Origin of the sequence: Acinetobacter bouvetii (genome assembly GCF_902753875.1) — a bacterium.
Classification (GTDB): Bacteria; Pseudomonadota; Gammaproteobacteria; order Pseudomonadales; family Moraxellaceae; genus Acinetobacter; species Acinetobacter bouvetii_A.
The window spans coordinates 1-41,232 of record NZ_CADDTS010000030.1; the positions used below are offsets into that span (position 1 = coordinate 1).

Sequence of the window (41,232 nt, forward strand, 5' to 3'; positions counted from 1 at the left end):
TCGGATGCTTATATTTCAGAAATCACTCAACGTTTGAATCATCGCCCAAGAAAAAGACTCGGATTTAGAAGCCCGAGTCAGGTATTATTCCAAGAACATGGTGTTGCACTTCAAATGCTAATCTAAGATAATTTAAAACTATTCACTTCCCAGAAATCCATAATTTAATAATTGAAAAATAAAGAAAAAAATATGATACTGATTAAATTACAACCAGCAATAATTAATAAAAGGGGTATATATGGAAATTTTTATAAATAAATTACAGAACCACATTGAACATGTTAAGCGAGTTGGTGAACACTGCACGACAGAAGAAACAACTAAACAGGCCCTGATCTTACCATTATTAGATATTCTTGGGTTTAGCCCTTATGACCCAACCAAAGTCTTAGCCGAATTTGCCGCTGATTTTCCCGGAGTCAAAGCCACAGAAAGAGTCGATTATGCTTTATATTGTAATGGTCAGCCTGTAATGTTTATTGAGGCAAAACCCTATGTAGCAAATCTGACAAACCATGCTCCCCAATTATCCCGTTATTTTAATAGCAGCTTGGGCGTTACAATTGGAGCAATCACCAATGGTAAAGAATGGCGCTTTTTTACCGATTTAATTAATCCCAATGTAATGGATGAGAAACCATTTCTAACTGTTGATTTTATGAAACATAAAGCTGAAGAGCTGGTGCAGTTAGCAGAATTTAAACATGATAACTTCCATGTAGAAAAATTACGTTTTTTTGCGGAAGAAAATCAGTATATCCAACAATTTAAAGCAGTAATTAAAAAATGTATTAATGAGGTCGATATAGATTTTGTTCGCTATGTTGCACAACAAGCAAATGTTCAGCGCCAATTAAATACTAAATTTCTAGAAACGATACAACCATTTGTAAAACAAGCTGTAGAGCAAGCAATTAGCGATACTGTTGTTAAAGGACTCTCTTCACCTACTATTATCACTGCACAACCTATTGAACCCAAACCGACGAAAATTGAGGAAACAACAGCAATAAACAATGTGCCAGTTGACATTATTCATCCTGAAAATGAAAAGATAATAACAACCAAAGAGGAACAGGATCTTTACCGGATTGTGAATGAATTATTTCCTGAAACTGAATTAATAGGAAAAGATACTGAAAGCTATTATTCGATTCTTTTTCAAAATAAAAATAACCGCTGGATATTCAGATACGATATAAATCGTAAGCGCCCAACTATTCAATTTATTGTTCCTATTGATGAGCAACGGAGAATTGAACTATCTCGTGCAGGGTTAGAAGTACAAACAAATGGACATGTATTTTTAGATAAACCAGAACACATCTATCGCGCAGTTGGAATTCTTAGAGATTGTTTAGAATATTGTAGTAATGATGAAAACTTTAAACGAGTATTGAATACCTAATTAACTAAAAAAATTCTATAAAAAAGGACGCCTAAGCGCCCTTTTTTTTAAATCAAAATTTATTATTCGTCAGAATCTCTTAAATCTGATTCGTTATCAGCTTCATCAGCAATGGTTTGATCATCTACCAAAGTTTCAGAATCAATCAAAGCCTCAGTGGCAACGACTTCTTCACCTTCAACTGCTTCAATAAACTCATCTTCTTCTACAGCTTCAACCGAAACCACACCTACAAGCAACTCGTCATTACCTAAACGGATCAGACGAACGCCTTGTGCGTTACGACCAGTTTGAGCAACTTCAGAAGCACGTGTACGAACTAGTGTACCGCCATCAGAAATCAACATCAGTTCTTTAGAGGCATCAATCGCAACTGCACCCACCAACTGACCGTTACGCTCAGAGGTCTTGATTGCAATTACACCCTTACCGCCACGTTTCTTGGTCGGGAAGTCATCTACCGGGGTACGTTTACCGTAACCATTTTCAGAAGCACACAGCACTTCACCCGTTTCAGGGACAACCACCAATGAAACGATACGGCTGATTAAGGCTGAATCTGAACTATCTTCATCATCTGACTCGATATCGGCATCTTCGGCATCTTCAACTTGCGCTGCACCAATAGTCACACGCATACCGCGTACACCTTTGGCTGAACGTCCCATTGAACGTACATCGGTTTCAGCGAAACGGATCGCTTTACCTTCATTCGAGAACAACATGATTTGCTGTTCGCCATCGGTAATCGCAACACCAATCAAGGTATCATCGCCATTAAGTTCAATGGCACGTAAACCGTTTGAACGAACATTACTGAACTGTTCAAGTTCTACACGTTTGATCGTACCGTACTCGGTCGCCATAAACACATAGAAGTTTTTACGTACTGCTTCGGCTTGCTGCGCAAAGTCGGCAATGATTTCATCATCCAGATCGGTTGCTGAAAGCTCAACACCCAATTGCTTCAATTGAATGCGTAATGCATCAGACAAGTCATCTGCACCATCTTCAAGTTCAGCAAGCGCTGCTTCTAGTTCAGCATAATGTGAATTGATAATTTCATTTTCTTGCAGTTTTGCAGCATTGGCTTTTACAAATGCCTTGAAGTCTGCCAGACGTTCTTTGAATTTCTTCGGTGCATCAATTACCGGAAGAATCGCAGTAATCGTTTCATTGGCATCTAGCGGTAACAGGTTCACCATTGGGCGACCTTTGGCACCACGTGATGCTTGTGGCACTTCAAATACTTTCAGACGATAGACCTTACCGACATCGGTGAAGCAAAGCACCGTGGCATGGTTCGAGGTTACAATCAGGTGCTGAATGTAGTCGTCTTCTTTCATTGAAGTTGCAGACTTACCACGGCCACCACGACGCTGTGCAGCATAATCAGAAAGTGGCTGGGTTTTCGCATAACCGGTTTTAGAAACGGTTAATACAACTTGCTCTTCAGGAATCAAATCTTCACGTGAGAAATCAATACGTGATTCAACAATCGCAGTACGACGTGCATCGCCATATTGTTGCAGAATTAACGCCAACTCTTCTTTAATCACGCCCATCAACAGGTTGAAGTCGTTCAGAATTGCAGTCAGTTCAGCAATTTGACCCAAGATTTCAGAATATTCCGCATGTAACTTGTCTTGTTCCAGACCGGTCAAACGGTGTAAACGCAATTCAAGAATCGCGCCCACTTGCGCTGGAGATAAGCGGTAAACATTGCCATCCAGACCAAATGGTTTGTTTGGATCTTCGCCTTCAATCTCTTCAGGACGCACAGAAACCGAACCTGCTTTTTCCAGCAAGGCCACCACACCACCAGCAGCCCACTCGCCCGCTTGTAAACGCTCACGCGCTTCACCCGGGTTGGCAGACGTTTTAATGGTTTCAATAATGGCATCAATATTGGCTAATGCAACAGTCAAGCCTTCCAAAATATGACCACGTTCACGTGCTTTACGCAGTTCGAACATGGTACGACGAGTCACCACTTCTTGGCGGTGACGAATAAACGCTGCAATGATGTCTTTCAGGTTCATCAACTTCGGCTGGCCATTGTCCAGACACACCATGTTGATGCTGAATGAGTTTTCTAGCTGAGTGTTCAGGAACAGATTATTCACAATCACTTCAGCGTTTTCACCACGCTTCAGATCAATTGCGATCCGCATCCCTTCTTTATCAGATTCATCACGAAGTTCTGAAATACCTTCCAGTTTTTTCTCTTTCACCAACTCAGCAATACGCTCGATGGTTTTTGCTTTGTTGACCTGATAAGGAATTTCAGTGAATACGATGGTGCTACGGCCAGATTTTTGATCTTCTTCAATATGGTATTTACCACGGATGTGAAGACGACCTTTACCAGTACGGTAAGCATCAACAATACCTGATTTACCGTAAATGATACCGCCTGTAGGGAAATCTGGACCAGAGATATGCTCCATCAAGCCTTCAATAGAAATATGCGGGTTTTCAGCATAGGCCAAACATGCGTTGATGACTTCAGTCATGTTGTGCGGCGCCATATTGGTCGCCATACCTACCGCAATACCAGTCACACCATTAATCAACAGGTTAGGAACACGTGTAGGCATCACTTGCGGAATGCGCTCAGAACCGTCGTAGTTGTCTTCCCATTCAACCGTGTCTTTTTCAAGATCAGCCAGTAGCTCATGGGTCAGTTTACGCATACGTACTTCGGTATAACGCATTGCTGCAGCGCTATCACCATCGACTGAACCGAAGTTACCCTGACCATCAACCAATTGGTAACGCAGGCTAAAATCTTGAGCCATACGGACAATGGTTTCATAAACAGCAGAATCACCATGCGGGTGATATTTACCGATCACGTCACCAACCACACGGGCAGACTTTTTGTAAGCTTTATTGTAGTCGTTGCCTAACTCGTGCATAGCGAAAAGCACACGACGATGAACAGGTTTTAAGCCATCTCTCACGTCTGGTAATGCACGAGAAACAATAACACTCATGGCATAGTCGAGATATGAGCTTTTGAGTTCATCCTCAATGGCAATCGGTCGGATTTCCGATACGCTCATGCATACTCCTTATTACAAACAGCCCTGAAAAACTGTTCGTTTTATATAATCAATCTAGCAAAAAATTAACCCAAAATCTGCTGAGTTAAAATCTAAATACAGCCTTAAATTATAGCATAAATTCTGTTGTTTTTGTGCCATATCACTCATCTTAATCTTGTTAATTTTCGATAATTTATAGATTATTTTTTCAGCATTTTTAATTGTCGTTTTTTTATGTGAATTGGTTCATTTTTTAATAGCTTAACTAATCAATTTTGTGAACAATTCATTCATTTGCGTGTGCTATTGAAAGGATTTATTCGATGCAAATTAAAAAGCGCATGGATTTCACAGCTATACATATATTTTAGAACAAAGCTGAGACACTTAAATGTATATATGGAATAGCTTTAACACGCTTAATAGCCTGTCTTTGGTGCCTCACAACACCAACTATTCACATGCGCTTATAAATCTTTAAAAAAATCTAAATTGAAAAATTCAAATAGAAAATAAATTAATAATATTTAACTTTACATTTTTTAATTCGGCAAAGCCCCACTTGATAGACTGAATTGCAATACTATCGAGTAGGCAATATCTCGACTTATGAAAGGTTAAAAGTCGAGATAAACATTTTGTTTCCCATACAAGACTTCCCAAGCCCGTTTTAAGCATTGTTTTAAAATGCAGTAAAGATAGGAAACGTATGGCATCCATGCCACATTCATGAATCCAGTGCTATCTAAAATCGATTTAGACCTTAGCTTTACAAATCACATTCAAAAATGTAAAAAAAACGCTCCTGAGCAAAGCAGGAAAGCATTGCTTTCACTGCTTGCGCAAGAGCGTTTTTTTGAACAGTGTTCTGGAATTAGATTTTAGAAACCAATTCAGGAACAACTGTGTTCAAATCACCTACTAACCAGTAGTCAGCTACTGCGTTAATTGGTGCTTCTTCATCTTTGTTGATCGCAACGATCACTTTAGATTCTTTCATACCAGCCAAGTGCTGAATCGCACCAGAGATACCTACAGCGATGTATAGATCAGGTGCAACGATCTTACCTGTTTGACCCACTTGCATGTCGTTAGGAACGAAGCCAGCATCCACCGCAGCACGCGAAGCACCTTGAGCAGCGCCCAGTTTGTCCGCTAATGGATCAAGCACTTTGTGATAGTTCTCACCCGAACCTACACCACGACCACCAGAAACAACAATACGAGCAGCAGTCAATTCAGGACGTTCAGATTTCACGATTTCTTCTGAAACGAACTTAGAAATACCAGCATCACCAGTAGATGCAGCAGCTTCAACAGTAGCAGAACCACCTTCAGCAGCAACAGGATCAAATGCAGTACCACGAACAGTTGCCACAACAACTGATTCGCCAGATTCTACAGTTGCAATTGCGTTACCCGCATAGATTGGACGTTTGAAAGTTTTAGGGCTTTCAACAGCAATGATGTCAGTGATCATGCTTACGTCTAACAATGCAGCAGCACGTGGAAGAACGTTTTTACCTGTAGTTGTAGAAGCAGCAAGGATATGCGTATAACCTTTACCCAATTCAGCAACTAATTTAGCAACGTTTTCAGCCAATTGATTTGCATAAGCAGCGTCGTCAGCAAGTAATACTTTGCTTACACCCGCAACTTTAGCAGCTTGGTCAGCAACTGCTTGAGCGCCAGAACCAGCAACTAATACAGTGATATCACCACCGATTTTTTGAGCTGCAGCAACAACGTTTAAAGTTGCACCGTTTAGTGCTTTGTTGTCGTGCTCAGCGATAACTAAAATACTCATGATTTTATCCTTCTGTATTAGATCACTTTCGCTTCGTTTTTCAATTTTTCAACAAGCTCATCTACAGATTTCACTTGTACGCCAGCTTTACGTTCTGCAGGAGCTTCAACTTTAACCGTTTTAAGCTTAGTTGCAGGATTTACGCCATAATCAGCAGGTGACTTAGTATCAAGCGGTTTTTTACGCGCTTTCATAATGTTTGGAAGCGCAGCATAACGTGGCTCGTTCAAACGTAAGTCAGTTGTGATGATTGCCGGAAGTGCAAGCTCAACAGTTTGTAAACCACCGTCGATTTCACGAGTCACCTGTACTTTATCGCCTTCAACTTTAACTTCTGAAGCGAAAGTACCTTGGCCTGCGCCAAGTAAAGCGCCAAGCATCTGACCAACCTGATTCGAGTCATCATCAATGGCTTGTTTACCAAGAAGGATCAACTGAGGTTGTTCAGCGTCTACAACGCCTTTCAGGATTTTTGCAACTTCTAAAGCACCTAGTTGGCTGTCGTCAGCTTCAACTAAGATACCGCGGTCTGCACCAAGCGCCATAGCAGAACGGATTTGTTCTTGCGCTTCTTTAGGACCAATAGAAACAACAACGATTTCTGAAACAGTTCCTTTTTCTTTTAAACGAACCGCTTCTTCCACTGCGATTTCACAGAATGGGTTAATTGACATTTTAACGTTCGTTAAGTCAACACCACTGTTGTCCGGCTTAACGCGAACTTTAACGTTGGCATCAACCACACGTTTTACAGCAACAAGAGCCTTCATGTAATCCTCGGCTGTTTTAGCAAATGTAAATGTTGAGAAAAGTTATAATAACTCTTCACTTAAATTTTTTTAGGTGCCCTATCTTGCAATGTGTACGGCATTTCGGTCAAGTCACAATTATCGAAAGAGCTGTAAAAATGAGTAATTTTCCTTGACCTTCGCGTTCATATTTTTTTTAAATCTTTTTACTCAAATGAAATACTTCAATATTTATTTATTTTTTAAACATTGATTTTTATTATGTTTTTATCTGATTAAACTCATCAAAAGTTCTGATTTAATCCTTGTTTTACCTATCTTTTTTAATATTCACTTAGAACACTATTGCCTAAACTTCTCTGCAATGAACTGTCATTTAGGATAGCTTCAGCAATTTTTTTAAAGCGATTTGCTGAAAAAATATGCGTTTTTTAAGTTAAACATGCAACAAATCTATTTTATTTCAACTCTTAGATTCTCAAATGAAGTGCAACAGAGATTAAATTATTGGAAGGAAGCAAGATGAGCTAGCAATTTGCTTCCGACCGACCAAAGTCAAAGTTGCATCATGAACTATACTCATCTCACTCTAGAAGAAAGATATCAGATTTATGCCTTGTTACGTGAAGGTTTTTCTAAGCGTCATATCGCTTGCAGACTGAATCGTTCACCTTCAACCATTTCTAGGGAAATCAATCGTAATCGAGCTAGAAACGGTTATTTTGCTCAACACGCAAATAAAATTGCCCTAAGACGTCAATGTTCCAACCCTAAAAGAATTCCTTCTGAAATGTGGGTACAAATTATTGCCTACCTTCATCTTCAATGGAGTCCTGAACAGATAGCCTCTCATGTTCCAATCAGTTTGCATTCAATTTATCGTTTTATACGGCTAGATAAAAACAAGGGTGGTACGCTCTTTCATAACCTGAGATTCAGAAATCAAAGAAAGCGTAAATATGGCTTTCCTGAAACCCGCGGTCAGCTGAGTAATCGTAAAAGCATTCATGATAGACCCATTGAGATTGAATACCGGACTCGCTTTGGTGATCTGGAAATAGATACGATTGTAGGAAAGAAGCATCAACAGTCATTAGTGTCGATTGTAGATCGCAAGACCGGTTATTTATGGCTGAAAAAGTGTGGCTCACGCAAAGCAGAGGAAGTTTGCCAAGCAACCATCAGCCTTCTCAGGCCAATAAAAGACCAGCTAAAGACGATTACCGCAGATAATGGCAAAGAGTTCAGCCTGCATGAGCATGCTGCTCAAGCACTGGAAATAGACTGGTATTTCGCTGATCCGTATAGCGCTTGGCAAAGAGGAACGAATGAAAATACGAATGGTTTAATCAGGCAATATATTAAGAAAGGCAGTGATTTGAATAGGTATTCGGATGCTTATATTTCAGAAATCACTCAACGTTTGAATCATCGCCCAAGAAAAAGACTCGGATTTAGAAGCCCGAGTCAGGTATTATTCCAAGAACATGGTGTTGCACTTCAAATGCTAATCTAAGACTTAAATAAGAAAGCATGCCATGAGACATACTTTCTTTAAAATTTGCTAGTTAATGATCAGCCAGGTGGCAGCAAGCATGAGTAAACCACCTGAACCACCATCGATCCATTTTTGTTTACGTTCATCCATCTGGGTATTTTGCGTGATTCGTTCAAACACTAGACTCAAGCTGCAATACACCACAAAAATCAAGCCAATAAAGATAAAAGACAGAATCAAACCTTGCGTAACCGTGTTGGTTGATTGATCAATAAACTGCGGCAAAATTGCAAAATAAATCAGCATACCTTTAGGATTTAACAGTGCAGTAAAAAATCCTTTTTTGATTGGATTTGAAGCTGATTTTTTCTCAACACTGAGTTTTTTATTGCTAAACACTGAACCTATTAAATGGACTGACAAATATAAAAGGTAAGCAATACCTAACCAACGAATGGTTTCAAATAATACAGGAAAAGACACAATAATCGCTGCAATACCCAAAGCCACTAGAATTGAATGCACCAGATAACCTGAGCAAATACCAATAGTTGCCATCATGCCTGCTTTTGCATCCTTACCCATCACTTGTGACAGGATAAACAACATATCTGGTCCTGGTGTGAAAATTAGGGGGATCACCGTTAAGGCAAACAATGCAAATACAGACATTTCAATTCTTCCCTTTCTATGTCCTGAAAGTGAATTTAGTATGTTTGAAACTGTATAAAATAGGATTTCAATTATTCTATAATAGATATTATTTTTCGAATTATATTCTAATTTATGAAACTTTCTTCCAAGTCTATTGCAGTAAAGCTTGATCGTATCGATAAAAGTATCATTCGTGAACTGCAAAACAATGGCCGTATGCAAAACAATGATCTGGCCCGTGTCATTGGCCTCTCGCCCTCTTCTTGTCTGCGTCGGGTGAAATTGCTGGAAGAAGCTGGTGTTATTCAGAATTACACCACCGTGGTTGATCCACAAAAAGTGGGCTTGCAACTGATTCTGTTTTCACGGATCTGGCTGGTCGGTCAGGATGCAGAAACCATTGATACCTTTATTGAAGCCATGAAAGAACTGCCTCAGGTCATGGAATGCTATATTATTTTGGGTGAATGTGATGCCATGCTTAAAGTGGTGGTTCCAGATCTGGAAAGTTACCGTAAGTTTCAGTCAGCACATTTGACCAAGAAAAATGGCATTACCAGTGTAAAGACCGATTTACCTAGTCAAATTATCAAGCAAAGTTTCCAGCTTCCACTGGATGACATGTGAATGCGGACATCCGTATCAGGATATTAAGAAACTAAAAAATGCGGGATATGTTTAATACCTGAAGAGAATAGCTAAGCGAGTTGATCCAATAGCAGCATGACTTGACTTAAATCGCCGATTGAATCTTGGCTTTGGATGGGTTTGCGACGCTTTAAAAATAAAAACTGAAGCTGTGTGCTGTTTTTTACATCGCACTTTCAGGGCTACTTGCATCCATTAGTCAAGATTAAGATAGCCCTTATATTGCATAGAGTTTGGATCAACTTGAATCGAACTATGCCAGCTGACCTTGTAAAAAATCACGGTGGATATGGCTTAAATCAATCAGGTCATAGGCTTGCAGGTTGAATATTTTCCAGACCACTAAAAAGTCTTCTTTTAAATCGACATTCTTGGTCGCAATCGGACGCTCCTGCCATTGCAAGTCTGAAATCCAGAGATAGGTTTGTTTGGTCAGATCATTCACTGCCTGCACCTTACCTTCCTGATTAATCCCTTGTACATGTGCATGCGCAGGCAAAGATGGCTCGATATTCGGCAAACTTATTTCTACAAAATGTTTAACTTGACGCAGTCCATAACCCGCAAAAATATCCTTTTGTGCCTGGTTTAACTGACTATATTTCTCTTGAATATCTGAAATCATGGTTTTGCCTATCGCTTCGATTCCCAAAATTGAGCTTACATACAGTGGAACAAAAAATAATTTCATCTGTATAGATGATTCATGCCACCCACTGATTCACTTATACTCTATTTTTATACCTTAAAAATTGTCTTTTTATTATCCGACAATAGTTCAAAATGTCATCTTTATGAACTGATATTTTTTCACAGCTTTATTTAAGTTGAATGAATTCTCCATCCAATCTTACTAATCATCAAGCAAATTCTGCGCCAATTATAAAACCTGAGCCAGTTAAAGTGTGATTATTTTTTCAGCTGTGCTCGCGGATGCGCCTGATCATAAACCTGTGCCAGATGATCAAAATCGACATGGGTATAGATTTGCGTCGTGGTTAAATTACTGTGCCCTAACATTTCCTGTACAGCACGTAAATCACGACTATTTGACAACATATGACTGGCAAAACAATGCCGTAACAAGTGCGGATGTAAATCCACATTCACACCGGCACGCTGTGCCTGAAATTTGACCCGATTTTCAATTTGCCGTGCACCCAGCGGATTACCCTTTTGGGTAATAAAAACCTGAGCATCCGGAACAAAATCTCCATTCCACAATGGATAGACCTGTAACCATTTCATCACCGCATCTTTGGCTTTGCTGCCAAAAGGCACCACCCGAGTTTTATTGCCCTTACCGGTAATCCTTAACAGCTGGCGGTTAAAATCCAGATCTTTAATCCGTAAGCCCTGCACTTCTGCCAGACGCAAACCACTCGAATATAGCAATTCCAAAATCGCTTTATCGCGCAGCCACATCTGTTGCTGTGCTTCAGTTTCCGGCGCAGGCTGATCTAAAATCTGATTAATGGTTTCAATATCGATCATACCGGGCAAAGGCCTAGGCAAACGCTTTAACTGAAAATCATCCGCCGGGTTAAAAGCCAGATACTGACCCTGTTCTGCCCATTTCATGAATTGACGAATAGAGGACAAGAGCCGCTGTAAACTGCTGGAACTGAGTTGCTGTTGTTCAACCTTATGCGCCAAATATTCACGCAAATCAGTCGCTTCCACGCTGGCCAAATCCAGTTTTTTGACTTCACAAAAATTTAAAAAATCTGAGACATCTCGTTCATAAGCCTGCAATGTATGTTCAGATTGATTTTGAATCTTTCGTTCTTTGAGCCACATCCCCAATAAATCGGCAGGAGAACGTATTTGCATCTCTGGATCAATCACGTTTTTCCTCACTTTTTAAAGGGTTAAAATTCATATAAAACAATTAGGATTTTTATTCTAGCCACTTCAGGGTGACTTATCCAACATCCAATTTTACAGATAAAAAAAGCACCATCAGGGTGATAGTGCTTTTTATTCAAATTTCAGTTTTTCAGTTTTATTGTTGATAATAACTTAAATCGATACGACCTTGATAAACATTGGCTGTCGGACCGGTCATCCAGACCACATCACCCTCTTTCCATTCAATTTGCAACTTGCCACCAGCCAGCTCAATTTCTACCGCATTTGCCAGCAAACCACGGCGCATGCCCGATACTGCCGCAGCACATGCTCCAGTACCACAAGCCAAAGTCTCACCCACACCGCGTTCAAATACGCGTAAACGTGCATGTTTTTCATCAATAATTTGCATAAACCCGGCATTGACTCGCTGTGGAAAGCGTTCATGCGATTCCACTTGTGGCCCAATACGCGCAACATCTGCAGTAATCACATCAGGAACAATGGTCACGGCATGCGGGTTACCCATATTCACCACATCAATGGTCAACTTTTCATTGTTGGCCAAATCAATGTCATACAAATTTTCAGGTTCATCTGCAAAGAACGGAATTTCCTGCGGCAAGAATTTAGGATAGCCCATATTCACCCGCACCCAACCGTTTTGACCCAGTTCAGGCTCGACAATGCCGGCTTTGGTTTGCACTTTAATTTTGGTTTTGGTGGTAAGTTGACGTTCATGCACAAAACGCGCAAAACAACGCACGCCATTACCGCATTGTTCAACTTCAGAACCATCGGCATTGAAAATACGATATTTAAAATCGACATTCGGTAAATCAGGTGGTTCAACAATCAGTAGCTGGTCAAAACCAATCCCGAAATGACGGTCTGCCAAGCGCTGAATGGTCATGGTGTCTAAATAAGCACGCTGGCTGATCAGATCAACCACCATAAAATCATTGCCCAGACCATGCATTTTGGTAAATTCTAAAAACATCTCAGATATCTCCATTAGGGCAATAAACGCTCATTTTCCCACAATGATTCAATCGTTTCACGCTCACGAATCAAATGTGCCTGATCGGCATCAACCATCACTTCCGCTGCGCGGCCACGGCTGTTGTAATTTGAACTCATCACAAAACCATAGGCGCCCGCCCCTAAAACAGCGAGGACATCATTTTCCTGTAGTGCCAGCTGACGCTCTTTACCCAAGAAATCACCGGTTTCACAAATTGCACCGACTACATCCCAGTCTTTGGCTTCAACATCAGAACGTGGCGTTACTTCCTGAATATTCATCCATGCTTCATATAAAGCAGGACGAATCAGGTCATTCATGGCCGCATCAATAATGGCAAAGTTACGATGATTGGTCGGTTTGAGCAAATCCACTTTGGTCAATAATACTCCGGCATTAGCCGAAATACTGCGACCCGGTTCCATATATACTTTCAAACCGAGTTTTTCTAAAGCGGGACGCAATGCATTGGCATATTCTTCTACGGTCGGTGGCACTTCATCTTTATAAGTCACACCTAAACCACCGCCAATGTCGATGTGTTTCAGTTCAATACCCAGCTCTTTCAACTTGTCGATCATCACAATCACGCGATCTAAAGCATCTACAAAAGGCTGAGTTTCAGTCAACTGCGAACCAATGTGACAGTCAATACCCACAACGTCCAGATTCGGCAAAGACGCAGCATATTGATAGGTTTCAAACACGCTATCAGATGGAATACCAAATTTATTTTCTTTCAAACCAGTCGAAATGTAAGGATGGGTTTTGGCATCGACATCCGGATTCACACGTAAAGAAATCGGCGCTTTCTTACCCAGCTCAGCAGCCACTTTCTGAATGCGATCAAGCTCTGCATAAGATTCGACATTGAAACAGGCAATACCCACTTCCAGTGCTTTTTTAATGTCTGCTTCAGATTTACCCAAGCCAGAGAATACAATTTTAGCGGCATCTCCACCGGCTTTAAGCACACGTGCCAACTCGCCACCAGTCACAATATCAAAACCTGCACCCTGCTTGGCCAGTACATTCAATACCGCAATATTAGAGTTCGACTTCACCGCAAAACAAATTTGATGATCGATAAAGCCAAATGCACGGTCCATATCCAGATAATGCTTTTCAAAAGTCGCTTTTGAATAAACATACAGTGGCGTGCCAAATTGCTGCGCAAGTTGTTGCAACGAACATTGCTCTGCGTGCAGAACCCCATTAATACGGGTGAAACTCATGAATGTATCCTTTCGATAACGCGTTTAAATATTGAAAATTAATTCGATTCAGCAGATGAAGCAGGAAGTTCTTGCTGCACAGGAGCTGTCACTTCTTCTTTATTTGAAGTGTGCTGTTTAGAATCTACATTTGGATATAACAAATATTTTGCACGTTTGTCATAGTTCTGATCACTTGGTAACTGTAAAGCACCGGACTGACCACAACCCACAAGCGCAAAGCCTGTTGCCAATAAACTGATGTAGCAAATGACGAGACGCATCTGACCACCTATTTCATATTTTCGAAGAAGTATAACCTGATCATGAGGCATGACCAAAGCGCTAAACGCTAGAGATTATCGTGAGTTAAAAAAAAACGCCAGTTTCAGACTGGCGTTTTTTCTATCCGAGCGGCTTATTTATGTTTCGGTTTGTAGAAACCAAAGTAGCCAATAATCAGAATAATGAACCAAATTGGGCTCACCATTAAGGCTTTCATGGTATCAGCTTCTAAAGATAAGACATAAATCATGCCGATAAAGAAGATGATCACCACCCAACAGGTAAACAAACCGCCAGGAAGTTTAAAGGTCGATTTAGCATGTAATTCTGGACGGGTTTTATAATAAACGATGTAGCTCCAGATAATCATGAGCCATACGCAGATAAATAAAATCGTAGAAAGCGTGGTTGCTAAAGTGAAAGCCTCAACCGTGTTTGGTACGAAATATTGCAGTGCCGCACCCAGTAACAGACAGATAGCGGAGAAATACAATGCATTGGCAGGAACAGCACGTTTATTCAAGTGTCCAAAAGCTTTTGGACCTTGCTCTTCACGTGACAGACCAAATAACATGCGGCTGGTGGAGAATACACCACTGTTCATGGATGACATTACAGAAGACAACACCACCAAGTTCATGATGATCGCTGCTGCTGCAATACCGGCCTGGCTAAACAGATTTACGAATGGGCTGATGGTTGGATCAATTTTATTCCATGGTGTCACTGACATGACAATAACCAGTGCCAGGACATAGAAAATAATGATACGAATTGGAATCGAATTGACCGCTTTAGGTAAATTGTGTTCAGGATCCTTGGTTTCAGCCGCAGTAGTCCCCACCAGCTCCACACCCACGAAGGCGAAAATGGCAATCTGGAAGCCGGCCAAAAAGCCGGTCACGCCTGTTGGGAAAATACCGCCATGTGACCAGAGATGGGCAAATGAAGCCACTTCACCCGCTGTAGAAGTAAAGCCGGTAAAGATCATCCATAAACCGACAGAAATCAGCACCACAATGGCAATAATCTTGATCAAGGCAAACCAGAACTCGAGTTCACCAAACAGTTTTACCGTTACCAGATTCAAGCCCATGATAAAAACAATCGCGGCTATACTGATCATCACCCCTTCTTCAGGCGAGAACGGGTTCCCTCCATTAAAGAATTGCAGGTAATAAATAATGGCCGATAAATCTGCGATCCCGATGGTGATCCAGCACAGCCAATAGGTCCATCCGACAAAATAGCCAGCCCACGGACCAATCAAGTCAGTACTGAAATCAATAAAAGATTTATATTGCAGGTTAGATAATAATAATTCACCAAGCGCACGCATGACGAAGAACACCATAAAACCAATAATCATATAAATCAGAAGAATGGACGGTCCTGCCAGGCTGATGGTTTTACCCGATCCCATGAACAAACCCGTACCAATTGCCCCGCCAATCGCAATAAGTTGCAAATGCCGATTTGACAAACTTCGTTGCAGTTCACCATCATCAGTCGATGAACTATAATTTTCATTTGACATTGTTATTTTCGTCTCTCAAATTTCGTGTGATAAAAGTAGCTCAAATTAAAAAAAATAAATAAAGTTTTTTGAGCGATTGTTTAATATTTTGCAAACCTAAGCGTGTCTATGTTGCTTTTTCATCCAAATTCGCTCCATTTAATTGTCCTGTTTTTCACTTCCCTTTGATTTAGCAGTTTATGTGCCAATATAAAGTTAGATCAGAAGATATGCAAAAAATTGTATTTCCATACAGCTATTGCTACATTCTTCATCCATCTTTAGATTTATATAGATATCACTCCAATGAGCAAAGTCAAAACTGTGTACCGTTGCGAACAATGTGGAACTGACCATCCGAAATGGGCGGGACAATGTTCAGATTGCGGAGAATGGAATAGTCTGACTGAAGTTCGGATTGAACCGGCCATCACTCATCGTGCACAACCGAAAATGGGCGGCGGCTATGCCGGTCAGGCAGCAAACATCACCACCCTAAATAAAGTTTCCGTCTCACATGAAACACGCTTGGCTACTGGGATTGGCGAATTTGACCGCGTTCTGGGTGGAGGATTGGTCACAGGTTCTGTGGTGCTGATTGGCGGTGATCCGGGAATTGGTAAATCCACCATTCTGTTACAGACAGCCACCCATATGGCGGCTGCGCAGAGCTCCGCGCTGTATGTCACCGGTGAGGAATCGCTGTCACAGGTGGCTTTGCGTGCGCACCGTCTAGAGCTGCCAACAGAGCATCTTCAAGTGATGGCGGAAACCTGTGTGGAACGGATTTGTGAAGTTTTAGCCCAGCAACGCCCTGCCGTGGCGATTCTCGATTCCATTCAAACACTCTATACCGAAACCTTGCAATCGGCGCCCGGTGGCGTCTCGCAAATTCGTGAATCGGCAGCGTTACTGACCCGTTTTGCCAAAAATAGTGGCACAGCACTATTCATTGTGGGTCATGTGACCAAAGAAGGCGCATTGGCAGGACCACGTGTACTGGAACATATGGTCGACTGTGTGCTGTATTTTGAAGGTCAGTCCGACTCGCGTTACCGCATGATCCGCGCGGTAAAAAACCGTTTTGGCGCGGTTAATGAACTCGGCGTGTTTGGCATGACCGATAAAGGCTTACGTGAAGTGGCTAATCCATCGGCTATTTTCTTAAGCCGTTATGATGAAGCCATTCCCGGTTCGATTGTGATGATTAGCCGCGAAGGTACCCGTCCATTGCTGGTCGAGGTGCAGGCTTTGGTAGATGATGCGCATGGTCAACCGCGTCGTGTCGCCCTAGGTCTGGAACAAAACCGACTGAATATGTTACTTGCGGTGATGCACCGTCACGGCGGTGTGCAAACCTCTGGACAGGATGTCTATGTCAATGTGGTCGGTGGCTTAAAGATTACTGAAACCGGTTCTGATCTGGCAGTCCTGTTGGCCTGTGCGTCCAGCTTGCGTGGCAAAGCCTTGCCGCAACAACTGGCTGTGTTTGGTGAAGTTGGATTATCCGGTGAAATTCGTCCGGTGCCCAATGGCCAGGAACGCCTAAAAGAAGCCATCAAGCACGGGTTTAAGTATATTATTTTGCCAAGAGGCAATGCCCCGCAAAAACCGATTCCAAATGTGCAGATTATTTCCGTGGCGCGACTACATGAAGCGTTGACTGAAGCCATGAACTTGAGTGAAGAACTGGCTTAAAAACTTATATACGTGAATATTCATGTCAAAAAATACCAATTAAATATTGAAATTCGCAACGAATGCCTGCATAACTATAAGGCTCCAATTTAATTTTTTATTTAGTAGGAAAAAACGATGGAAGTTCGACAGCGTGGTTTGATGGCCGGTATTTTAATGGCAGCTTTAGTGGTGGCACCACTGGCTGAGGCAAAACGTGCAGGTGGCGGTAAAAGTCATGGCATGAGCCGTTCTGCTGCTCCGACCCAATCTTATCAACAACCGCGTCAAGCTACTCCTGTTCAACAACCTGCTGCCCCTGCCCAACAAAAATCGGGTTCAGGTGTAGGTAAAATGGTTGCTGCTGGTGTTGCGGGTGCTGCAGTGGGTGCAGTAGCGGCAAATGCCTTGGCAGATGACAAAAATGCACAAGCTGCTTCAGATGCTCAAGCTACCCAACAGGAAGAAAAAGGCGGACTTCCAGGCTGGATCTGGATTCTTCTCGCTGCTGCAATCGCATTCTTCTTGTTCCGTAAATTCGGTGCAAAAAAAAAATTAGCCAATAACCCATATGCACCAAACAATGCCGGTAATACAGCACCGTTTGGTCAGCAAACTGCAGCGCCACGTACCTCAAATGACAGCACCAATATTTTTGGTCAATCTGTAGGTGGCTCTGCAGGTGTGGCGACTCAAGCACCATTTGGCGCGGCTTCTACACAAAGCGGCAACCAGCTTCCAGACGGTACTGAACCAGCTGCATTCTTGCGTGTTGCGCGTCAGCGTTTTAACCATATTCAGTCGATGAATACAGCAAGCAATATTGCTGAAATTCAACGTTATTTAACCCCTGATCTGTATCAGTCTATGTATAACGACATTATGGCGAACCAAGATCAGGATGTTGCTGAATTCTCTAACCTGAATGCGATGGTAGTCGATTCTGCAACTGAAAATGGTCAATACGTTGTAAGCGTACGTTTCACCGGTACAGTGAGTGAAGATTTAAACAGCTTGCCACAACCTTTTGCAGAAGTTTGGCACTTTGTTAAACCTGCGGGTTCAAACCAAGATTGGTTAGTTGCAGGTATCCAACAAGAGCAATAATTTTTTAATTGCATGAAAAATAGCGACTTCGGTCGCTATTTTTTATCTATCGTTTTGTCTTTGTAGCCCCCTTCTTAAGCTCATCATCACTTCATATGATCATTTAAATACTGATTTATCACTTTTTCTGCTGACTCATTGTTCTAATTATTAATAATAATTGTTATCATTTAGATTAACTTTAAGACAATTCCTTAACACTTAACTTATGAACAGTTCACCATCCGAGGCAATCGTGACACCAGTCACGCCAACTTTGCCAAAAGCCATACCAGAAACACCTTCCCTCCTGGCTTATCGCCTCAAAATTTTCTACCGTTTTAGTCTCGCCTTAGTAGGCGGTTATGTGCTTGCAATGTTAGCAGCCATCGTGATTGCAGATGTCTTTATCGAGGACCGTGGCAGCGCAGCCATGAGCGCAACACTGATTGCATTTACCCTTTGGGCATGTGCATTTATTTGGGTGTTTATGGTGAATAAAACCCGTAAAGCAACCTTGGGTATTGTCATTCCTACACTGTGCTTGTATGTCATTTACAAATTGATAGGAAGCTAAGATGCGTGTCGATGCAAAAGTTGAAGGACCACGCCAGTCCATGTCTTGGCTACATACTTGGGCGAGTCTGATTTTAGGTTGGCTGTTGTACGCAATTTTCCTGACAGGAACACTAAGTTTCTTCAAAAATGAAATCACTGTGTGGATGACTCCGGAACTGCATCAATCGGTTCCATCAAGTTCACAGGTTCAGCAAACACAAGTTGCATTAAACTACTTACAGCAAAACCATCCTCATGCAGGTTCATGGAATATTCTGCTGCCAAATTCACGTCAAAACACTACTTTAATTACGATACGTGAACAAGGTGAAGACCCGCGTTCACGTCGTGGTGGTAAACAAATCCATATCGATAGTGCTACTGGTGAAGTTTTGGAACCGCGTGATACCCGCGGTGGGAGTTTCCTCTATCGCTTCCATTTCGAACTTTATGGCATGCCACGCTTTTGGACACGCTGGTTTGTTGGTATTGCTACGCTATTCATGTTAGTGGCGATTATCAGTGGTGTGATTACACATAAAAAAATCTTTAAGGATTTCTTTACCTTCCGTTCAGGCAAGGGCCAGCGTTCATGGTTAGATGCGCATAATGCTACAGCTGTGTTTGCACTACCCTTCCACATTATGATTACTTTTAGCGGCTTATTGCTTCTACTGTTTACTATTATGCCGTGGGGAGTGGAACGGATTTATGAAAACCGTGGACAATTCCTACAAGAACAAAGTCGTGCCTTAGTTCAGGACAATAAGTCGGAAGAGCCTGAAGCCAAATCTGGACGTGAAGAAAGATTAGAACGTAGCGAACGTTCAGCACAAAGCGCTCAAGCAGAAGGTCAACAAGTCCGTGCCAATCACGGTGCCAACAATGGCGATAATCAAACTGAAAACCGTGGCGTAGGTCGTGAAGAACGCAAAGGCAAACGAGAAGAAAAACCTGCCGTTGCTGCGCCACTTACTGATTTAGCACCAATTGTTGCCATGGTACAAAACGAGTGGAAAACGAATCCAATTAGTACCATCAGCATCATTGCGCCTAATACAGATCAAGCCAAAATTGAACTGCGTGCGCTGCATGGTGAAAGTGTAGCTTATCGAAATGTCTATGCCAGCAAACAATTTGATGGTGTCACAGCTAAAGACCTCACTGATGACAACGCGAAATTAAAACATCCTTCTGTACCGATGGGTATTTACAACGTGGTCACTACCCTGCATGAAGCACGTGGTGTCGATTTAGCCCTACGTTGGTTGCTATTTATTTCAGGCATTGTCGGCACATTAATGGTGGCAACTGGTCTGATTTTATGGTGTGTCAAACGTGCGCCACAGCAACAGAAACAAGGCTTTAAATCTTTTGGTTATCGTACTGTTGAAGTGACGAATATTGCGGCGATTATTGGTTTACCGATTGCCTGTGCAGCATTTTTCTATGCCAACCGTTTTATTCCAGTAGAGATGGAAATGCGCTCGAATTGGGAAATTCGCAGTTTCTTTATTGTCTGGCTGCTCACCTTAATTTATGCCGTGTTCCGTACTCACCGTCAGGCTTGGCTAGAAATGTTGGCGTTTGCAACGCTAACTTTTGCATTGTTGCCAATTGTGAATTTCATCACTGGCGGTCAAGCACTGTGGAATAGCCTAGCAAACGGTCAATGGATGATTGCCTCTTTTGATCTCGCGATGTGGTTATTGGCCGTGTTGTTTGCCTATTCATTTTATAAAGTGAAAAAACATCAAGGATTGCCTGTTAAGAAAGCCCGTTCTGTGAAGGAGCCTAAAGCATGATCTTTTTTTTACTGATCTGGTCACTCAACAGTCTGGGCTTTTTTGCCTTAGCTTGTTCCATGTCTAAGCATCAAAAACAGCTTTTTCAGCAAGAACTAAATACCAGAACAACCCAATTAACTGCATTGGTTGGTTGGTGTTCACTGGTTTCAGCTCTACTTATTTGCCTCTCTCTAGGTACACCAAGCAATAACATCAGTTACTGGTTTGGTGCTTTAACCATGGCAGCCTTAACGGTTGGCTTAGCCATTAGTTATATCGCACCGTATTTTTGGAAATGCATTGGGACATTGGTTCTTGTGTTGATCATCAGCTATATCACGTTGCTCAATTAATTTTCAGAACCCATGTTCTATGATGAAAAGCCAATCTTCCGATTGGCTTTTTTATTTCATTCCTTTTAGGCTATATAAAATTTTCTGGTGTTTTGATATGTCAAATCCTGTTTCCATCCCAAAAGCTCTGATTAATCGTGCAATTGCAGGCAATGCTGAAGCTCAGTTCGAAGTTGCTGAACTGTATATGCAAAGTGAAAATGATGATGATATTGCACTTGCAGAAGAATGGGCACTAAAAGCCGCAGAAAATGGCCATGTTGAAGCAATGTATTGGTTAGGTGAAGGTTATACGGTTTATGCCAAAGACTTGGCAGAAGAAGACCCGGAAGAATCAAAAGCACACTTTGAATTGGGTTATTACTGGTTAAGCAAAGCCAATATGCAAAAACACCCTGCTGCTACTTTAGAATTGGCAGGCTATTACCGTCGTGGTGATGTGATTGAAAAAGATGTCGCAAAGTCAGTGGCTCTAGTGAAACAGGCGGCTGAGCTAGGTGAAGCACAAGCCATGCGTGATTTGGCTTGCATCTATGAACATGGTTTAGGTGTCGATATAGATGAGGAAAAAGCAGATTACTGGTCTGAAAAAGCCAATGCGGCTAAACAGCCAGAAGCTTAATTTTCAAAGAAAAAAGCCCGTCAACAGATGGGCTTTTTACTGCAAAATAAATCAGCGTCGACTCACAAAAATAATGTCCAAATCCTGCTTCGGCACAAAATTCTTTTCAATCATTTGAAATCGAGTGGCACTGATTTTCTTGACCTCGCCTGCCCAGCAAAATGACACCAACTCTCCTGCATCACGCTCAATGGTCAGCTTAAAATTCTGAATCGGTTTTGCCCAATTCGCACCTGTGGTTAAAATATACCCCAAGGCCTGATACGGCGCCTGCTGTGACTTCGCTTTTCGCAAACCGGCTTTAAAATTCTGATCCATACAATACGTTTTGACATCTTCTTCCGGATATAAAGCCACGGAACCGCCGACCAGTGGCGTATATTGATGTTTTACATATGTAATTGAATTGGCTTTAAAGTTTTGCTTCCAGCTATAAATGACTTGCGAAGACCATGAAATTACTTCATTCGGATCCTTGGGTAGTAATTTTTGCAATTCTGGATTTTTACAATGTCTGAGCTTTGCCTCGAAAGTTTCATATTCATAATCCTGACGGCTCCACGGATTAAACATGTCTTTTTCAGTAAAACCGCATTGCTTAAACATTGCTGTGGTATCAACTGGTGAGGATTGTTGATCTTTTTGAATAAAGGTACGCACATGCATTTCAGGCTGAATTGATTTGCCATTCACCTGAACCTTAAAGCTTTTAAGCAATCTTTCGGTATCGGCAAAATCAGATTCAAAGAAATTTTCAATTTTCGGCAAAGGAAATAAAACCGTTTCAGTCACATCTTTATGGCTAAGATTCTTAAACTGATAATCCACTGTAATGATTTTTTTACTGATAAACAGGTCTTCACTCAGCATTTGAATCTCTGTGTTTTTCAGATACTGTACGCCGCCTGTTGCAACATAGCCCGTTGAGTCGTTGGCGCATACCGCTGTAGAAATCAGCGCTGAAATTGCGAATAAATGCTTCATCATTATTGTTTTATTCCAGATAGTTTTATAAAGATCAGAACGATTATTGCATCCGACTTACAGCTCAAATGCCTATCAGTTAGATATTAATCAATTTCAGATTGGAACTCACTCTATTTCCAAGTACAATACCCCGCTAGTCGAGGGATGCTGCGACGTTCTTACAGGTACTAAATGTAAGATCGCTAGGCTCGACGATTCGGTTCAAAGCTCTTTTGAATTAACAACGGCATCCGCGAACTGAATGATCAATTGTTTTTATTAAGGAGATCGTGATGAACGCGGTTAATGCTTCATTTACAGATTACAAAGTTGCCGACATTTCACTCGCTGACTACGGCCGTAAAGAAATCAAACTTGCTGAAGCAGAAATGCCAGCGCTTATCGGTTTACGTAAGCGTTATGCTGCGGCTAAACCACTTGCAGGCGCAAAAATTCTCGGCTGTATCCACATGACCATTCAAACTGCTGTTTTAATTGAAACATTAGTTGAATTGGGTGCTGAAGTTCGCTGGACTTCATGCAACATCTTCTCTACTCAAGACCACGCTGCTGCTGCAATCGCTGCTGCGGGTATTCCAGTATTTGCTTGGAAAGGCGAAACTGAAGAAGAATACATGTGGTGTCTTGAACAGCAAATCAATGTAAACGGCACACCTTGGGATGCCAACATGATTCTGGACGATGGCGGTGACTTAACTGCACTTGTTCACGAAAAATATCCTGAACTGATTGCTAAAATCCATGGTGTGACTGAAGAAACCACCACGGGTGTGCAACGTCTTTATGAAATGTTACGTGACGGCACTTTAAAAGTTCCTGCAATCAACGTGAACGACTCCGTAACCAAATCTAAAAACGACAACAAATACGGTTGCCGTCACTCTCTAAACGATGCCATCAAACGTGGTACAGATATGCTCTTATCTGGCCGTCGTGCACTTGTAATCGGTTATGGTGATGTAGGTAAAGGTTCTGCTCAATCACTTCGTCAAGAAGGTATGATTGTACGTGTAACTGAAGTTGACCCAATCTGCGCAATGCAAGCATGCATGGATGGTTTCGAAGTTGTTGCTCCGTACAAAAACGGCGTTCAAACTGGCAAGAAAGAAGACATCAACCTTGACCTTCTTCAAAATACTGACTTGATCGTAACAACTACGGGTAACTACCACGTATGTGACGCAGCAATGCTTGATTCATTAAAAGCGGGTGCTGTAGTTTGTAACATCGGTCACTTTGATACTGAAATCGACACTAACTATTTACGTGGTTACAAGTGGGTTGAAGTGAAGCCACAAGTTCACCAAGTGTATCGTACAGAAAATGAAACCGATTACTTAATCCTTCTTTCTGAAGGCCGTTTGGTAAACCTTGGTAACGCAACTGGTCACCCATCACGTATTATGGATGGTTCTTTTGCCAACCAAGTATTGGGTCAAATGCACCTATTCGCTGAAAAATTTGCTGATCTTCCTGAAGATCAAAAACAAGCTGCAATCCGCGTAGAACTTATTCCTAAGAAATTAGATGAAGAAGTTGCTGCTGCAATGGTTGCAGGTTTCGGCGGCGTATTGACGACTTTAACTCAAGAACAAGCAAACTACCTTGGCGTACAAGTTGAAGGTCCATTCAAATCTGAGACTTATAAATACTAATACCCCTCACCCCATCCCTCTCCCATAGGGAGAGGGTGACCACCAAATTTATTTTCGATGGATGTTTAATTTCATCATATGAATAAATATGGTTTGAACCCTGCATAATTCAGTAATGAATTCTCCTCTCCCTTTGGGAGAGGCCAGGGAGAGGGTGAAAATTAAAACAGTATTGATAAAAAAGGATTTGAAAAATGACCAAACGTGTTCCAATTTCTTTTGAGTTTTTCCCAACCAAAACTGATGTCGGTGCAGAAAAACTTCGTGTTGTGCATAAAGAATTACAACTGTTAAATCCTGAATTCTTTTCAGTGACTTATGGTGCCGGTGGTTCTACTCGTGAACGTACACTTGCTGCAATTAATGACTTTAATGGCAAAGGCACACCTGTAGCCCCTCACCTGTCTTGTATTGGTGATGATAAAACACGTATTGCCGAATTGCTTGAATTATATAAATCACAAGGCATCAATCGTATTGTTGCGCTTCGTGGTGACTTACCTTCAGGTCAAGTGGGCTTGGGGGAATTACCTTATGCACAGGATCTGGTTCGCTTTATCCGTGAACATTCGGGTGATCATTTCACCATTGAAGTCGCTGCTTACCCTGAAATGCACCCACAAGCAGACAGCTTCGATAAAGACATTCAACACTTTGTCGAAAAAGCCAATGCAGGTGCCAATGCCGCTTTAACCCAGTTCTTCTTTAATCCGGATGCATACTTTTACTTTGTAGATCGCATTCAAAAAGAAGGCGTGAACATTCCTGTCGCACCAGGCATTATGCCAATTACCAATGCAAGCAATTTAATTCGCTTCGCAGATGGTACAGGTGCGGAAATCCCACGCTGGATTCGCAAGCAATTGGCAACTTATGGTGATGATACAGCCAGTATCAAAGCCTTTGGTCATGAAGTTGTCGTAAAACTATGTGAACGTCTGCTTGCAGGCGGTGCACCAAGCTTGCACTTTTATACCATGAACACGACTGATCCAACACGTCAACTCGTGACTGATCTTGGCCTAGCTTAATTTTATATCTGATTTGTGAGTAATACTTAAATGCCGCGTTTTTATATTGAAGCTGATTTAACAGTGGATATGAATGTTGAATTAACCGAAACGGTTTTTCATCACTGGGTCAAAGTATTACGTGCACAAGTCGGTGAAAAAGCCATCTTGTTCAATGGACAAGGTGGTGAATATGAAGTGATGCTTATTGAAGTTGCAAAAAAATCTGCAAGTGTTTCTGTCGACTCATTCAATCCTGATGACCGTACTCCAACTTTTACGACCATACTTGGACAAGTGATGAGTAAAGGTGACCGTATGGATTATGTCATTCAAAAAGCCACAGAACTTGGCGTCACCAAAATTCAACTGCTCACCTCTGAACGCTGTGAAATGCGTCTTAAATATGATCGTGACCAAAAGAAAATAGATCACTGGCAAGGCATTGCCATTGCTGCCTGTGAACAATGCGGCATGAACAAAGTACCGGAAGTATTAGCTCCCGTCTCCTTGCAAGACTGGCTGGCCAGCGAACTGCCTGCGACCAAACTGGTACTTGCACCAAACAAGGATCAAGTCGATGTATTGGCCAATGCTACACCTGATATTGCTTTGCTGATTGGGCCTGAAGGTGGGCTGAGTGAGGCTGAAATACAATTATCTAACAATATCGGATTCGTGAATTGGTGTATTGGTAACCGAGTTTTACGTACAGAAACCGCGCCAGTCGTAGCTTTATCCATTTTAAACTACAACTTAACTATATAGTTCATCAGAATTTAGATAAATGGGTTATGATTCGATTGATTTTTTTAAATAACGTTATTACTCTTGACTTAAAGATACAAATGTATATTTAAAATATAGTTTAGTTGTTTAACGAAGTTAAAAAATTTAATAAGTAATTTATCGCAAAACAAAAATAAGGTTTTTGCTTATATGTCAGATATGCAAGATGAGTATATAAAACAGCACGTGAGTGCTGCTCAAATTACCAATACGATTCGCCTTAGTCGGTTGTTTCTTATAAGCATTCTGATCGTTTCTGCATATGTATATGGTATCTATCAATTTTATTTTTCCAAACCTTCCTTTTATTTAAATCTATGGTTTACTGGCACCGAACTCTTTAGCTGTATCTGTCTACTGATCAGCAGTATTTTTTTTAAGACTGATCAATTTTCTTTAAATCATGCACATCGCTGGATTCAATTCCAATGTCTGACCATTGGTTGTTGTATTGCTATCGGCATTACACTGTTTTATTACTACTTGCCTCAATATAATCAAAACTTTAATCCTATAAATGCACTAGTTTTATCTGCACTTTTAATAATTGTTAGTCAAGCATTTGCCCTGACCTTTTTAACCCAGCGCTTGGGTTATTTCTGTTTGGCCTTTATACCAGCAATTACGCCCTACATTGCTTCTCAATTTATAATCACTGAAACAACAAACTACCTATTTCACCTAACTATTAATTTTGTTTTGATTGTCATATTAATGTGCGCCAATATCACCAGTAGAATTCACCAGCGTATTTCGGCACTATATTCTAAAAACAATCGTTTAGTGCAAAATGCCAAACAGCAGGTGTTATGGACGGATGAATTATGTCAACAATTACAAGCCGAAATCAATAAATCTAAAGACATTGAGCTGCAATTACAGTTAAACAATCAGTTGCTTGAACAAAAAGTCAGAGAACGAACTTTCGATATTGCCAAGATGAATACCGATCTGGAAAATCAACAGCAAAATCTTGTTTTAGCTCATGAAATCGCTGGGCTTAGACCTTGGGACTGGAATATCAAAGATCGTGAAATTTCAATAACTGACTCCAAACAAAGAAAGACGCTCAAACCGTCCAAGCAGCATCATCACCAGCTACAAAACATTATCCACCCTGATGATGTTCATCCCTTCAAGCATGCAATGACTCAACATTTGCGTGGTCAGACTGAGCTTTATGAAATTTCTTATCGTGTTCAGCAAAGTAATGGTAAATGGAAATGGGTACACGATATTGGTCGAGTGATTAGTCGTGATCCGGAAACTAAAAAACCATTACGCATGGTAGGTATTCGTCGAGATATTCAACAGGAACGTGCTGATCAGGAACGCTTAAAATTGGCGGCCAGTGTGCTGCAACAAGCAGCTGAAGGGATTTTTATTTTAGATGAACAGTTATGTTATATAGACATTAATCCATTCTATGAACAGCTCACCGGTTTTTCACACCAACAAATCGTCGGCAAAAGTATATTTGATATAACGATCAACTATAAATCTCAACAAAGAAGTAGTCATAATTCCATTATCAAACAGCTGCAAACTACAGGTGAATTCGATGGAGAACTACATGAAAAATTCCACTCCGGCAAAGAATTAACTGTCTGGATGCACATCAATGCCATTACCGATGAACAGAACCGGGTTACTCATTATATCGGTATCGTTTCTGATTTAACTGAACGTAAGCTACAAGAACAGCGCCTGTCTTATTTAGAAAATTACGACCCTTTGACTGACTTACCAAATCGTTTTTACTATAACTATCAATTACACCAATACTTAGTCACTCAAAAAGATTCACTTAATCAACTGGCAGTCATCCGTTTAAATATTGACCGCTTCAGACCTTTAAATGATTTCCTCAGTAATAGTGGCGGCGATGAGCTATTACGCCAAGTAGCACAAAGACTGCGCCTGACCAATGCTGAAGCGTTATTTGTAGCGCATTTAAATGGTGATGATTTCGCTATTGTCTATGAAATTTCTCATATTCGCCCATCCATCCAGCAGCATTGTGAACGCATTACCAAAGCATTTTCGTTACCGTTTAATATTTTTGGTCAGGATCACATCATCACCCTGTCTATGGGGATTGCGTTCTATCCTGAAAATGGACGTCAGCTCGATTATCTGAATAGCTGTGCAGAACAAGCATTGGCAGAAGCGAAAAGCTTAGGCGGTAACACCATTTGTTATTATTCAAATAAAAATACCGCTTTACTTGAACAAGGCATTTATCTGGAGCGTGATTTACGCCATGCCATAAATAATAATGAACTGGTGGTGTATTATCAGCCAAAAATTAATTTCAGTGACCAAAACATTTATGGCTTTGAAGCTTTGGTACGCTGGAACCACCCTACTAAAGGTATTATTCCACCGAATATGTTTATTCCTTTAGCCGAACAGACCAGCCTGATCTCGGATATCGGCCGCATTGTGATTCAACAAACCGCTAAACAAATCCGCTACTGGAACAATATCGGTTTTGACAATATTTGTGTTTCAGTCAATGTAGTAGCACAGCAATTGCAACGCGGACAATTACTGGAAGATCTCGATCATGCCATCCAAAGCTATGACATTTGTGGTTCTAGTCTGGAGCTGGAAATTACCGAATCATCACTTCTGGAAAATTCTGTCACAGTTAAAAACGTTTTAAATGAAATTAAAAAACGTAAAATCCATATCTCGCTAGACGATTTTGGCACAGGTTACTCCTCCCTGTCTTATTTGGCCGACTTCCCGATAGATATACTTAAAATTGATCGCAGTTTTGTTTCTAAAATCGGGCAAAACAAACAGGAAGCCATAGTTAGTGCCATGATTGCCATGGGTAAAGCCATGGGAATGACGGTGGTTGCAGAAGGCATTGAAACCAAACAGCAACTTCAATACCTGCAAGATCTGGAATGTGACATTGCACAAGGTTTCCTCTTTTCCAAGCCACTTCCAGAAAATGAAGCGACGATATACCTAGAACAACACCGACTTATACCTTCTTGATATAAGTCAAGCTTTCAAACACCAAGTTTGCCTGAAAAAGGTACTTTCGCGACTGTGATAAGGTCGCAACAAATGTTATATTCGATCCAATCAAGCAAAAAACCACCAGCCTTGCTGGATCACTCAAGCAACAAACGAGATACAGATGGACGAGCAATCTTTAAAACAACAGGCATTGTATTATCACGAATTCCCAACACCAGGAAAAATTAGCGTCACACCTAGCAAGCAACTGGTCAACCAACGTGACTTAGCGCTTGCCTACTCCCCAGGTGTTGCAGCACCATGTTTAGAGATTGAACGCGACCCTTCTACTGCTGCCCTTTATACGGCTCGTGGTAACCTTGTGGCCGTGGTCAGTAACGGTACTGCTGTTCTAGGATTAGGCAACATTGGCCCGCTGGCTTCTAAACCAGTGATGGAAGGTAAAGGCGTACTGTTCAAAAAATTCGCCGGTGTCGATGTATTTGATATTGAAATTGCTGAAAACGATCCAGATAAAATTGTCGACATCGTTGCAGCTCTAGAACCTACTTTTGGCGGTATTAACCTTGAAGATATCAAGGCGCCAGAATGTTTCTATATTGAACAAAAACTCCGTGAACGCATGAACATTCCCGTGTTCCATGATGACCAGCACGGTACTTCAATCATCGTAGGTTCTGCACTTCTTAATGCATTGCAACTAAACGGCAAAAAAATTGAAGAAATCAAGATTGTCGCTTCAGGTGCCGGTGCTGCTGCCCTTTCATGTTTAAATCTACTTTGCGCTTTGGGTGCGAAGAAAGAAAACATTATTGTGGCCGATTCACGCGGTCTATTGACCACCAAACGTGAAGGTCTAGACGAATCTAAAAAAGCGTATGTACAAGACATCGAAGGCACACAGCTTGGTGATGTCATGGAAGGCGCGGACATGTTCCTAGGTCTTTCTGCCGCAGGCATTTTGACCAAAGAAATGGTTAAAGTGATGGCAAAAGATCCTATCATCTTTGCACTTGCTAACCCAGACCCTGAAATTCTGCCTGAACATGCGCATGAAGCACGTCCAGACGTCATTATGGCAACAGGCCGCTCTGACTATCCAAACCAGGTGAACAACGCACTTTGCTTCCCTTACATCTTCCGTGGTGCACTAGACGTTGGTGCAACAACCATTAACGAAGAGATGAAGATTGCTTGTGTACACGCAATTGCACGTATGGCGCACGTTGAAGCAGACGCAGCATCTTACGGTGAAAAATCAGCTTCATTTGGTCGTGACTACCTCATTCCACGTCCACTTGATCAACGCTTAATTCTTGAAATTGCACCTGCAATTGCACAAGCAGCAATGGACTCTGGTGTTGCTACACGCCCGATTCAAGACTTCTCAGCATACCGTCAACGTCTGTCTGAATTCGTCTATAACTCTGCGTTTATCATGAAACCGATTTTTGCTCAGGCAAAAACTGATCCTAAGCGTATTGCCTATGCTGAAGGTGAAGATCTGCGTGTTCTTCGTGCAGTACAAATTGCAGTCGATGAAGGTCTGGCTAAACCAATCCTTGTAGGTCGCCCTGCCGTGATTGAAGCAAACATTAAGAAATTAGGTCTACGTCTTGAAGATGGTGTAAACATCACAATCATCGACCAAGAAAAGAACCCACATTACGAAATGTTTGCTGATGATTACTACAGCATCATGCAACGTAAAGGTGTAACACCAGAATATGCACAACGTGAAGCACGCCGCCGTTCTACCTTAATCGCATCTATGCTGGTTAAACACGGTCTTGCAGATGGTATGCTGTGTGGTACGTATTCAAGCTATGACATCCACCTGGATTTCGTAAGCAACGTCATTGGCAAGAAAGAAGGTCATAACACATTCTTCACGCTCAATGCGTTAATGCTTGAAGACCGTAACCTGTTCATCGCTGATACATACATCAACCGTAACCCGACAGCTGAACAGTTGGCTGAAATGACGATTCTTGCAGCTGAAGAAGTACGTCGTTTTGGTGTAACACCTCGCATCGCGCTTCTTTCTCACTCAAGCTTCGGTAGCGACCAAGATGACTTAAGCGCGCAAAAAATGCGTAAAGTATATGACATCTTGTCTAAAACTGCGCCTGAACTGGAAGTTGAAGGTGAAATGCACGGTGATGCGGCACTTGACGAAAACATCCGTCAATTCGCATTCCCGAACTCGCGCTTCAAAGGTTCTGCAAACTTGCTCATTATGCCTAACCTAGATGCAGCCAACATTTCGTTTAACCTGTTGAAATCAACTTCAGGTAATAACGTAACGATTGGCCCTATCCTGTTGGGTGCAGCTAAACCTGTTCACATTTTGACACCTACTACGACTACACGTCGTTTGGTGAACATGACTGCATTAACTGTTGCTGAAATTCAGGAAAACGAAAAGTCAGCACTTTAATTTAGTCAGCTAGATCACATTTTGTGACTTGAGAAAACCTCTATTCTGTAGCATGATTGCTTGAAGAATAGAGGTTTTTTCATGCAAGTTTATTTAGTAGGCGGTGCGGTTCGAGATCACTTGCTCGGGCACCCCTATCACGAAAAAGATTATGTTGTGGTCGGTGCAACACCGGAACAACTTCTTGCTCAGGGCTATCAGCCAGTGGGTAAGGATTTCCCTGTTTTTTTACACCCAGAAACAAAAGAAGAATATGCCCTGGCACGGACTGAACGCAAATCAGGTCACGGCTATCATGGTTTTGAATTTTATACAGATCCGAGCGTAAGTCTGGAAGATGATTTAATTCGTCGTGACCTCACCATCAATGCCATGGCCATGGATACTGAGGGCAATATTTATGATCCCTATCATGGTCAGCAGGATTTAGAACAACGCATACTACGTCATGTTTCAGATGCTTTTATTGAAGATCCATTACGAGTACTGCGCATTGCCCGCTTTGCTGCACGTTATAAAAGTTTAGGCTTTAGTGTCGCGACTGAAACTCTCGATTTAATGAAACATCTGGTCGAATCAGGTGAACTGGATGCACTAATTTCCGAACGGGTCTGGAAAGAAACCTCTCGCGCCTTGATGGAAGATCATGCCGATGAATACTTTGCTGTCTTGCGTGCCTGTGGAGCTTTAAAAGTCCTCTTCCCGGAACTGGATGCCTTGTACGGTATTCCGCAGCGACCTGAATATCATCCGGAAATTGATTGTGGTATTCATACCATGATGTCATTACAACAAGCCTGTAAAGCCAACTATTCTTTAGATGTACGATTCGCAGTTCTGGTACATGACTTGGGCAAAGCACTGACCCCGACAGATGAATTACCGCGTCATATCATGCATGAAGAACGTGGGGTCAAACCTGTGACCGAAATCTGTGATCGCCTGAAAGTACCTACCAATACCAAACAACTGGCCATTGCGGTCTGCAAAGAACATTTAAAATGTCATCAGGCCTTAACCTTAAAACCTGGCACTTTATGGCGTTTATTACAGCGTCTGGATGTATTGCGTCGTCCTGAACGTGTGGAAGCCTATGTACAGGCCTGTGAATGCGATTCTCGTGGCCGTTTAGGTCTGGAAGACCGTGAATATCCTCAGGCTCAATATGTGCTTGATGCGATGGAGGTAGTGCGTAATATCAAGGCTCAGGATTTACCGCCTGATATTCAGGGACCCGATATTGGTGAAATGCTGATTCAACGACGTATTAAAGCGATTGAAGAACTGAAAACGCGGCAGCTTGCTGCAGTGGTATAAAAAAAGCACCGAAAGGTGCTTTTTGCATTTCTATCAATCTCGCTAAATCCCTCTTTTGAAAAGAGAGACGTTCCCCCTTTCATAAAGGGGGTTAGGGGGATTTGTAGTGATCAACAAATTTGAGTAATGATTTAAATCAGGAAATATCCGCCGGGAAAGTAATGACTTTTTCAAGTTTCATTTGTTCCGTGGCGACCATCAACAAACGGTCAATCCCCAAAGCAATGCCTGCACATTCACTCATATGCGGAAGTGCTGCCAGTAAATATTCATCAATCGGCATCACATGCAAACCCAGTTTTTCACGTTCAGCATTATCTGCTTCAAAACGTGAACGCAACACATCAGCATCAATCAGTTCATCATAAGCATTGGCCAATTCCAGACCTTCGATATACAGCTCGAAACGGGCAGCAACCAGTTCCCCATCCTCATCGATTCGAGTTTTGGCCAAAGATGCCAATTCAGGTGGAAAATCGGTTAAAAATACCGGCGTATCAAAACCTAGACTCGGCTCGACAAAATGCGAAAAGAGTAAATCGATATAACCCAGACGGTCATCACCTAGGTCCAGATTTAAGCCCACCCGGTTACAGCAGTCTTTCAGCTCTTTTAAGCTGGCTTGTAATGGATTGATATTCAGACGATCCATAAAAGCGTGTTTATAACTTAAAATGGTCGGGCGAACTTCACCAAAGCGCTGCTTTAAAGTGACATTCAGCAAGTCAGTGACTTCAAACATCAAATCTTTCAGGCTGAATCCAGGACGATACCATTCCAGCATGGTGAACTCGCTATTGTGCTTACGGCCATGCTCATCATCACGAAAGACTTTGCAAATTTGATAGATCGGGCCACTGCCACTCGCCAGCAAGCGTTTCATAGCAAATTCAGGTGACGTTTGCAGGTAATGGGTTTGCGGTTTGCCTTGTAGATGGCGCTGTGCCTGAACAGAAGCTAAATGCACATCAGTCACCCCCGCTTGTGACAAGATCGGGGTTTCAACTTCCAGTACATCACGCTCAGCAAAAAACTGACGAATTTGCGCATACATTTTGGCACGCGCCTGCATGGCCTTTAGGTCACAAGTCGGTTGATAAGCAATAGATTGACTCATGCTTTAGGCCCTCCATGTGCTGCCCATTCACGGCGTAGCGGATAAGTTTTACGTAAATAATCAAAGGCTTTTTGATCAACCTTGCCGTCTTTTAAGCAGCCGCGTAAAGTGGCATCATCACGACCGATATCGTAGATTTGAGTCAAATATTGCTTTAACACTGCCTTTAAATCACGATCTTTAAAATAAGCTTCACAGACCGGCAATTGCGTTTCAAATTGCTTTTCCGCTGGGTAATGAAAAGTGCGGCAGAAAGCATCGTAAATCATTTGCGTACCGCGAGCTTTGCCTTCAAGACTATAACCGGCAATATGGGGTGTGACCAAAGTGATTAAATTCAATAGTTGTTCTGAAATTTCAGGTTCATGCTCAAACACATCTAACACCACCAGACGATGGTTCTGTTGAATATCGGCAATCAGTGCGGCTTCCTCAACTACCGGGCCACGTGCCGAATTAATTAAAATCACTTCAGGCTTCATCTGTGCCAAAGCTTCAGCATTGATGAGATGATAAGTTGGATGATTGCCTGTTTGGGTTAAGGGTACATGAGTCGAAATCGCATCGGCTGTTTTTAATAATTCTTCCAATTCCACCTGCTGCACATGCTCACGCTGTACAAAAGGATCATAGCCAATCACGTTCCAGCCCAGCAGTTTGGCCATGGTCGCCAGACGCGAACCAACATTGCCCAGACCCACAATGCCTAAAGTGAAGCTGTCATTGGCATCAATCAGTTCAGGTTTCAGGTGCAGTAAAGCGGTAATCACATATTCCGCTACCGCTTGCGCATTGCAGCCCGCCGCATTCGACCAGGCGATGTCGCGTTGTTCTAAGGCCGGAATATCCAGATGGTCTGTGCCAATGGTGGCACTGCCGACAAATTTTAATTTTGTCTCCTGAACCAGTTCGGCATTAACTTTGGTCACAGAACGTACCAGTAACGCGTCTGCATCTTTCACATCCGCATGGGTTAAAGTTCGCCCTGCAGCCTGCTGAATTTCTGCAAAATCTGCAAAGAAATATTCAGTAAATGCCAGATTTTCATCTGCGACAATTTTCATAGCGCGTTCCAATGACTTGAAGACCGCTATGATAACGCCTGTAGCCAAATCTGACTATGTAACAGAACAAGGTTGACCAATAAATCAACTTAATAAAAAAGACCGAATTTACCCAAAATCCGGTCAAAACAGGAGCGTTTCAAACTTTTATCAGGTGGATTAGGCCACCTCGCCATCAATAATGCCTTGAGCTTTTAACAGCTGTAATTCATCCGCTGATTTAAACTGCGACAGGATGTACTGGGTATGTTCCCCCAGTTGTGGCGGTGCATGCCGATATTCCACCGGGGTATCTGACAGTTTGATGGGCGAGGCAATCACCTTAAAGTTGTCATTCAGCCGATGCGGAATATTCACCACCATCTGACGATGCTGAATTTGCGGCTCAGCCAGCGCATCTTCCACCGAATTAATCACGCCCACAGGCACTTTCACCGCGTGAATAGCATCGACCCAATCTTTGGCATTTTTTGAAAGAAAATATTCGGACAATACAGGAATCAGCTCATCCCGATGTTTCACCCGATCCTGATTGCGTTGGAATTTGGCATCCTCTAGCAGTTCAGGCAGACCGATGGCAATACACAAATCCTTAAACTGCTTGTCATTGCCACAGGCGATAATAAATTCCTTGTCTTTAGCTTTAAAGGTTTGATAAGGCACAATATTCGGGTGCTTATTGCCCATGCGTTTGGGCGCTTTGCCGGAAGTCAGATAATTCATGCCCTGATTGGCCAAGGCTGCGACCTGTACATCCAGCAAGGACATGTCTATATATTGTCCGCGGCCGGTATGTTGTCGCGCCAGCAATGCCGCCTGAATGGCAATGGTGGAATACAGTCCCGTTTGAATATCCACCACAGCCACACCGACTTTTTGTGCACCGCCGCCCGGCACATCGTCCGGCTCACCGGTAATGCTCATCAGACCCGACATGCCTTGAATAATAAAGTCATAGCCAGGTTCTTCCGCTCTTGGGCCATCCTGACCAAAGCCGGTTACAGAGCAATAAACCAGATTGGGATTAAGTACGCTCAGCGAGGCATAATCCAGTCCATATTTGGCCAATGAACCCGCCTTGTAGTTTTCAATCACCACATCGGCAGTTTTGGCAATTTCGTAAATCAGCGCTTGCCCTTCAGTACTGGCAATATCAATCGCCACTGAATATTTGTTACGGTTGGCGCATTGAAAATAGCCAGATTCACGCGTGGCATTGCCCTGCTGATCAAGCATCCATGGCGGCCCCCACATGCGGGTATCATCTCCCAGCTGTGGACGTTCAATTTTAATCACTTCTGCGCCCAGATCTGCCAGAATCTGCCCGCACCACGGGCCAGCCAATACACGGCTTAAATCTAGTACCCGAATTCCCTGTAATGCACCCATTTTTGAACTCCTTGTTTGCCATGAGATCTTGTGTATCGTCATGGCAGTTTTATCTTTTTATTTCGCAGTTGCAGTTTTTGAACCTGAAGCTTTGACTGAGTCTTCTGTATGAATAGCCAAATGTTCTAACTTTTCCTTTACCTGCTCTTCAGTCGAAATAGTTGCCTGCTGCGGATCATACTGACGCTCACGGATGAATAAACCTGGAATCACCCCGGCAATAAAGTACGCTGTACCCATCACAATAAAGGCCATGGTGAATGAACCACCTGCCGCAATAATCCCGATGGTCGCAGGTGCAATTGCTGCACCTAAACGGCCCATGTTATATGCACCGCCAATGGCTGTACCCCTCACATCGGTAGAGAAACTTTCCGCCATATAGGTCGCATTCACGCCATAAGGAATACCGTATAAGAAACCAAAGGTAATCAACAGATAGGCAATATTGGCCGGTGTGTTGTAGAAAATGATGATAGGCAGGAACGCAGCAGTTGCAACCGTACCAAAGACAAAAGTCACCCGACGTCCGAACTTGTCAGCCGCATAGCCAGCCAGGATCTTGCCTAAAATCATCGCAGTATAAGCGCCGACCATATAACCGGTCATGGCTTTAAAATTCATGTCCAGTTCGGTTTCCAGATAGGTCGGCATCCAGTTGTTGACACCGTAATAGCCGAACTGCAGGAAAGCGGCGGTAGACATCCAGAGCAGGAACATTTTGCGGTGATTGCTGTGCCCGAAAATACGTTTGTAAATACTTTCTGAGGGTGCTTGTGCTGTTGCCGTTGCCGCTTGAGGTGCTGCATCTAGCTTCAGTTCACGGCGTTTCATCTGTGCAATTTTGGCTTCCTGCCAAGATGCAGGCTCTGGAACAAAACGCATGAAAATCAAAGCAAAAGCTGCTGGAACAATGGTGACATAAAACAGCATGCGCCAGCCGTGGTCTGGAATAATTGCACCGGCCATCAAGGTCGCCACAATATAGCCCACGGTTTGGCCTGTTTGCAGGGTGCCCAGCACGGTGGTGCGGTATTTGGTCGGTACATATTCGGCCATTAAGGTATTACACGCCATATACAGCGAACCCAGGCCAAACGCCCCGATAAAACGTAAAATCATGAACTGTTCATAACTTTGAGTAAAACCCAGAATACAGGTCATAATCGAGAAGAACACCACTGACCAGGCAATGGTTTTAACCCGCCCAAACTTGTCACAGGCCCAGCCGCCGGTAATGCCACCCAAAGCCATACCCGCAAGTGAGGAACTACCTAACATACCCGCCTGAAAAGAAGACAGACCAAACTCAGCTTTAAGACTGGTCAAGCTAAATGACAGCAGCATAATGTCAACGCCATCAATCACCAGCGATACAAAGGCAAAGATAAATGCCAGTTTCCATGTATTGCCATTAATGCGGTGCATGGTGCCTACATTCGACGGTAGATTGAGCGCACCTGCTCCGTTTTGTATTTCGTTTTTCATATTCCTTGTTCCTCATTTTCCCAAATGAGTCATCGGCAGTCCTATGTCTCTACATTTGCCTTAAACGGTTCTTTATTGTTTTTATCAGTACATCTTTTGAACTTAAGCTTGCAAATACAGAGCTTTACAAGAATGTTTCACGATGAATCCTTTATTGATATCAGTAAGTTTTTGATTTTTTGAGACAAAACATCTCCAGGATGTTCACGAATGAACATCCCCCATTTTTTTAAAATGACTTAATTACAAAATGCCGCGATACCAGTTTGAGCACGCCCCAAAATCAGGGCATGTACATCATGGGTACCTTCATAGGTATTGACTACTTCCAGATTGACCAGATGACGCGCCACGCCAAATTCATCGCTGATGCCGTTGCCGCCCATCATGTCACGTGCTACACGAGCGATATCCAGTGCCTTGCCACAGTTATTGCGCTTGATGAGTGATGTACCTTCAACCGCCGCAATGCCTTCATCTTTCATGCGACCAAAACGTAGCACCGCCTGTAAACCCAGAGCAATTTCAGTTTGCATATCTGCCAGTTTCTTTTGAATCAGCTGATTCGCCGCCAGTGGACGGCCGAACTGCTTACGGTCCATGGTGTATTGATGTGCGGTATGCCAGCAGAATTCCGCAGCGCCCATCGCGCCCCAGGCAATTCCGTAGCGTGCGCTGTTCAGGCAGGTAAATGGCCCTTTTAAGCCGCGTACTTCAGGAAAGGCATTTTCTTCAGGAACAAAAACATTGTCCATGACGATTTCACCGGTAATCGAAGCGCGCAGGCCTACTTTGCCGTGAATGGCCGGTGCAGATAGTCCTTCCCAGCCTTTTTCTAAGATAAAGCCGCGAATGTCACCGACATTACCCTCAGCAGATACTTCTTTGGCCCAGACCACAAAAACATCCGCGATTGGGCTGTTGGTAATCCACATTTTCGCGCCGGTTAAGCGGTAACCGCCGTCCACTTTTTTGGCACGGGTAATCATGCTACCCGGGTCAGAACCGTGATCCGGCTCGGTTAAACCAAAACAGCCAATGTATTCGCCTGTTGCCAGCTTTGGTAAATATTTCTGTTTTTGCTCTTCTGAACCAAATTCATTGATTGGCACCATCACCAGTGAGCTTTGTACGCTAGCCATAGAACGGTAGCCTGAATCGACATATTCAATTTCACGCGCCACCAGACCATAGCTGACATAGTTTAAGCCTGCGCCACCGTATTGCTCTGGAATAGTTGGGCCAAGCAAGCCAAGCTCACCCATTTCACGGAAAATGGCCGGATCGGTTTTTTCATGGCGGAACTGTTCCAGTACGCGCGGCTGCAATCGATCTTGACAGTAAGCATGCGCCGTATCGCGAATCATGCGTTCTTCTTCTGTCAGCTGCTGTTCCAGTAAAAATGGATCCTGCCAGTTGAATTGAACTTTTGCTTTTTTTACATTCACCATTTGATTCATAGCTTCCTCTGCTTAAGATCAGTTTTCGTTGTTTGATTCGATGCTATGTTTGATCGCTAAATCTTTCAAACGATAAATTTGCATGCAGATATTCCATTTCCACATAACTAAACCCTTTATGATTATTTTGTTATGCTCATACGGCTATACCAATGCGTACATCAAGTCACTTTCCAGACTAAAGTCGAATAGGCTCTGGTTTGAATTATGTCATTTTGAAATATCTTCCAGATAAAAGGACTTATCTATGCGTCGAAGTATTCCCTCATTACAGAGCCTGCTGTGCTTTGAATCGGCCGCAAAACATGCCAGTTATACCCATGCCTCTCAAGAGCTGTTTATCACTCAAAGTGCAGTTTCTCGGCAAATCCAGCAACTGGAAGAATTTCTAGGGGTCAGTTTATTTACCCGTACCCGTCATGGGGTTGAGCTCACGCATGCCGGGCAGCAATATTACAAAACCATCAAGCCTTATTTAAGCGGCCTTGAGCAAAGTACACTGGATGTTATGTCGCATAAAGGTTTGGGCGGCACCTTAAAATTAGGCGTGGTTCCGACCTTTGCCACCCGGTGGCTTTTACCTAAATTGCACCGGTTTAACACGCTGCATCCGGAAATTACCGTGCATCTGGAAACCAGTACCAAACCGTTTTTATTTAATGACAATATTTTTGATGCAGCCATTTATGCCGGTACACCGCAGCAGATTGAGCACTGGCCCGGCACGCAAACCCATTATTTAATGCATGAAGATGTCGTCCCAGTGTGTTCACCTGCCCTGATTGGTAAATATTTTCCTGCTGCCAAAATGGTGAATGAGATCAGTTTTGACCTAGATGCAGAGCAACTGGTACAGCTGCCTTTACTACAGCAAACCACCCGCCCCAGTATTTGGGAAGAGTGGTTTGCCCATCATCAGATCAAGCATACCAATCCCTTTGAAGGACAACGGCATGAACTGTTTTCCATGCTGGCGGTGGCGGCCAATCACGGCATGGGCATGGCGCTGATTCCTCAAATGCTGATCGAACAGGAATTACAGGAAAAAAAATTGGTGATCGCCTCTACTAAAAAACTAGAAGGTCGGCGTGCCTATTATCTGGTGCATTCCAGTCAGGAGAGTTCGCCTTTAATTCAGAAATTTGTTGACTGGATGCAACAGGAATTAGAGAGTTCAGTGAGTAGAAATGGCGTAGATATATAAAGTGATACTTAAATTATAAGGTACTAAAAGAATTTCAAAAACATTTAGCTAAAGTCAAAACCATTAGAAAGAATAAAGCGACTCCTATTCGATTAGTAACCGCTTTTCCACCTATTTTGTCTTATGATGAATGAGAAGCTATTGCTAAACCATATCAAAAACAGTTAGTTGAGTATACTAAGAATTAAAATGGTAGATCACTATCATCAGTTGACAACAACGCGCTTAAAAAATCTTTTTCAGGTTTTTCCTCTTCTTTTACTTGTTTCTCAATATTAACTTTATCAACATTGCTAAAAAATTTAGGAAATTTCTTTAAATCTATTGCGTGATATCCCATTAATATTTCAAATTTTTTAAATAACCCGAATCCTGCTTAAGCTAATGATTTCATAATTAACCCGAATCCTGCTTAAGCTAATGATTTCATAATTTGAATTGTTGGCTTATTTCGATGGGTTAATTGGTATGCACATAAAGAAGCATAAATTCCACTTAGAAATCCATGAATACTACGAGCTTTAC

33 protein-coding genes and 1 pseudogene are annotated in these 41,232 nt (G+C 42.3%); 16 read left to right on the top strand and 18 right to left on the bottom strand.

Features of this window, described 5'->3' with window-relative positions:
- The first annotated feature begins 241 nt into the window (after positions 1-241).
- Entirely contained in the window at positions 242-1,411 is a 1,170-nt protein-coding gene (locus tag FB6_RS08615; RefSeq protein ID WP_174559617.1) for a type I restriction endonuclease, read from the top strand.
- A 62-nt stretch (positions 1,412-1,473) separates the two neighbouring features.
- Here FB6_RS08615 and gyrA read toward each other — a convergent pair whose 3' ends face one another.
- From gyrA to FB6_RS08630, 3 genes are all read right to left on the bottom strand, one after another.
- Positions 1,474-4,479, bottom strand: coding sequence for a DNA gyrase subunit A (gene gyrA / locus FB6_RS08620; protein ID WP_174559618.1), 3,006 nt, complete (start codon positions 4,477-4,479; stop codon positions 1,474-1,476).
- Positions 4,480-5,335: 856 nt separating this feature from the next.
- Positions 5,336-6,268 (bottom strand): electron transfer flavoprotein subunit alpha/FixB family protein, encoded by a 933-nt coding sequence (locus FB6_RS08625; protein WP_174559619.1) that lies wholly within the window; start codon positions 6,266-6,268, stop codon positions 5,336-5,338.
- 17 nt (positions 6,269-6,285) lie between these two features.
- Positions 6,286-7,038, bottom strand: coding sequence for an electron transfer flavoprotein subunit beta/FixA family protein (locus tag FB6_RS08630; protein ID WP_174559620.1), 753 nt, complete (start codon positions 7,036-7,038; stop codon positions 6,286-6,288).
- 547 nt (positions 7,039-7,585) lie between these two features.
- On the opposite strand from FB6_RS08630, the gene FB6_RS08635 reads away from it, so the two are divergent.
- On the top strand, positions 7,586-8,533 hold the full coding sequence (locus FB6_RS08635) for an IS30 family transposase (protein WP_174559621.1): 948 nt from the start codon (positions 7,586-7,588) through the stop codon (positions 8,531-8,533).
- A gap of 48 nt (positions 8,534-8,581) precedes the next feature.
- On the opposite strand, the gene FB6_RS08640 is transcribed toward FB6_RS08635, so the two are convergent.
- Entirely contained in the window at positions 8,582-9,187 is a 606-nt protein-coding gene (locus FB6_RS08640; protein ID WP_174559622.1) for a LysE family translocator, read from the bottom strand.
- A 114-nt stretch (positions 9,188-9,301) separates the two neighbouring features.
- Here FB6_RS08640 and FB6_RS08645 point away from each other — a divergent pair, with 114 nt between their 5' ends.
- Positions 9,302-9,796 (top strand): Lrp/AsnC family transcriptional regulator, encoded by a 495-nt coding sequence (locus FB6_RS08645; RefSeq protein ID WP_174559623.1) that lies wholly within the window; start codon positions 9,302-9,304, stop codon positions 9,794-9,796.
- Positions 9,797-10,070: 274 nt separating this feature from the next.
- Here the strand turns inward: FB6_RS08645 and FB6_RS08650 are convergent, their stop codons facing one another.
- The 6 genes from FB6_RS08650 to FB6_RS08675 form a co-directional block, all read right to left on the bottom strand.
- Complete coding sequence (locus FB6_RS08650) at positions 10,071-10,442, bottom strand: hypothetical protein (protein WP_174559647.1); 372 nt, start codon at positions 10,440-10,442, stop codon at positions 10,071-10,073.
- A gap of 284 nt (positions 10,443-10,726) precedes the next feature.
- Entirely contained in the window at positions 10,727-11,617 is an 891-nt protein-coding gene (gene xerA / locus FB6_RS08655; protein WP_174559648.1) for a site-specific tyrosine recombinase/integron integrase, read from the bottom strand.
- A 205-nt stretch (positions 11,618-11,822) separates the two neighbouring features.
- Positions 11,823-12,668 carry a diaminopimelate epimerase gene (dapF, locus tag FB6_RS08660; RefSeq protein WP_174559624.1) on the bottom strand — a complete coding sequence of 282 codons (846 nt, stop codon included), beginning with the start codon at positions 12,666-12,668 and terminating at the stop codon, positions 11,823-11,825.
- Positions 12,669-12,682: 14 nt separating this feature from the next.
- Complete coding sequence (gene lysA / locus FB6_RS08665) at positions 12,683-13,927, bottom strand: diaminopimelate decarboxylase (RefSeq protein ID WP_174559625.1); 1,245 nt, start codon at positions 13,925-13,927, stop codon at positions 12,683-12,685.
- A gap of 38 nt (positions 13,928-13,965) precedes the next feature.
- A complete protein-coding gene (lptM, locus tag FB6_RS08670) occupies positions 13,966-14,190 on the bottom strand; it encodes an LPS translocon maturation chaperone LptM (RefSeq protein WP_174559626.1) in 225 nt (74 codons plus the stop codon).
- Positions 14,191-14,324: 134 nt separating this feature from the next.
- Positions 14,325-15,728, bottom strand: a complete 1,404-nt coding sequence (locus tag FB6_RS08675; RefSeq protein ID WP_174559627.1) for an amino acid permease — start codon at positions 15,726-15,728, stop codon at positions 14,325-14,327.
- A gap of 285 nt (positions 15,729-16,013) precedes the next feature.
- Between FB6_RS08675 and radA the strand changes: the two genes are divergently transcribed.
- The 6 genes from radA (at position 16,014) to FB6_RS08705 (ending at position 21,790) form a co-directional block, all read left to right on the top strand.
- Entirely contained in the window at positions 16,014-17,405 is a 1,392-nt protein-coding gene (gene radA / locus FB6_RS08680) for a DNA repair protein RadA (protein ID WP_174559628.1), read from the top strand.
- Between the two features lie 117 nt (positions 17,406-17,522).
- Complete coding sequence (locus FB6_RS08685; protein WP_174559629.1) at positions 17,523-18,491, top strand: Tim44 domain-containing protein; 969 nt, start codon at positions 17,523-17,525, stop codon at positions 18,489-18,491.
- Between the two features lie 208 nt (positions 18,492-18,699).
- Positions 18,700-19,047, top strand: coding sequence for a hypothetical protein (locus FB6_RS08690; protein ID WP_174559630.1), 348 nt, complete (start codon positions 18,700-18,702; stop codon positions 19,045-19,047).
- A 1-nt stretch (position 19,048) separates the two neighbouring features.
- Positions 19,049-20,833, top strand: coding sequence for a PepSY domain-containing protein (locus tag FB6_RS08695; protein WP_174559631.1), 1,785 nt, complete (start codon positions 19,049-19,051; stop codon positions 20,831-20,833).
- Positions 20,830-21,168: a DUF3325 domain-containing protein gene (locus FB6_RS08700; RefSeq protein ID WP_174559632.1), complete on the top strand. Its 339-nt coding sequence runs from the start codon at positions 20,830-20,832 to the stop codon at positions 21,166-21,168. The genes FB6_RS08695 and FB6_RS08700 overlap by 4 nt, the downstream gene beginning before the upstream one ends.
- 97 nt (positions 21,169-21,265) lie before the next feature.
- Positions 21,266-21,790, top strand: a complete 525-nt coding sequence (locus tag FB6_RS08705) for a tetratricopeptide repeat protein (protein WP_174559633.1) — start codon at positions 21,266-21,268, stop codon at positions 21,788-21,790.
- 51 nt (positions 21,791-21,841) lie between these two features.
- Here the strand turns inward: FB6_RS08705 and FB6_RS08710 are convergent, their stop codons facing one another.
- A complete protein-coding gene (locus FB6_RS08710) occupies positions 21,842-22,777 on the bottom strand; it encodes a DUF4424 family protein (RefSeq protein ID WP_438819964.1) in 936 nt (311 codons plus the stop codon).
- Positions 22,778-23,049: 272 nt separating this feature from the next.
- On the opposite strand from FB6_RS08710, the gene ahcY reads away from it, so the two are divergent.
- From ahcY to FB6_RS08740, 6 genes are all read left to right on the top strand, one after another.
- A complete protein-coding gene (ahcY, locus tag FB6_RS08715; protein WP_174559634.1) occupies positions 23,050-24,432 on the top strand; it encodes an adenosylhomocysteinase in 1,383 nt (460 codons plus the stop codon).
- 194 nt (positions 24,433-24,626) lie between these two features.
- Entirely contained in the window at positions 24,627-25,463 is an 837-nt protein-coding gene (metF, locus tag FB6_RS08720) for a methylenetetrahydrofolate reductase [NAD(P)H] (RefSeq protein WP_174559635.1), read from the top strand.
- A 30-nt stretch (positions 25,464-25,493) separates the two neighbouring features.
- On the top strand, positions 25,494-26,210 hold the full coding sequence (locus tag FB6_RS08725) for a 16S rRNA (uracil(1498)-N(3))-methyltransferase (RefSeq protein ID WP_174559636.1): 717 nt from the start codon (positions 25,494-25,496) through the stop codon (positions 26,208-26,210).
- A gap of 171 nt (positions 26,211-26,381) precedes the next feature.
- Positions 26,382-29,243 carry an EAL domain-containing protein gene (locus FB6_RS08730; RefSeq protein WP_174559637.1) on the top strand — a complete coding sequence of 954 codons (2,862 nt, stop codon included), beginning with the start codon at positions 26,382-26,384 and terminating at the stop codon, positions 29,241-29,243.
- 145 nt (positions 29,244-29,388) lie between these two features.
- A complete protein-coding gene (locus FB6_RS08735; RefSeq protein WP_174559638.1) occupies positions 29,389-31,668 on the top strand; it encodes an NADP-dependent malic enzyme in 2,280 nt (759 codons plus the stop codon).
- 81 nt (positions 31,669-31,749) lie between these two features.
- Positions 31,750-32,985 carry a multifunctional CCA addition/repair protein gene (locus FB6_RS08740; RefSeq protein ID WP_174559639.1) on the top strand — a complete coding sequence of 412 codons (1,236 nt, stop codon included), beginning with the start codon at positions 31,750-31,752 and terminating at the stop codon, positions 32,983-32,985.
- A gap of 136 nt (positions 32,986-33,121) precedes the next feature.
- On the opposite strand, the gene epmA is transcribed toward FB6_RS08740, so the two are convergent.
- From epmA to FB6_RS08765, 5 genes are all read right to left on the bottom strand, one after another.
- On the bottom strand, positions 33,122-34,102 hold the full coding sequence (gene epmA / locus FB6_RS08745) for an EF-P lysine aminoacylase EpmA (protein ID WP_174559640.1): 981 nt from the start codon (positions 34,100-34,102) through the stop codon (positions 33,122-33,124).
- The gene (locus FB6_RS08750) at positions 34,099-35,166 is read right to left on the bottom strand and encodes a 4-phosphoerythronate dehydrogenase (RefSeq protein WP_174559641.1); all 1,068 of its coding nucleotides are present in this window, start codon (positions 35,164-35,166) and stop codon (positions 34,099-34,101) included. Before FB6_RS08750 ends, epmA begins: the two co-directional genes overlap by 4 nt.
- A 159-nt stretch (positions 35,167-35,325) precedes the next feature.
- On the bottom strand, positions 35,326-36,555 hold the full coding sequence (locus tag FB6_RS08755) for a CaiB/BaiF CoA transferase family protein (protein ID WP_174559642.1): 1,230 nt from the start codon (positions 36,553-36,555) through the stop codon (positions 35,326-35,328).
- A 57-nt stretch (positions 36,556-36,612) separates the two neighbouring features.
- Complete coding sequence (locus tag FB6_RS08760) at positions 36,613-38,043, bottom strand: MFS transporter (RefSeq protein WP_174559643.1); 1,431 nt, start codon at positions 38,041-38,043, stop codon at positions 36,613-36,615.
- Between the two features lie 239 nt (positions 38,044-38,282).
- A complete protein-coding gene (locus FB6_RS08765) occupies positions 38,283-39,503 on the bottom strand; it encodes an acyl-CoA dehydrogenase (protein ID WP_174559644.1) in 1,221 nt (406 codons plus the stop codon).
- Positions 39,504-39,750: 247 nt separating this feature from the next.
- Between FB6_RS08765 and FB6_RS08770 the strand changes: the two genes are divergently transcribed.
- The gene (locus FB6_RS08770; protein ID WP_174559645.1) at positions 39,751-40,707 is read left to right on the top strand and encodes a LysR substrate-binding domain-containing protein; all 957 of its coding nucleotides are present in this window, start codon (positions 39,751-39,753) and stop codon (positions 40,705-40,707) included.
- A 184-nt stretch (positions 40,708-40,891) separates the two neighbouring features.
- Here FB6_RS08770 and FB6_RS08775 read toward each other — a convergent pair whose 3' ends face one another.
- Together FB6_RS08775 and FB6_RS08780 are read right to left on the bottom strand one after the other, a co-directional pair.
- Positions 40,892-41,047 carry a hypothetical protein gene (locus FB6_RS08775; RefSeq protein WP_174559646.1) on the bottom strand — a complete coding sequence of 52 codons (156 nt, stop codon included), beginning with the start codon at positions 41,045-41,047 and terminating at the stop codon, positions 40,892-40,894.
- A 72-nt stretch (positions 41,048-41,119) separates the two neighbouring features.
- A pseudogene (locus FB6_RS08780) lies at positions 41,120-41,232 on the bottom strand (IS982 family transposase); the annotation flags it as partial.

What these genes read in the sequence shown, in the direction of transcription:
- FB6_RS08760 (WP_174559643.1), bottom strand. Translation starts at nt 38,043, where the DNA reads ATGAAAAACGAAATACAAAACGGAGCAGGTGCGCTCAATCTACCGTCG.
- FB6_RS08630 (WP_174559620.1), bottom strand. Translation starts at nt 7,038, where the DNA reads ATGAAGGCTCTTGTTGCTGTAAAACGTGTGGTTGATGCCAACGTTAAA.
- FB6_RS08765 (WP_174559644.1), bottom strand. Translation starts at nt 39,503, where the DNA reads ATGAATCAAATGGTGAATGTAAAAAAAGCAAAAGTTCAATTCAACTGG.
- ahcY (WP_174559634.1), top strand. Translation starts at nt 23,050, where the DNA reads ATGAACGCGGTTAATGCTTCATTTACAGATTACAAAGTTGCCGACATT.
- FB6_RS08750 (WP_174559641.1), bottom strand. Translation starts at nt 35,166, where the DNA reads ATGAAAATTGTCGCAGATGAAAATCTGGCATTTACTGAATATTTCTTT.
- lysA (WP_174559625.1), bottom strand. Translation starts at nt 13,927, where the DNA reads ATGAGTTTCACCCGTATTAATGGGGTTCTGCACGCAGAGCAATGTTCG.
- FB6_RS08735 (WP_174559638.1), top strand. Translation starts at nt 29,389, where the DNA reads ATGGACGAGCAATCTTTAAAACAACAGGCATTGTATTATCACGAATTC.
- FB6_RS08710 (WP_438819964.1), bottom strand. Translation starts at nt 22,777, where the DNA reads ATGATGAAGCATTTATTCGCAATTTCAGCGCTGATTTCTACAGCGGTA.
- FB6_RS08640 (WP_174559622.1), bottom strand. Translation starts at nt 9,187, where the DNA reads ATGTCTGTATTTGCATTGTTTGCCTTAACGGTGATCCCCCTAATTTTC.
- FB6_RS08695 (WP_174559631.1), top strand. Translation starts at nt 19,049, where the DNA reads ATGCGTGTCGATGCAAAAGTTGAAGGACCACGCCAGTCCATGTCTTGG.
- FB6_RS08690 (WP_174559630.1), top strand. Translation starts at nt 18,700, where the DNA reads ATGAACAGTTCACCATCCGAGGCAATCGTGACACCAGTCACGCCAACT.
- epmA (WP_174559640.1), bottom strand. Translation starts at nt 34,102, where the DNA reads ATGAGTCAATCTATTGCTTATCAACCGACTTGTGACCTAAAGGCCATG.
- FB6_RS08700 (WP_174559632.1), top strand. Translation starts at nt 20,830, where the DNA reads ATGATCTTTTTTTTACTGATCTGGTCACTCAACAGTCTGGGCTTTTTT.
- FB6_RS08635 (WP_174559621.1), top strand. Translation starts at nt 7,586, where the DNA reads ATGAACTATACTCATCTCACTCTAGAAGAAAGATATCAGATTTATGCC.
- FB6_RS08645 (WP_174559623.1), top strand. Translation starts at nt 9,302, where the DNA reads ATGAAACTTTCTTCCAAGTCTATTGCAGTAAAGCTTGATCGTATCGAT.
- FB6_RS08775 (WP_174559646.1), bottom strand. Translation starts at nt 41,047, where the DNA reads ATGGGATATCACGCAATAGATTTAAAGAAATTTCCTAAATTTTTTAGC.
- FB6_RS08740 (WP_174559639.1), top strand. Translation starts at nt 31,750, where the DNA reads ATGCAAGTTTATTTAGTAGGCGGTGCGGTTCGAGATCACTTGCTCGGG.
- FB6_RS08770 (WP_174559645.1), top strand. Translation starts at nt 39,751, where the DNA reads ATGCGTCGAAGTATTCCCTCATTACAGAGCCTGCTGTGCTTTGAATCG.
- FB6_RS08675 (WP_174559627.1), bottom strand. Translation starts at nt 15,728, where the DNA reads ATGTCAAATGAAAATTATAGTTCATCGACTGATGATGGTGAACTGCAA.
- metF (WP_174559635.1), top strand. Translation starts at nt 24,627, where the DNA reads ATGACCAAACGTGTTCCAATTTCTTTTGAGTTTTTCCCAACCAAAACT.
- FB6_RS08705 (WP_174559633.1), top strand. Translation starts at nt 21,266, where the DNA reads ATGTCAAATCCTGTTTCCATCCCAAAAGCTCTGATTAATCGTGCAATT.
- xerA (WP_174559648.1), bottom strand. Translation starts at nt 11,617, where the DNA reads ATGTGGCTCAAAGAACGAAAGATTCAAAATCAATCTGAACATACATTG.
- lptM (WP_174559626.1), bottom strand. Translation starts at nt 14,190, where the DNA reads ATGCGTCTCGTCATTTGCTACATCAGTTTATTGGCAACAGGCTTTGCG.
- dapF (WP_174559624.1), bottom strand. Translation starts at nt 12,668, where the DNA reads ATGTTTTTAGAATTTACCAAAATGCATGGTCTGGGCAATGATTTTATG.
- FB6_RS08755 (WP_174559642.1), bottom strand. Translation starts at nt 36,555, where the DNA reads ATGGGTGCATTACAGGGAATTCGGGTACTAGATTTAAGCCGTGTATTG.
- FB6_RS08685 (WP_174559629.1), top strand. Translation starts at nt 17,523, where the DNA reads ATGGAAGTTCGACAGCGTGGTTTGATGGCCGGTATTTTAATGGCAGCT.
- gyrA (WP_174559618.1), bottom strand. Translation starts at nt 4,479, where the DNA reads ATGAGCGTATCGGAAATCCGACCGATTGCCATTGAGGATGAACTCAAA.
- FB6_RS08615 (WP_174559617.1), top strand. Translation starts at nt 242, where the DNA reads ATGGAAATTTTTATAAATAAATTACAGAACCACATTGAACATGTTAAG.
- FB6_RS08650 (WP_174559647.1), bottom strand. Translation starts at nt 10,442, where the DNA reads ATGATTTCAGATATTCAAGAGAAATATAGTCAGTTAAACCAGGCACAA.
- FB6_RS08625 (WP_174559619.1), bottom strand. Translation starts at nt 6,268, where the DNA reads ATGAGTATTTTAGTTATCGCTGAGCACGACAACAAAGCACTAAACGGT.
- FB6_RS08725 (WP_174559636.1), top strand. Translation starts at nt 25,494, where the DNA reads ATGCCGCGTTTTTATATTGAAGCTGATTTAACAGTGGATATGAATGTT.
- FB6_RS08730 (WP_174559637.1), top strand. Translation starts at nt 26,382, where the DNA reads ATGTCAGATATGCAAGATGAGTATATAAAACAGCACGTGAGTGCTGCT.
- radA (WP_174559628.1), top strand. Translation starts at nt 16,014, where the DNA reads ATGAGCAAAGTCAAAACTGTGTACCGTTGCGAACAATGTGGAACTGAC.